This window comes from Halosimplex halobium (assembly GCF_051414055.1).
In the GTDB taxonomy this organism is placed as follows: Archaea; Halobacteriota; Halobacteria; order Halobacteriales; family Haloarculaceae; genus Halosimplex; species Halosimplex halobium.
On sequence record NZ_JBLKNX010000024.1, the window covers coordinates 1 to 56,047 of the forward strand.

The following is a 56,047-nucleotide window of genomic DNA, read 5'->3' on the forward strand; positions in this document are numbered from 1 at the left end:
GTCCGAGCGCGTTCCTGGTTTCGTGAGTTCCGCGAGGTTGCCCTGATGTGTGTTGTCTACAACATCAAGCGGGCTGTGAAACAGTGAAATCTACCGCCTTACAGCGATTCAACACAGCCCTTTGATCACACCACTACTCAGGAGCCGGATATTGAAGTCCTGATACGTGAATTCGACCAGCCGTTCGCTATGATGTAGTCCAGACGGACGATTCCCCACGATTCGGTCGAGAGCATCCGGGTCCACGATCTGATATAGTGGCCGGAGGTCGGTCACCGACTGACCAGTTATCTCTGTAATCACCGATACAACGATCGTACTCGGTAAAGCGTCGCTGCTGTCGAACCTCGCAATGTATGCTCCTTCTTCAGCGTCGAACGTCAGCGAGTTAATAGAGAGGTGGTCACTCTCCGTACTGCCTTCTTTGGAACTATTTCGGCCATACTCCGGCAGGTCGGGCATAGACATACGTAGATCGATAGTAAATATAAGTCACCCATCTTGATAACGGGACGCGTCAGGAACGTCCCTCAAATGGATCCCTCGAATAGGAGCTCTCAGGAACGTTTCGAGCAGCGAAACGGTCGAGCGATACGATCAATGGTTCTCAGCCGTGATACTCATCCTGTTATCTAGAGCCACCAACTATCGGGTTGGTCGTGAGAGGATGTCGCATGCTAGAGAAGGTGAAAATCGACCGGTTCGACTTGCGGCCGAAACTCATCCTGGCGTTCGTGCTCGTGGCGTTGCTGGTCGGTGTGACTGGATTGGTCGGGTACCAGGCTGTGGGGGCCGTCGATGCCGAGGCCCACGTCATCTCTGAGGACGCCGACAAGATCGACGCGTCCATGGAGATGTTGGTCGCCGTCGAGGAACAACAGGTGGCAGTCCAGGCGGCCATGCTCGGCGAGGACGGTGCCAGATCCGACTTCGAGGAGGCCAATTCCAACTTCGAAGAGTGGGCACAGAAAATGGATGAAAGCCACCTGAGCGAGGAGGAAGAACAGGCCTTCGCCGATTTGCAGTCCAGACATCAGGAGTACACGGCCGTCGCCCAGGAGGCGTTCGACGCAGGAGAAGCCGGTGACACTGAGCGTGCCAGACAGCAAATGGCAGAACTGGACCCGATACTGACCGATGTGCGCGAGGACGCACATACGCTCGAAGAACTCGCTGTCGAGGACAAAGACACAGCAGTCGCGTCGGCGGATAGCACCACAGCGACGGTCCAGTGGTTGCTTCTCGGACTGACTGTCGGGTCGTTCGTCCTCGCGATCGCCATCGGCCTGTTCGTCGCTGGACGGATCATCCCGCCGATCACGAGGTTGGAGGAGACTGCACAGGCTGTCAGTGCCGGCGAGCTCGACAACGATCTCGACAGCCACGTCGAAGACGACGAACTGGGTCGGATGATCGAGGCGTTCAGTGAGATGCAGTCGAACCTCCGGGGTGTTTTCTCGCAGATCGGAACCGCAAGTCGAGGCTTGCGACAGGGCGATCTTGGCTGGGAGTTCGAGGCCGACTATCCGGGCCAATACGGGGAGACCGTCGACGATCTCAAGGCGGGTGCCGACGAACTCGCCGGGAGTTTCGAGGCGATCCGGAGTGTGAGCGACGACCTCCAGCAGGGCGTCATCGATCAGAACATCGACACCGACCGCCCCGGGGAGTACGGCGAAGTGCTGGAAGACCTCGCGACCGGGACCACACAGTTGTCCGAGAGCTTCACACAGATCTCGGCCGCGAGCCAGGGTCTCAAAGACGGACGACTCGATCAAGACATCGACACCGACTACCCCGGGTCGTTCGGCACGGCATTGCGTGATCTCGAGGACGGGATCGGACAACTGAACAGAAGCGTCGAACGCGTCCAGGCGATCGCGGACGACGTCGCGACCTCGAGCGAGGAAGTGGCGAGCAGTTCGGAGGAGATCGAAGAGGCCAGCGAGCAGGTCGCGGAGTCCGTCGAAGAGATCTCACACGGGGCGGACACGCAAAGCGAGAACCTCCAGGAGGTGGCCGGCGAAATGAACGACATGTCCGCGACAGTCGAGGAGATCGCTTCCTCGGCCGAGGAGGTGGCTTCGACTGCCAGCACGGCCGTCGAGCGTGGCGAGACGGGCCGCCAGTACGCATCGGAGGCGACCAAGGAGATCCAGTCCATCGAAACCCGGGCCGACGAGGCAGCCACGCAAGTCGAGACGCTCGACGAGAAGATGGACCAGATCGGCGAAGTGGTCGAGATGATCACCGAGATAGCCGAACAGACCAACATGCTCGCACTGAACGCCTCGATCGAGGCCGCCCGAGCCGGCGAGGCGGGCGAAGGGTTCGGAGTCGTGGCAAACGAGATCAAATCCCTGGCAGAGGAGGCTGCCGAAGCGACTGCCGACATCGAACAGCGCATCGAGGAAGTCCAGGGGACGACGGAGGATACCGTCGAGGGGATGCAGCAGATGAGCGACCGCGTCGAACGCGGGTCTGACACGATCGAAGACGCCATCGAGATGTTCGACGAGATCGCCAACGCCGTCCAGGAGGCCGAAAGCGGCATCCGAGAAATCAGCGACGCCACCGACGACCAGGCGGCCTCCTCCGAGGAAGTGGTTTCCATGGTCGACGAGGTCTCCAGCGTCAGTCAGCAGACCGCAGCCGAGGCGAGCAACGTCTCTGCCGCGACGGAAGAACAGACCGCCTCCCTGTCCGAGGCCTCGGAGAACATCCAGCAACTGTCCGGTCTCGCCGAAGACCTGCACGACCAGGTGTCGGATTTCGACACTGGATCAGGCGTAGGTTCCGCAATCGAGGCGTCACCGGGATCGCCGGCTGCGGCCGACGGCGGGCACCACACGTCTGATACGGGCGGTCGGACGCCAGATCACGATGGAGAGATGTGAACGCATGGGATCTCACCAGATCCTCGAGTTCACACTCGGGGAGGAACAGTACTGTCTCGATATCGAATACGTAACCGAGGTCGTCAGCCGATCGAAACGAGATGTGACGCCGATCCCGGATTCGCCCCCGCACGTCGAAGGGGCGATCGACCTCCGTGGTGAGACCACGAGAGTTATCGATCCGAGTACCAGACTCTTGCCAGATGGCTACGAGGACGATGGAATCAGTCAGGAGCGGATGATCGTCTTCGGCGACGAAAGAGCGACGGGCGCACGTTCCGGCTGGGCGGTAACGGACGTGCTCCGGATCTCGACGATCGATCCCGACTCTGTCGAAGCAGTCGACGAGGAGATGGTTAATGGTATCGTCACCCGGGAGGACGGACACGTCGTCTGGATAGATCCGGAAACCATCTCGGCTGAAACATGAGTAAGGCAAGGACCCTGACTGAGACAGTGGAAATAGTGGAAGTCCTTCATGTCGATGACGAACCCGATTTCGTCGACCTCACGGCGACGTTTCTCGAGCGGGAGGACGACCAGTTCACTGTCGAGGCAGTGACGACCGTCGATATAGCGTTAGAGCGAATAGACGACCGCCGGCCCGATTGTATCGTTTCGGATTATAATATGCCCGGCATGAACGGACTCGAGTTCTTGCAGGCTGTTCGAAAGCGGTATCCCGACCTGCCGTTCGTCCTGTTTACCGGTAAGGGTAGCGAGGCCATCGCCAGTGATGTCATCGCTGCCGGTGTCACCGACTATCTCCAGAAGAGCTCTGGCACCGAGCAGTACGAACTCTTGGCCAACCGGATCCGCAATGCTGTCCGGGCACGACGCGAGGCACAGCGGGTCGACAGACAGCAACAACTGGCGCGGCTGACGGAGCTTGCCGGCGACACCGGTGGATGGGAACTGGACAGAGAGAGCGGGGTTGTCCTGCTGACGGCTGGCACCCGACGAATCATCGGGTGGCCTGACCAGGCGGAAATATCTCTTGAAGAGGCGATAGCACTGTTCCACCCGGACGACCGCGAAAACATTCGGCACACACTCACCAGGGCCTTCGAGACGGGCGAGGAACTGCACAACACGTGGCGACTTCAGCCAGGGGACGGCGAGGAGCGTCTGATAGAAATGACGATCACTCCGGTCGTAGAATCCGGTGGGAAGGTAACGACACTCCGTGGCGCTGGTCACGATATCACCGACCGCAGGGACCGTCGGCAGGAACTCGAAAACCACGAGACGATCATCGAGGTGTTGGCCGACGCCGTGTATATGCTCGACGAGGAGGGACGATTCACATATGTCAGCGACGAACTCGTCGAGTTGGTCGGCTACGACCGGGAAACCATTCTCGGAAGCACGCCGTCACTCATCAAGGACGAGGATGCCGTCGAACGGGCGGAACACCACTTGGGTCGGTTGCTGTCGGGTGACGGTCCGAAGACGGTAACATTCGAAGTGACGATCCAGCCATGTGACGGCGACCCGATCGTCTGTGAGGATCACATGGGTGTCCTTCCCTACGAAGGTGACGAGTTCGACGGGTCAGTCGGGACACTCCGAGATATCACAGAGCGCAAAGAGCGTGCACGGAAACTCGAACGGCAAAACGCCCGTCTCCAAGAGTTCGTAAGCGTCGTCAGCCACGATCTGCGAAACCCGCTGAACGTGGCCCTGGGGCACACGGAATTGGCACAGCGAGAGTGTGATAGCGAGCACCTCGATACCATCGGTGACGCGATCGACCGGTGTCAGGCACTCGTGGAAGATCTGTTGGCACTGGCCCGGAGTGGGAAGGCAATTGGAACTACGGAGCCGGTCACCCTGTCGGAACTGGCCGGGGAGTGTTGGCAGACGACGCCGAGTGCGGACGCAACGCTCGCTGTCGAAACAGACCAGACGATATCGACTGACCGGAGCCGACTTCAGCAGATGTTCGAGAATCTCTTCAGGAACGCCGTCAACCACGGAGGTGGTGAGGTAACGGTGACCGTCGGGGAGATAGCTGACGGGGTCTACGTCGCGGACGATGGAGCGGGAATCCCCGACGAAGAACGCGACGATATTTTCGAGGCCGGCTATTCGACCGCTGACGATGGCACTGGATTCGGTCTCGCAATCGTCAAAGAAATTGTGGAGGCACACGGCTGGGAAATCCGCGTGACTGATAGCGAGTCGGGCGGCGCACGCTTCGAGATCACTGGCGTCGAAGTGACGGACTGAACCGTACCAACGTTCAGGTGGTTCGTTCCACCGAATCCCGTTATCTAGGCCGCCGACTTATCCACCTCGAACCCGTTGTGATTATACGAGATACCGTGTCTGACCGCTCCCGTGACACCCCGACCGAGGAAATCGATCTGGTGGCGTCAGGTATCCCCGAATTGGACGAACTACTCAACGGAGGGCTCGTTCGGGGTCGGACGTACCTCGTCCAGGGCGCATCGGGAACGGGGAAGTCGCTGCTCGGTCAGCACTTCCTGCGAGCGGGACTCGATGCCGACGAGACAGTCGTCTACATCCACGGTGAAGAGTCCAGAGACGACATTCTCGTCAACGCAGCACGGCTCGATGTCGACATTCGGGATGCCGAGTTTTTGGACATCGGGCCCGGAACGGACTTTTTCGCCGAGGACAAGTCCTACAACCTGGTCGAAGCGAGCGAAGTCGAATCCGAGCAATTCACACAGGATATCAAACAGGTAATCGAAGATGTCGACCCGGCCCGAATTCTCATCGACCCGATCACCCAACTCCAGTACGTGGAACGGGACGAATACCAGTACCGGAAGCGGTTGCAGTCGCTCATCCGGTTTCTCCGGGACCGGCAGGTGACGACAGTCGCAACGCGAACACTCGACAGGGAGCGCACTCGCGAGACCAGACACGACGATTTCGAATCGCTGAGCGACGGCGTCGTCAACCTGTCTCTCGACGAGCACGAGCGCCGGATCGCCGTCCCGAAACACCGTGGTCTCGGCCAGATCGACGGGACCCACGGACTGGAAATCCGCGAACACGGGATCGAAGTCTACCCACAGACCATCCCGAAACACGACAACCGAACGTTCGACCCGGAACTGATCCCGACCGGACACGAAGCTCTCGACGGACTCCTCGGTGGCGGGATCGAACGCGGGACCGTCTCGTTTATCAGCGGGCCGACCGGCATCGGCAAATCGACCACCGGCTCACAGATACTTTCGGGCATCGTCGAAGACGGTGGGACAGCGCTCGGCTACCTCTTCGAGGAGTCGATCGACCAGTTCGTCCATCGCTCGGAAACCCTCGGACTCCCGGTCTCGGAGATGCGGGCGCAGGGATCACTGGCGCTGACAGAGACCGAACCGCTCGTGCGTTCGGCCGAGGAGTTCGATCGGCACGTCCTCGACCAGGTCGACGAACACGCGCCGGATGCGGTGTTCATCGATGGGCTCTCGGGCTACAAGATCTCGCTCCAGGGTGACGATCAGCGACTTGTTCGCCGGTTACACGGCCTCACCAGGGTTCTCAAGAACCGCGGTATTGCAGTCATTATCACGGACGAGGCGGACCGCCTCACCGGGATTCCGGAAGCTACGAGTACGAACACCAGTTACATCGCGGACAACATCTTGTTTCTCACGTATGTGGAAGTCGACGGCGAACTGGACCGAGCGATCGGTGTTGTAAAAAAGCGACTCGGGGATTTCGACAGCCGGTTCCACCGGTTCGCGATCGAGTCCGGCGAGGGGCTGGTTATCGAAGGACCGTTCGATACCGTTCGGGGGATCATGCAGGGTAGTTCAACGCATCGCGTTCCAGACGAGTCCAACCAGACAACTGACCAATCATGACCGACCGGTCGAGTCGCAAATTGAGCGAGCGACACACGATACAACTCTTGATTCACGGGGACAACGACCGGGAAGCCATCGAAGAATTTCTCGACGAGCGGTACGACGTCATCACCGACGACACGCTTCAGCCCGTCGATTGTTACCTCGTCGACGGACAGACGGTACCAAGGTATCGGGACGCATTACGGGAGCACAAAAAAGAGGCCCACCCGACCTTCACGCCTGCCCTGTTGATCCAACAGGAAGGGTCGAGGGGAACGGTCCCGTTGCCGTCCGAGCAGAACGGCGACGGGCCACCGCTCGTCGACGAGGTCGTGTCAGCACCCGTCGACCGGACGACCCTGTTTCGTCGGGTCGGGAATTTGTTGGCCCGGCGCGAGCAGTCGGTGGAGTTGTCCACGCGCTACGAGGACGTGCAGATTCGATTTCAGCGGCTGTTCGATTCGACGAACGACGCGATCTTCGTTGTTGCTCCATCTGGTGACGAGATCACCGAGTGCAATCCCGCAGCGTGTGACCTCGTGGGGTATTCGCATGACGAATTGCTCTCAGTATCCCCGGCTGAAACGATCCACACCGACGATCGCGAGTGGTTTCAGTCCTTTCTCCAGCAGGTACAGGAGGCGGGGCAGGGATCGACCGACGACCTCACGTGTCAGACGAAGGAGGGAGAAACACGACAGTTGGAGGTGTCGGCTGCGACGCTCGAGGATTCCGACCAGTCACCGATAATCCTCTCTGCACGCGACGTGACAGACCGGAAAGCGTACGCACGAGAGCTCGAACTGAAATCCCAGGCGATGGACAAAGCGCCCGTCGGGATCACCATCACCGACCCCGACCGAGAGGACAACCCGATGATCTACGTAAACGAGGGATTCGAAGCGCTGACGGGGTATACCGAGTCTGAAGCGCTGGGACGCAACTGTCGGTTCCTCCAGGGTGAAGCAACTCGAGAGGAACCAGTCGCCGAATTGCGCACGGCAGTCGAGAAAGACGAGCCGGTGTCCGTGGAACTCCGGAACTACCGAAAGGACGGCAGTCAGTTCTGGAACCGCGTCAGTATCGCGCCGGTGAGAGACGACGCCGGAACCGTCGAGAATTACGTCGGGTTCCAGGAGAACGTATCCGAGCGCAAAGAGCGCGAAATGGACTTACAGCTGTTCAAAAAAGCCGTCGAGAACGCAGGACATGCAGTCTTCATCACTGACAGGGAGGGCACTATCGAGTACGTGAATCCGAAATTCGAATCCCGAACAGGCTATACTCGTGAGGAAGCCGTCGGTCGGACCCCCCGTATCATCAAGTCAGGCAAACAGGACGAGGAGTTCTACGATCAGATGTGGCAGACGATCCTTTCGGGCGAGCAGTGGAATGCAAATCTCATCAATCAGCGCAAAAACGGGGAGCTGTACCACGTCGACCAGACGATCTCGCCCATCGCGAACGGCGATGGAGAAATCACGCACTTTGTCACGATCGAGTCCGACGTGACGAATCGTCGGTTGCGCAAACAGCAACTCGACGTTCTTAACCGCATCCTCCGCCACAATCTCAAGAACGCAACGAACGTGATTCAGGGCCGGGCCCAACTACTCCGCGAATCGCTGGGCGATGACGAACATCGGGCGAACGTGCGGACGATCGAGCAACGGGCTGATGCCCTGGAATCGCTGGGTGACAAAGCCGAAACTGTGCGCTCGCTGTTCGAAAACGAATTTTCAGCTGAGACCGCTACCAACGTGACGGAGTTAGTTACAGATGTCGTCACCACCGTTTCTGAAGAGTATTCGACCGCTTCATTCGATATCGATGGTTCTGACCCGCTCTACGTTCGAGCGGATAGCCGGTTGAAGGTGGCAGTGAAGGAACTACTGGACAACGCCGTCGTCCACAACGACCAACCCAAACCAGAGGTAACGGTCACCACCAGACCGTCCAGGGAAAAGCGGTCTGAACAGTGGATCGACATCGAAATTTTGGATAATGGACCGGGTATCCCGGACCAAGAACTGGAGACGATCAAACAGGGCGAGGAAACACCGCTCCAGCACGGCACCGGACTCGGGCTCTGGATCGTCTACTGGACTGTCTCGCTGTACGGCGGCGAAGTCACCTTCGTGGACAACTCACCCCGTGGGACAGCAGTCGTATTGAGCCTCCCCCGGGTGTCCACCGACTCGTCCGTTCGGGCAACGCACGCCGAAAACCACTGACCAATGGAAGACACTGAGACATCGGAAACGCGGAACGAGAATCGGACGGATCGGTATCGGACTATCCTTGAAGAGTCGAACGACATCGCCACGATCATCGACACTGACGGAACGATGACGTACGTGAGCCCCGCCGTCACACGGGTTCTCGGCTACGATCCCGAGGAATTAGTCGGGAACTCTGGCTACGAATACGTCCATCCCGACGACCGGGAGAAAAACGCCGAGGCGGTCGAAGCCGTTCTTGAGACTCCGGACGAACCCCAGACCGTCGAAGTCCGATTCAAACACGCCGACCGGTCGTGGTGCTGGATCGAAGCCACGATGCAGAACCGGCTGGAAGACGATGTCATCGACGGGATTCTACTCAACAGCCGGGAGATCACCGAGCGGAAAGAACAGGAACGCGAACTCCGCGAACTGGCTGGAGAGTACGAGGCACTCCTCAACAATGCAGAGGACGCGATTTTCCTCGTCGATGTCGACGTTTCAGACGACGACATTACGTTCGAATTCGCCCGTCTCAGTCCGGAATACGAGCGACAGACCGGCCTCACCACCGAAGAGGTGCGGGGAGAAACGCCTCGTGATGTATTCGGTGAGCAAGAGGGAGCTGAACTCGAAGCAAACTATCACCGGTGTGTCAAAGCACGCGAGCCGATCTCGTATCAGGAAGAGCTAGAAATCGATGAAGAGGCGCGCATCTGGCAGACGAATCTCGCACCGGTACTCACCGACGGCGACGTAACCCGTCTCGTAGGAATCACCCGGAACGTCACCGACCGCGTCGAACGGGAACGACAGCTTCGTCGGCAAAAGGAGCGGCTCGACGAGTTTGCGAGCGTCGTCTCCCACGACCTGCGCAACCCGCTCAACGTCGCACAGGGCCGCGCAACGATCCTCGATGAACAGACAGAGAGCGAACATCTCGACCCACTCCTGCGGGCACTCGACCGGATGGAAGCTATCGTCGAGGACACGCTGACACTCGCTCGTCAAGGTGAGACGATAGACGAAACGGAGTCGGTCAGTCTGACCGATCTCGTCGGGAACTGCTGGGGAACGGTAGACACAGACGCGGCGACCCTCGAGATAACTGATGAGATGACATTCCAGGGCGATCGCGACCGATTACGGCACGTGTTCGAGAATCTGTTCCGAAACGCTATCGAACACGGCGGCACGGACGTGACCGTTCGTGTCGGACGTGTCGGTGAAGACACTATCTACGTCGAAGACGATGGGTCCGGGATCCCCGCAGATCGGGGCGAGGAGATTTTCGAACCGGGCCATTCTTCGACGAATGATGGCACCGGATTCGGACTAACCATCGTGAAGCGGATCGTAGAGGCTCACGGGTGGACGGTGTCTGTGACAGACGGGTCTGAGGGTGGGGCGCGGTTCGAGCTCGTGATGTCACAATCGGAGGGATGACCCGTACTCAGACACGGCACTGTCGTCCATGCATTGAGACGACACCCGCTATGGAGGGGGCGATATGCGTATCTCACCGATATTCCGAAATCGACTGGGAAGGCACGTAGTATCCGATTTCATCGATCCACGTCGACAGCCACTCGTCGGCAGTTGGCTCATCAATCTTTCCAGCATCGATCGCAGCCAACAGAACCCCGACCGACCCGACAACGGTCACGCCTTGGTCTTTCACAAACGATCGGGCATCCCCGTCGTCGGTCAGTAGACGACCGTCCGCAGCGTCTGCCACGGCAAACGCCTGTGTTTCACCGGGATCGAGATGGTCATTGACAACCGCTTCTCTGTTTGCGACGGTGTTCGGAATCGTCGCGACCTGAATCTCGTCGTCGAGTGTATCGAGTGCCGACTGAAGATATGGGTGGTTATACACTGAACAGGCGCAATACCACGGCCTTCAGGCCGTGGATACGCGCCGTCACTTGTGCTCACAGTCCACCGTTCAAACGCCGTCACCGAGTTTCCCATAGTGACGTTTAAGTGATAGGACGCCCTACTGAGGAGGAGGAATCGGTCGGAACGGAGCGGATTCCGAACCGTCCTTCGGAGGTGGCCTGTCCACCCACGTAACGAGGTCGTTCGAAAATCGCAGATTTTCGTGATCACGAGAGACGGAGTCTCTCGGACGACAGTATCCGAAAGGGCAGTCGGTGAACACACATGCTAGAAGCGTGTGCCCGTGCCGACTGCTCAAAGCAAAACAGACGATACCCCCAAGTCCGGTGACGCGTGCCGGCGTCCCCGTGGCAAAAACAACACCGGGACGCCGTACACGGTCGAGGAGAGGGGTAACGGCGGTTTGGCACTGCCAGCAGTCCACCAGTCCGATACCGTGGGACTACCCGTGCCCGAACGGGCTGGGAGTCCGGTGATTGGGCTGCGAACCTGAAACTCCCACCGCTCGGGATTCCTCCGCGTTCACGCGGAGGAGGATGTCAACCCTTCTTGAAGCCGACGAGGAAGCCGCCGGTGAAGCCGGCGCTGACCGGGATGACCGACAGCAGGCTCACGACGATCCCCGGCGGCTGATTCGCGGTCGCGGCGTCGGTCGCGGCGCTGCTCGCGTTGACGAGCCCCGCCGAGAGGCGGTCCCAGTCCACGATCAGGATGCCCTGCGACTCGAGGAACTTGAACAGCGCCAGTTCGAGGCCGACGAGGATCGCGATGATCTTCGCGACCTTCTTCGCCGTGAAGCCGATCAGTCCCCCGATCACGGCGCCCGATCCCAGTTCCAGCCCGATCTGTTGCAGGCCGATGTCTACCATATCCGACCCGGTGACGGCGGCGGAATAAGGCTCTTGTGCCCGCCGGCCGGCGCGTAGCCCCGGCTTACCGGGGCCGGCCACGGGTCCGTGATCACGGGATATTGAGGTCTGAGCCGGTAAGTCGGCGGGCTGTCGGATCCGTCGGCGGCAAGCGACCAGAGTTTAAATACGCGGGTGACGTAGCCACGCGCGAGTGACGGAGACAGGATCCGAACGGCGGGCTGTCGTCGCCAAGCGCGTCGACAGCGGACGGGCCAACACGACGGAGATCCGCGACCTCGCGCGCGCGGCCGGCTACGACGTGGTCGGCGAGGTGACCCAGACCAGGAAGGAGGACCCCGCGACCCACATCGGGGAGGGGAAAGTCGCGACGCTGGCGCGCCGGGTCGTCGAGACGGAGGCGACGGTCGTCGTCTTCGACAACCAGCTCGGCCCCTACCAGACGTACAACATCGGCAACGAACTCCCGGAGGGGGTCAAGCTGGTCGACCGCTTCCGGCTCATCCTCGAGATCTTCGGCCAGCGCGCCCAGACGCGCAAGGCCCAGCTACAGGTCGAGCTCGCGGAACTGCGTTACGAGCTCCCGCGCGCGGAGGCGAAGGCCAGCCTCGCCCGGCGCGACGAGCGGCCGGGGTTCATGGGGCTGGGCGAGTACGACGAGAGCCGCGAGCAGGACATCAAGGCCCAGATCTCCCGCATTCGCGACGAACTGGAACAGATCGAGGAGACCGAGGAACACCGCCGGGCCCAGCGCCGCGAGTCGGGGTTTGACCTGGTGGCGCTGGCCGGCTACACGAACGCCGGGAAGTCGACGCTGCTCCGGCGGCTGGCCGAGGACGTCGAGGTCGACGAGAACGAGGACCTGCATCCCGACCTGGACGCGACCGCCGAGTCCGAGGACCGCCTGTTCACGACGCTGGGAACGACGACTCGCCGGGCCGACATGGACCAGCGGGACGTGCTCGTCACCGACACGGTCGGGTTCATCTCGGACCTGCCCCACTGGCTGGTCGAGTCGTTCAAGTCGACGCTCGACTCGGTCTACCGGGCGGACCTGGTCCTGCTGGTCGTCGACGTGAGCGAGTCGACAGAGGAGATCCGCGAGAAGCTCGTCACGTGTCACGACACCCTCGCCGAGCGCAACGAGGCGCCCATCGTGACGGTCCTGAACAAGATCGACACGGTCGACGCCGAGGAGGTCCAGCGCAAGCGGGAGGCGCTGTCGGCGCTGGCGCCCAACCCGGTCGCCGTGTCGGCGCGGACCGGCGAGAGCGTCGACGACCTCCGCGAGCGGATCCACGCGGAACTGCCGGACTACGAGCGCGAGCGGCTCGTCCTGCCGATGACCGACGACACGATGTCGCTCGTCTCGTGGATCCACGACAACGCCCACGTCGACTCGGTCGACTACGGCGACCAGGTGGTCATCGAGTTCGAGGGCCGCCCCGCGGTCGTCGAACGGTCGCGCTCGAAGGCCGGTGACCTCGTCGAGGCGTCGGCCTGAGACTGCTGGGGCCGGCCTGTCGACCGGCCCCGGGCGCCGGTCAGTCCGCGTTTTGCTCGTTCCCCGAATGTTCCTCCCGCCAGTCGAGCGCCCGTTCGCGCAGTTCCCGACAGCGCTCGCCCTCGACGGTCAGGTCCGGGACGGCCACCGGCGAGCCGTCCTCGTCGATGGCGACGAAGACGAACTGCGACTCGGTGGTCATCTCCTGTTCGCCGGTCCGGGGGTTCTCGCGGGTCGCCCGGAGGTGGACGTTGACGCTGGAGCGCCCCTCGTCGAAGACGAACGACTCGATGACGACCACCTCGCCGGTCGGGATCGGCCGGTGGAAGTCCATGCGGTCGATCGAGGCGGTGACGCAGGGCTCGCCGGCGAATCGCATCGCCGACATCGCGCCGAGCTCGTCCATCCACTTCATCACGTTGCCCCCGTGGACGGTGCCGTAGTTGTTCGCGTGGTTGGGCTGGACGCGCCACCGGTTCTCCAGGTAGGTGTCGCTGACTTTCGGCATGGTCCGACAGAGGGGCGGGAGGCTTGTCGGTCTACCGGCGCCGGTCACGTCGCCGGGCCGGTCACGGCTTCACGAGCACCTTGATCGCCTCGCGCTCGTCCATCGCGCGGTACCCCTCGGCGATGTCCTCCAGCGAGACGGTCTTGTCGAAGATGGGCGACGGGTCGAGGGTCCCCTGGAGGACGTCGGCGAGCAGTTCGTCGGCGTAGGCGCGGACCGGCGCGACGCCGCCCGCGAGGGTCACGTTGTCGCCGAAGAAGTCGAACAGGTCTAGCCCCTCGTCGAGACCGTGAGGGACGCCGACGTAGCCGACGGTCCCGCCGGGACGGGCGACGCCGGCGGCCGTCTCCATCGCGCTCGCGGCGCCGACGCACTCCAGGACGTGCTCGGCGCCGCCGTGGGTCAGGTCGGTGACGTGGCCCACCACGTCGTCGACGCCCTCGGACCCGCCCAGTACCGTCTCGGTGGCGCCGAACTCCTCGGCGATGTCCAGGCGGTCCTCGTGGTGGCCGACGGCGACGACGCGGGACGCGCCAAGCCGTTTCGCGGCGAGCACCCCACAGAGGCCGACCGCCCCGTCACCGACGACGACGCAGGTGTCGCCCTCGCCGACGCCGGCGCTGACCGCGGCGTGGTGGCCGGTCCCCATCACGTCGGTCAGCGGGAGCACCGACCGGAGGGTGTCCTCGTCGTCGGCGTGGCGGTCGGGGATGCGGACGAGCGTCCCGTCGGCGTGGGGCGAGCGGACGTACTCGCCCTGTGCGCCCCCGTTGTCGCCGCCCCAGCCGTCCCCGTTCACGCAAGAGGTGTGCAGGCCGCGGCGGCAGAACTCGCACTCGCCGCAGCTGACGACGAAGGGCGCGAACACACGGTCGCCGGGCTCGACGCTCGTCACGTCCTCGCCGACCTCTTCGACGATGCCCATCGGTTCGTGGCCGATGCGGGAGGGCGTGTCGCGGTCGTCCTCGCCCCGGTAGGGCCACAGGTCCGAGCCGCAGACGCAGGTGTGGGTGACCCGGACCAGCGCGTCACCGGGGTTCTCGATCTCGGGGCGGTCCACGTCGTCGACTCGGATGTCCCGCTCGCCGTGGTAGATGGCTGCGCGCATACATGCAGTCGTGAGTGCGCTACGGGCAAAAAAGCGAAGGAACCGGACACCGCCGGACCGGCGCTCGAATCGAGGCGGAGACCGACCGCGGTGACCGCCGAGCGGGTCGCTCATACGGATGATTGCAAGCGTTTTCCGGGTCGACCGCACCCAGTCGTGCGGTCGATCCCGGAATGTCTTGCAATCATCCGTATCAGTCCAGCACCGTCCCGAGATGTTCGGCGACCCCGTCGCCGATGGCCAGCATGCCCTCGTCGCCGGGGTGGAGCACGTCCCACGTCAGGTCCGAGGCCGAGACCACGTCGGTCCCCTCGACGAGCGAGAGGTTGTCGTGGGGCGACTCCGCGACGACCGAGCGCAGCGCCTCACGGAACTCCCTGGCGCGGTCGGAGTCGCCGCTCTCGGTCACGTCCGCGAAGTAGGGGAACAGCGTCACTGCGACGACTGGCTTGTCCGGGTGAGCGCCGGCGACGGTGTCGACGAAGTACTCGACCCGCTCGCGGAACTCCGCGGTCGAGAACTCCGCGTTGGCCATGTTGACCGACAGCGCCAGCGTCGCAACGTCCCAGTCGTCGCGCTCGGCGATGTAGTCGGCCAGCTCCGGTTCGCAGTGGGCCGACCCCGACGATCCGAGGTTCACCGCGTCCAGGCCGCAGTTGCGCGCGACCCGCGAGACGTAGCTCAGGTGGGCCGCCGACGCCTTGGCGCCCTCGGTGATCGAGGTGCCGTAGGCGAGGTAGCGCCGGTCGGGAAGTTCCCCGGCCTCGGGCGGGCGGCAGTCGCCGGCCACGCCGTGCAGCGCGACGGGGACGATCCGCTCGGGGACGATCCGGCAGACCCGCGGGTCGAAGCGGCCCGTGTCGACCGACCCGTCGAGTTCGGCCAGTCGGTCGGGGACCGAGAGCGTCAGCGTCTCCGTTCCGGGACCGACCTCGCGGACCTGCCAGGGCTGGAACGACCCCCAGAAGACGCGCATCTCCGCCCGCTCGGGCGTCGAGAGCGTCACCTCGACCCCGGCGTCGTCGCTGTCGGGTACGAAGCGGACCTCGCTGTGGGAGACGCAGGACAGCCGCTCGCGGCCCATGTCGGTGAGCGACTCCCGGACCGACGCGGGGACGCGACAGAGTCGGTCGCCGCCGTCGGTCCACTCCGCGGGCTCGGTCTCGGCAACGTTGTGCAGGGAGACGGAAGGGTGCGTGCCGGTCATTCGACCGACCCGTGGACGGCCCGGGACATACCGATTCCGCCTCCGGCGAGGGCGGCCGGCAGAACAGGGTGGTCGGCACGCGACCCGAGTGTGGTGCACGACGAAGAACTACAGCGGCCGCTTGGTCTTCTCGACGACTTCGACGGACTCGATCCCGGTCTCCGGGTACTCGCCGTCGGCGTCCTTCTCGGCCGACTTCACCATGTCCCAGACGACGTTGAGCCCGGTCGTCGTCCCTTCGAGCGCCTCCATCTCGCAGCCGGTCTTGCCGGTCGTCTCGACCGCGACGGTGAGCTCGATCGCGTCGTCGCCGAGGGAGAAGTCGGTGTCGACGTTCGTGACCGGGATCTGGTGACACATCGGGATCGTCTCCCAGGTGTGCTTGACCGCCTGGATCGCGCCGATCCGGGCGGTCGCGAGCACGTCGCCCTTGTCGACCGCGTTGTCCCGGACGGCGTCGACGGTTTCGGGACGGAGCCGGATGACCCCGCGGGCGACGGCCCGCCGGGCGGTGTCGGGCTTGTCGCCCACGTCGACCATCTGTGCCTCGCCCGACTCGTCGGTGTGGGTGAGGTCGGCCGCTTCCGTCCCCTCTCCTGCTCCGTCGTCGCCGCTCACGCCTCGCCACCCCGGTCGGTCCAGAGGACGGCGGGGATCTCGTCGTGCAGATCCGTCGCGGTGAGCCCGTTGTTGTTGCGCTCGAAAGCGCGGTCGCCCGCCTTGCCGTTGGCGTAGGCGGCCATCGCGGCGGCGTGAACCGGCTCCTGGGTCGCCGCGAGCGCGCCGGTGATCCCCGCGAGCACGTCGCCGGTGCCGCCGACGGTCATGCCGGCGTTGCCGGTCCGGTTGACGCGCGTGGTCTCGCCGTCGGAGATCACGTCGTACTTCCCTTTGACGAGGACCGTCTGGCCCAGGTCGGCGGCGAAGTGCTCGACGTAGTCGGTCCGCTCCTCCCAGTCGTCGGTGACGCGTCCGCCCATCTCCGCGAACTCGCCCTGGTGGGGGGTGCAGATCAGGTCGGCCTCGGTGTCGACCTCCGGCACGCGGGAGAGCGCATCCGCGTCGACGACCGCGGTTCCGGAGTACCCCGAGAGGATCCCCTCGACCGCCTCGAGGGTCTCCTCCTCGTCGCCCAGGCCCGGCCCGATGACCACGGTGTCGTGGTGGCGGGCCATCTGGAGGAGGAACCCGACCTGCTTGGGTTCGAGCTGTTTGCCCTGGTAGGGACGGACGATCAGGTCCTCGCCGAACCCCTGGAGCTCGCGGCCGACGACCATCGGACAGGCCACGCGGACCAGGTCCGCCCCGGCGCGGAGCGCGGCCTTCGCCGACAGGGCGGGCGCGCCGGCGTAGGGGCCGCCGCCGACGACGAGCACCTCGCCGTTCTGTCCCTTGTGGCTCGACGGGTCGCGGTCGTCGAGCCGCATCAGGTCGCCCCGCTCGACGAACCGCTCGGCGGCCGCGGGGATGCCGATGTCCGCGACGGTCACGTCGGCGTCCAGCTCGGCGAGCCCGGGCTTGGTGTCGTGGAACGTGACCACGCGGTCGGCCTCGACGGCCGTCTCGGCCAGTTCGCCGGTCTCGGCGTTGAGGCCCGAGGGCACGTCCACCGCGACCACGGTCGCGTCGCTGTCGTTGATCGCCGCGGCTGCAGTGCGTTCGGGTTCGCGCAGGTCGCCCGCGATGCCAGTCCCGAGCATCGCGTCGACGACCACGTCGGGGTCACCCAGGTCGAAGCCGGCGGAGTCGCGGACGGTCTCGGTGTCGTACTCGCCGGCCGCGAGGGCCGCCCAGTTCTCGCGGGCGATGTCGGTCGCGATCGTCTCCGGGCGGCCCAGCAGGCTCGTCGTCACGTCGTAGTCGTCGAGAAAGCGGACCGCGACGAAGGCGTCGCCGCCGTTGTTCCCCCGGCCGGCGACGACGCGGACGCTCGCGCCCGGGTCGGCGGCCTCGCGGACCGCGCGGGCGACGGCGTGGCCGCTGGACTCCATCAACTGCTTTCGCGGGACCCCCATGGCCGCGGCGTTCTCGTCGACCACGGCCATCTCGCTGCCCGTAATCATGGACGGGCGTTCGCCCGCCCCCGGGAAAAGGGTGGGGGCAACCGGCCGTCGGTGCCGCCTGTTTCACCGGACGGCGGCCGGACGCCGGTCACCGCCGGATCTCGAACCCGTCGAGCCCCTCCGGCTCGCCGTACTCCGCCTCCACGTCCTCGACGCGCGCCCGGTCGCTCCCCTCGTGGCACCACTCGACCATCGCCTCGACCGCCGGCTCGGGCCCCTCGAAGACCGCCTCGACGCGGCCGTCGTCGAGGTTCTTCACCCAGCCGTCGACGCCGCGCTCGCGGGCCTCGTCGCGAGTCGTCGCGCGGTAGAAGACGCCCTGTACCCGTCCCGTGACGTACACGTGCGCTCGCGTGCGGTCTGTCATATCCGACGGTTACACGCCCGCGCTGAAAAAACCGTCCTGGCTCGGTCCGGCCATGCCCGGTGGGGCGTTCGACGGCCGGCGCCGTCGCTCTCGAAGCCGATTTGTACACCTGTCGATACAGCCGTCGACAGATGGACGATAGCGGAGTAATTCGCCGGGTCGATGCCGGAAGTTCGAGGAAAATCGCGGAAAACTCCGGCGTGTTCCAACAGTACTTTGGTGGTCACCCCCCGAAGCGTGAGCATGAGTGACGAGGAGCTGAACCGCGGGCTGGAGGGTATCAGGGTCGCGGAGACGCGACTGAGCGACATCGACGGCGAGGCGGGCGTGCTCACGATCGGCGGGTTCCCGGTCGACGAACTCGCGCGGTCGGCCACCTACGAGGAGAGCGTCTTCCTGCTGTACGAGGACCGATTGCCGACGGCCGACGAACTCGACGCCTTCCGTGCGGACCTGGCGGGCCGTCGCGAAATCGGCGACGAAGTGAAGGCGGTCCTGCGGCGGGCAGCCGAGGAGGAGAAACCGGCGATGGACGCCCTCCGGATGGGCGCCGCGGCGGCGAACCTCGGGACCGGCGAGAGCGAGCCCGAGGCCGACGCCCGGCGGGTCGTCGCCGTCTTCCCGACCATCGTCGCGACCTACTGGCGCTACCGGGAGGGCGCCGACCCCGTCGAACCCCGCGAGGATCTGCGCCACGCGGCGAATTACCTCTACATGCTGAACGGGGAGGAGCCCGACGAGGCCGCGGTCCGCGGGCTGGAGACGTACCTCAACACGGTCGTCGACCACGGGCTGAACGCCTCGACGTTCACCGCCCGCACGGTCGTCTCGACGGAGTCCGACGTGGTCTCGGCGGCGACCGCGGCCGTCGGCACTCTCAAGGGCCCGCTCCACGGCGGGGCGCCGGGTCCCGTCCTCGACATGCTCGAAGAGATCCACGAGTCGGGCGACCCCGAGGGGTACGTCCGGGAGAAACTGGCGGCCGGCGAGCGGCTGATGGGCTTCGGCCACCGCGTCTATCGCGTCCGCGACCCGCGGGCCGCGGTGCTGGAGGCCGCCGCCGCGGAGTTCTACGAGGAGGCGGGCGACTCCGACTTTTTCGAGACGATCAAGGAGTTCGAGGACGTCGCCGTCGACCTGCTCGCCGAGCACAAGCCGGGCCGGGACCTGGAGACGAACGTCGAGTTCTACACCGCCGCCCTGCTCGACGGCGTCGGCGTCCCCAAGGAGCTGTTCACGACCTGCTTCGCGATCTCGCGGGTCGGCGGCTGGACCGCCCACGCGCTCGAACAGCTCGACGACAACCGCCTCATCCGCCCGCTGTCGGCGTACGTCGGCGACCACGACCGCTCGTGGACGCCCGTCGACGAGCGGTAGCCGGCCCGCTCCGTTCCGCGTCTCGTCGCTCTCTCCACCCTTCCACGCTACCGCAGGTAGTGGAACACGTACGTCTGGGAATATCCCGCGTACTCGCCGCCGAAGGCCGCGCGGATGGCGCGGGAGGTGTCGGCGTAGTTGCCACGGTCGCAGTCGGGGTAGTACTCCTCGATGGTCGTCCGGATCCAGGTGTCAAGCGGGACCGCCTGGAGGTAGTCGAGCGCGAACAGCAGGACACAGTCGGCCACCTTGTCGCCGACCCCGACGAAGCGGGTGAGCGACTCGCGGGCGTCCTCGTAGTCCAGCCCGGCCGCCTCTTCGGGGTGGGCCTCGCCGTCGGCGACCATCCGCGCGGTGTCGCGGACGTACGGCGCCCGGTAGCCCAGGCCCAGGTCGCGGAGTTGGGCCTCGGTCGCGGCCGCGAGTTGCTCGGGCGTGGGGAACGCGTGGTAGGTCCGGCCGTCGAACTCGACGGGCGATCCGAACGCGCGTTCGAGTTCCCGCTGCATCCCGTGGATGCGGCCGACGCGCATCTGGGCCGAGCAGATGAACGATATCAGCGACGGGAAGGCGGGGTCGTCGACGAGGCGCATCCCCCAGTAGGCGTCGAAGGCCGACTCGACCACGTCGTCGTCGGGCGTCGCCGCCCGGATCGCCGGGAGGTCGTCGTCGAGGCGCAGCCGCCCGCGGAGTATCGGGACGGCGTCGACCGACGACTCCCACTCCAGGCGGTCGTCGACCTGGCGGACGCGGACGACGGCCGGGTCGCCGTCGACGCGGACGACGGTCTCGTACCAGGCGTCGCCGCCGTAGGCGCCCGTCTCGTCGTACATCCGGCCGTCGGCGCGGTCCCAGAGGTACGACTGGCCGCTCTCGACGGTCGACTGCAGGTCGAACGGACCGGGGAACTCATCGAGGGCGAGCGCGCCGCGTTCGACGGTCATACCCGGGCCAGGCGTCGGGGTGCCTTCGACCTTTCGAGAGCGCCCCGACGGGGGCGGCTCGACTCGCTGGTAACCGCCCCGACGGGCCGGGTGTGTGTCGTGCTATCGAGGCGAACCTTCATGTCACTGCGAGGCGAAGGCGGGCATATGAACTGCAGAGTCGTCGTCGAGGCCGCCGTCCCGGTCTACGACGTGGAGACGGCCGACGAGGCGGTCCGGATCGCCATCTCGAAGACGGGCGAGATGCTCAACCCGGACCTCAACTACGTCGAGATCAACATGGGCGAGCGGTCCTGTCCCCACTGCGGCGAGGAGCTCGAACCGGCCTTCATCGCCGCCGACGAGAGCCTCGTCGCGCTCGAGCTGGAGATCACCGTCTTCAACGTCGAGCGCGAGGAGCACGCCGCCCGGATCGCCCGCAAGGAGATCGGCCAGCGCCTCGAGAACATCCCGCTCGAGGTCCTCGAGATCGAGCAGGTCGACGAGGACGGCGACGGGGACGAGGAGGAGTCGGGAGACGACGAGAGCGAGCCCGCGGCCGACGAGGGGGAGGAGCCGGTCCGAGAGGACCCGGGCGACGAACGCGGCGACGGGGGGTCGGCCGACGAGCGGGGCGACGACGTGTTACCCGAGTTCGAGGAACTCATCGACGAGTCGTAGCGGCGCTCTACACCGGCCGGTAGCGGGATTCTCGCGGTCGTACTGGGAGGTTCGGAGCGGCGCGACGCCCCCGGGAGTGACAGCGACGCCACTGGGCGGTCGGGTGTCGGGAGGACGGGACGAGTCGATTCGTTCAGTCCGCGGAGGCCGGGACGCGCTCGCGCGTCTCGGTCTCCATCTCCGAAGTGATGCCCTTCGCCAGGGCGAAAACGGCGTTCTTGTGGTCGGTCTTCGACTTGTGGATCGAGGTCGGCCGTACGCCGAGAGAAGTGTACTCGTCGTGTTCCACCTCTTCCCCTGTCTCCATTTCGTAGTGGTTCTCCACCTGAGCAAGCAGGCCGTGAAGGTGAATGAGCTCCTGCTTTTTCATAGTCGTCCCGTCCTAACCACTGGAGGTTAATAGTAGTATCCTGAGTCGCGTTAACACACACCTGCTTAAAAACCGTGTACAAAAGCCTCTCGATATCGGTTTCGGCGGCCGGGAGCGAACGGGGTGGGGTCGTCGACAGGGTGGCAGTGGTCGGGCGGTCCCGACGTGAGCGACCGTCGGCGGTCCGGACCCGAACGCCGGGTGCGCGGCCGCGGGGTTGAAAGACTTTTAGGCGGGGACGGGCTTCTCACGGGTATGGACTACGACGACATGCTCGACCGGGCGATGGAGGAGACGCCGGAGATCGAGGGGAGCTCCGACCGGTTCGAGGTGCCGGACCCGGACATCCGCCAGGAGGGTAACGTGACAGTATACGAGAACTTCCAGGACACCTGCGACCGCCTGGGCCGCGAGGACGACCACGTCATGCAGTTCCTCCAGAACGAGCTGGGGACCAGCGGCCACATCGACGAGAGCGGCCGCGCGCGGCTGACCGGCGAGTTCAGCGAGCGCCGCGTCAGCAACGCCGTCGACGAGTACGCCGACGAGTTCGTCCTCTGCCCGGAGTGTGGCCTGCCGGACACGCACTTCGAGCGCGAGGGCGGCGTCCTCCTCCTCCGCTGTGAGGCCTGCGGCGCGCGGTCCGCGACGAGCGGCTAGCTCAGTCGCTTCAGCGTCTGCAGGTCCCGGTCGGTCCGCGTGAACTCCGCGAGCCGCCGGCTCGCGTGGCAGTTGGGGCAGTGAAAGAGGTCGGTGTGTTCCGGCAGGTCCGTCGGCGTCGACTCCCAGTCTTTGGTACACTCGGGGCAGAGCAGTCGGACGTACGCTTCCTCCATGCGTGATATCCACACGCACGACGAATACAAAAAGGCTTGTGCGGCGAGCGACGGGACCGGCGACCGGGTGCGGCCGGCACACCGACGGATCCGCGGTGGGCCAGCTACCGGACAGTCAGGCCGGGGCGTCGACGGATTCGAGCAGTTCCTTGTAGCGATTGCGGATGGTGACCTCGGAGATGCTGGCGACCTCGCTGACCTCCGACTGGGTGACCTTCTCGTTGGTCAACAGGGCGGCGGCGTACACCGCGGCGGCGGCGAGGCCGACCGGGCTCTTCCCGCTGAGGATGCCCTGGTCGCGCGCGCTCTCGATGAGCTCGCGCGCCCGGCGCTCGGTGTCGTCGCTCAGCGCCAGGTCCGAGACGAACCGCGGGAGGTAGCTCTCGGGGTCCGCCGGCTTGATCTCCAGGTTCAGCTCGCGGACGACGTAGCGGTAGGTCCGCGTGAGCTCCATCTTCTCGACCCGGGAGACGGCGGTCATCTCGTCTAAGCTGCGCGGCGTGTTGGCCTGCCGGGCGGCGGCGTACAGCGCCGACGTGGCGACGCCCTCGATGGAGCGGCCGGGCAGGAGGTTCTCCTCCAGCGCGCGGCGGTAGATGACCGAGGCCGTCTCGCGGACCGTCTTCGGGAGGCCCAGTGCGGAGGCCATGCGGTCGATCTCGCCGAGCGCCTGCTTGAGGTTACGCTCCTTGGAGTCGCGGGTGCGGAACCGCTCGTTCCAGGTGCGCAGCCGCTGCATCTTCTGGCGCTGGTTCGACGACAGCGAGTTGCCGTAAGCGTCCTTGTTCTGCCAGCCGATGTTGGTCGACAGGCCCTTGTCGTGCATCATGTTCGTCGTCGGCGCGCCGACGCGGGACTTCTCGTCCTTCTCCGAGGGGTTGAACGCCCGCCACTCGGGGCCGTGGTCGATCTCGTCCTCCTCGACGACCAGGCCGCACTCCGAACACACGGTCTCGCCGTGCTCGGTGTCGGCGTCGACCCGACCGCCGCACTCGGGGCACTCGTGCTCGCTGGTCGACTCCTCCTGCTCCGCCCGCAGCCGTTCGCTCGTCTGTTCCTCGGCGCCGGTTCGAATTGTCGTGTCGCTCATGATTGGTCTCCGGAGCGGCTCACCGGTGGCGAAAGCCATAAGAATCCGATGCCGCGGTTCCTAACACTACGTAAGTCCGAAAAACTCTTAAATGTTTCGATGATGGTGGCGTGACAACTGGTCCCAAATGACGAGATACCGCGGCCGTCACGCTCTGTTCCGGCGGTTTCGAAGTTCGGGGCGACGCGGGGGATGTCGTGGGTTCGAGCCGTCGGCGGCTGGTGGCAGGAGGGGGCTCGAGGGGAGGTCCGTCGGTCGGGACGGCTGTCGGCCGGCCCGCCGGTCAGGTACGTTCGACCCGCAGGAGCACGACCGCGAAGACCCACATGAAGACCGCGCCGACGGGGACGGTCGGCTGGTGCTGGAAGAACATCGCCGTGGCGACCGAGAAGGCGACCGCGAGGACCGCGAAGCAGGCGCCGAACACGCGGACGGGGTCGAGCGTCAGCCTGGCCGCGACGGCCCCGGGGACGGCGCCGGCGAGCGCGTCCGGCGCCCCACGGGCGATCCGTGTCTCGGCCCGCTCGGCGGCGGCTTCGAGCTGTTCGTCGCGCGCGTAGTAGACGAGACTCAGCAGGAGCATGCACCCGAAGAAACCGGCGGTGGCGAGCCAGAGCCGCCCCTCGGGCACCTGGTTCGGGGGGACGAACCCCGGGATCTCGGGGACGAACTGGACGAGCCCGTCCAGCGACTGCCGGCCCAGCGCGACCCCGAAGAGGTAGTGGAACTGCAGGAAGACGAACCGGATGTTGACGACGGTGAAGGTGCCGTCGAGCCAGGAGGGCGACTCGCGCAGCACCGACACCGACCACGGCAGGAGGGCGGTCAGCCACGTCGCGAGAACGGCCAGTTCACCGGCGTACTCCGAGCGGACCCACATGGCCAGACTCGCCGTCCCCGCCCGTATAAAAGCTACCGGCTCCCGGGGCAGCCGTCGGCCGCGGCGCGACGGGCGCTGTGGCCGGGTCCGGGCGGGCGGCGCAGCGCGCGGTGGGGGTCGGCTGTGGCGCGGTCCTCCGGGGCCGTCCGGAGCCGGCGCGGTCGATGTCGGCGTTACGTTCATGCACGCCCGCTCCCTAGTGGGGGGTGTCGAATGAGGCGCGATTACGTCACGCTGGAACTCCGTCACGTCGACCGGGACGGCGACCGCCTGCCGACGGCCGCGTTGCGCTACGACGGCCCGTCGGACCTCCTCGAGGAGCGCCTCACGGACGCCGGGGGCGACCGGCTGGACCGCGACCGCGTCGACGTCGCCTTCCGCTTCCGGGCGGCCGGCGACGACGACGCGGCCGGCGTCTTCAGCCTCACCAACCGGGTGACCGGCGAGTTCGTCGTCGAGGTCAACGCCGACGCCGACGCGGTGCGGGAACTCGTCGACGCCGCCCGGCGCGAGGACGACCCCGACGACGCCGACGGCTGCTACCGCGTCGTCGTCGAGCGCGACGGCGAGACGGTCGCCGACTTCGAGAAACGAACCCTGCTCGTCTACGACGACGAGGGGAGCCTCCTCCGCCAGCACAGCCTCATCCCCAGCGGCGTCGAGCTGTGACCCGGCGGTCCCCGGACCCTACACGCCCGCCGGCCGCCCGTCGCTGACCGCGCCCGTCGGCCGCCCCTCGTCGCCCGTCACCCGACCGTTCTCCGCCGAGTCCCGTCTGGCGGCCGCTCCCCCTCGGCCGCCGGTCGCCGTCCTACCCGTCGAGTGCCGCGACCAGCGCCGGCAGCGCCGCCGTCGCGTCCGCCCGGAGGTCGTAGTCCGCCCGCCCGGAGTACTCCGTCTCGTCGAGGTTCACGACGGCCAGCGTCGCGCCCGAGTCGGCAGCGATCTCGGGCAGCAGCGCCGCCGGCCGCACCGCCAGCGACGACCCGACCGCGAGGAACACGTCGCAGCGCCGCGCGGCGGTCTGGGCCCGGTCGAACGCCTCGTCCGGGAGCGCCTCCCCGAACAGCACCACGTCCGGCTTGAGGACGCCCCCGCAGTCGCAGGTCGGCGGCCGCTCGCCGTCGCGAACGCGCTCGAAGACGGGGTCGGCCGGTCCGGTCGAGCCGCAACGGTCACAGACCACGCGGGCGCTCGTCCCGTGGAGTTCGACCACCGACTCCGAGCCCGCGGCCGCGTGCAGACCGTCGACGTTCTGCGTGAGGAGGGTGTCGAGGCGGCCCCGCGATTCGAGCGTCGCCAGCGCCTCGTGGGCCGCGTTCGGCTCGACGCCGTCGCCGTACAGCGTCTCCCGGAGCGCCAGCCGGTCGGTCCAGAACCCCTCGGGGTCGGCGTCGAAGCGCCGCCGGTGGAAGTCCGCGGGGTCGTGGGTCTCCCAGACCGGGTCGGGTCCGTCGTCGCTCGACTCGCCGCGGAACGGCGGGATCCCCGACGGGACGCTCACGCCCGCGCCGGTGAGCGCGACGACCCGCTCGGCCGCTTCGATCTCGCTCGCGAGCGTCGACAGCGCCGCCCCGTTCGCACCTTCCACGTCCTCGGCGTCGTTGCCGTCCATATCCGCGGGGACGGGCGAGACCGGGAAAAGTCACTCGTCGCGCTGCGCGGGCGGAAACGGACTGAAGTCGGCGGTCGCTACGCGGCGCAGTCGCTCTCCGGTGGCGAGCGAACGATGGAAAGAGAAGGTGGGTGGAACGGCGGAAAGGTGGGGTGGAATCGGTGGGGTGGGTGTGGTGGGTGGGGTGCGGCGCCGGAGGGCGCCGACACGTGTAATCGATTTCGGCGGCAATAAGTGCCTTGTGGCCCAATTTTCGTGAACGATACTCCCCGGAGTACTTAACTCCCAGCCGGGCGAGATGAGCGGGATTTAAGCGCTCGCCGGCCGCGGGTTCGAGTGACATGCGACTGCACGAATATCAGGCGAAGCAGGTCTTCTCCGACGCCGGGATCCCGACACCGGCCTCGGACCTGGCCGGGACCGTCGACGAGGCGGTCGCCGCCGCGGAGGAGATCGGCTATCCGGTCGCCGTCAAGGCACAGGTACACGTCGGCGGACGCGGGAAAGCCGGCGGGATCAAGCTCGCCGACGACGAGAGCGAGGCCCGCGAGGCCGCCGACGACATCCTCGGGATGGACCTCAAGGGCTACACCGTCGACCGCGTCCTCGTCGAGGAGGCCGTCGACTTCGAGAACGAGCTGTACGTCGGCGTCACGATGGACCGCGGCGAGGGCAAGCCCGTCGCCATGGTCTCGACCCGCGGCGGCGTCAACATCGAGGAGGTCGCCGAGGAGGACCCCGACGCCATCGCCCGCGAGCACATCGACCCCGCGTTCGGCATGCACCCCTACCAGGCCCGCAAGGCCGTCTACGACGCCGGCGTCGACCGCGAGATCGCCCGCGACGTGGCCTCGGTCCTGACGACGCTCTACGAACTCTGGGACGACCGCGACGGCTCCGACGCCGAGATCAACCCCCTCATGGTCACCGCGGACAAGGATGTCATCGCCGCCGACGCCGTCTTCAACGTCGACGAGGACGCCCTGTTCCGCCAGCCCGAACTCCAGGAGATGGAGGAGGAAGGCGAGTTTGCCGAGAGCGAACTCGACCGCAAGGCCGACGAGTACGGCTTCGACTACGTCCGCCTGTCGGGCAACGTCGGCATCATCGGCAACGGCGCCGGCCTCGTCATGACGACGCTCGACCTGGTCGACCACTACGGCGGCGAGCCCGCCAACTTCCTCGACGTGGGCGGCGGCGCCAAGGCCGACCGCATCGCCAACGCCCTGGACATGGTCTTCTCCGACGAGAACGTCGACTCGGTCGTGTTCAACATCTTCGGCGGGATCACCCGCGGCGACGAGGTCGCCCGGGGGATCAACCAGGCGCTCGAACAGTTCGACGAGATCCCCAAGCCCGTCGTCGTCCGGCTCGCCGGGACGAACTGGCAGGAGGGCATGGAGATCCTCAACGAGGACCTCGTGACCGTCGAGAAGACGCTGGAGGACGCCGTCCAGCGTGCGGTCGACTACGCCGAGGAGGTGGAAGCATGAGTGTGCTCGTCGACGAAGACAGCCGCGTCATCGTGCAGGGTATCACCGGCGGTGAGGGCAAGTTCCACACCGAGCAGATGATCGAGTACGGGACGAACGTCGTCGCCGGCGCCGTCCCCGGCAAGGGCGGCCAGGAGGTCGCGGGCGTCCCCGTCTACGACACCGTCGCCGAGGCCGCCGAAGAGGAGGACGCCGACACGTCGGTCGTGTTCGTCCCGCCGGCGTTCGCCGGCGACGCCTGCTTCGAGGCGCTGGGCGTCGACGAGCTCGACCTCGTCGTCACCATCACCGAAGGCATCCCCACGCAGGACGTGTCGCGGGTCTACCGCCGCCTGCAGGAGACCGACGCCTACCTCGTCGGCCCGAACTGCCCCGGCGTCATCACCCCCGGCGAGGCCAAGCTCGGCATCCTGCCGGGCAACATCTTCGAGGCCGGCCGCGTCGGCCTCGTCTCCCGCTCGGGCACGCTGACCTACCAGGTCGTCGACAGCCTCACCCAGCGCGGCATCGGCCAGTCGACCGCCATCGGCATCGGCGGCGACCCGATCATCGGCACCTCGTTCATCGAGGCGCTCGCGCTGTTCGAGCAGGACAGCAAGACCGACGCCGTCGTCATGTGCGGCGAGATCGGCGGCGAGGACGAGGAGGAGGCCGCCGAGTACATCGACGAGTACATGACCACGCCCGTCGCCGGCTTCATCGCCGGCCGCACCGCCCCGCCGGGCAAGCGCATGGGCCACGCCGGCGCCATCGTCTCCGGCTCGGGCACCGGCACCGCCCAGTCGAAGATCGACGCCCTCGAATCCGCGGGCGTCCCCGTCGGCGACACCCCCGAGGAAGTCGTCGACAACGTCGAAGACCTGCTGTAGCGGTTCTTTTCTCCCGGATTCTCCGTTTTCGCGGCCGTCTCCGACATCATCCGACCTCGTCCGACGGCCACGCGGCCGTCTCCAGAGACGAAGGCCATCCGCCGGCTCGCTCCCGGATGGACGGTCCTCGTGACGCTCGCGACTGCGGTGGCTGCGATCCCGCTGCGGCTGGTCGCCTACTACCGCCACCGCGGCGGTAACGGCCGGGAGCGGATGGTGTGCCGAGCCGTCCAAGAACGGTCGAGGCGCTCGGCCCCACTGTGGTCCGGGGACCGTCACAGTCGGAAGCTATTTGCATACTCGTTCGAGACGGTGAGCAACGACCGTGACGGACACGAAGAGGGACGCGAACCCTCGGTTCGAAGCGATGACGGACCCGACGGGCGTCAGGATCGTCGACCCGATCGAGTCAGTCGAGTTCGCGTTCGAGACGGACCGGCCGGTGGACCCGACCGCCGTCGACACCGGGGCGTTCGACGTCCCGGTAGACGCCGGGGCGACGGTCGAGACGGGGGCGATCCGGTTCCCCCACCACCTCGGCGTCGTCGTCAGGACGAGGGACGGCGAGCAGGTCGACGACGTATCGACGGCGGACGAGCGCCGGATCTCCGCGGGGAGGTACACGCTCGAACTGAGTACGACGCCGGTGAAGCTCTACTTCCACGTCGACGGTCCCGTGACGATCCGGACCCACGACGACCGCGCGGGGTTCGAGTTCGAGTCGCCGAGACGCGTTCGGATCGGGACTCGAAGCTATCACGAACGGCCGGCGGCGACGGTCACGACGACCCCGGACCCGTCGGCGGTGGCCGCGGTCGTCTCCCGGTTCGGGACGGCGCTGAAGACGACGTCCCCGGAGCGGTCGTGGCCGACGCTGCGCGGGTATCCGCCGCTGGTTGAGGTCGGCGACGAGTCGGCAGTTCCGGACGCGCTCTCCCCGCCGGACACCGGCGTGTCGATCACCGTTCGTCCGGAGCTGGCCGACTGCTTCGCGGTCACGCCGCTGGCGTTCTACCTCGGTGCGACGGTCGAAGTGGGGGACGAGCCCCGTCTCCGCGCCGACGGCCGGGAGTGGTCGCTGACGGCGGCGGGCGACGTCGCCGCGACGGCGACGGACGTCCTGCAGCGGCAGTTCACGCTCGACTGCGTGGTCCGGACCGCCGGGCGCTTCGACCTCGACCTGGTCGAGCGAACGGCGGTCGAGCCCCGGCTGCCGTTCGACCTCGAAGCGATGTACGACAGCGACCTGCCGGCCCGGGTCGCCGCGTACATGGACGTCCCACGGGAGCGGATCGCCGACGCGATCCCGCGCTGGAAACTCACCGTCGACGCCGTCCCGGGCGCTGACCGACTCGACGCGCTCCCACACCTCGCGGCCGAACTCGCGGCCGTCCGCCGTCCCGACGCCGCCTCGCTGGACGACCCGGAACCCCGGTACTGTGACGAACCGTCCGCGCCGTCCGAGAGACGGTGGCTCCCGGACGGGGCGAACGCGGAGGCCGCGTCGATGCGGTCGGCCGGGGCGGCGTGGGACGAGCGGCTCGTCTACCCGCCCCCCTCATCCAGCGTCGAACACGCCTATCTCGGCGACGGCGTGCCGGTCGGGACGAGCGCGATGTCCGCGGCGGCGTACGAGCGGAAACTCGACCGCGAAGTCTCCGACAAGACGGGGATCGGCGTCACCGTCGTCGGCCCCGGCGACCGAACCGGCGAGGGCGGGTCAGTCGCGGACATCTACGCGTCGCGTGGTCTCGAACCGTTCGACACGAGGGTGCTCGCCGACCCCACGGCCGCGGAACTGCGGGCGGCGCTCGCGGCGGACACCGACTTCTTCCACTACGTCGGTCACGTGGACGAGCGCGGGTTCGAGTGCGACGACGGGTTCGTCGACACCCGGACGGTCGACGACGTGGGGGTCGACCTGTTTCTCCTCAACGGCTGCACGTCGTTCGCCCAGGGGCGCGCGCTGGTGGACAACGGGGCGGCGGGCGGGATCGTGACGGTCGCGGACATCTTCGACAGCGTCGCGGCTCGCGTCGGCGAGACGCTGGCGCGACTGCTCGGGCAGGGCTACTCGCTGGCCGCGGCGCTCCGCGTGCTCGGCGCCGCGACGGCGTTCCCGGCCGACATCTACACCGTCGTCGGCGACGGCTCCGTCGCGGTGACGACCAACGAGTCGATCACTCCCGTCGGATACCGCCTCTCGTGGGACGACGGACTCGTCGTCGTCCCGTTCTGTTTCCCGACCGAGAAAGCACCGCTCGGGACCGTCACCGTCCCCTTCGCCGCCGAGAACGACCGACACGTGCTCGCGTCGGGCGACTGCGTCCCGGTCGAGACGACCGTCGACGCGTTCGTCGACAACCTCGACACGGAGCCGTACCCCGTGTTCATCGACGGCGAACTCCGCTGGTCGCCCGACCTCACCCGCGCCGACCTCGAAGCGTGGGTCGAGACGGTACGCGACCGGGCGTGACCGGCCGACGCCCCTTTCACCGCGCCGCCCCAACGCCGATGCGTGATAGTCGCGGAGACGGCGGAAGGGTACCAGTTCGTCACCCAGCCCGACCACGCCGCCCTCGCGGGCCAGTTCGCCGACGCCTGGGGGTCGGCGTCGTTCGACCGCCCCGACCCCTTCGACTCGCTCGCGGTCGCGGCCTACGCCCACGACACGGGCTGGCGGACCTACGACCGCCGCCCCCGCCTCGCGGACGGCGAGCCGGTCGACTTCCGCGAGATGCCCGCCGACACCTGGGTCGACCTCTACGACGAGGGGATCGACGCCGTCACCGGGATGGACGCCTACGCCGGCCTGCTGGTGTCGATGCACGGCGCCGGGCTGCGGAACCAGCGCTACGGCCTCTCGCCGGCGTGGCCGGAGACGCCCGCGACGTTCCGCGCGTTCGTCGACCGCGAGCAGCGACGCCAGCAGCGGCTGCTCGACGCGCTCCTCGACGGCGAGCGCGGTGGACCGGCACCCGCCACGTCCGCCGACCGGGAGCTGCTCCGGTCGCTCCACGACGCGAAGCGCGTTCCCGACGACTACGACGGGCGACTGTGGGACGACTACCGGCGCCTCCAGGCGTGGGACGCCCTCTCGCTGTCCTTCTGTATCACCGACTCCCCGCCCGGCTACGGCGAGATCGACGCCGTTCCCACGACCGGCGGGGACGACGCGACCCTCTCGGTCGCCGCGCTCGGCGACGGCACCTACCGGGTCGACCCCTACCCGTTCGCGACGGCGCCGCTGACGGTGACCGTCCGCGTCCGGACCGTCGACCGCGGGGCAGCCGCCGACGAGGCGACGCTCGCGCGGGCCTACTACGACGCCGGCCTGGAGACGCGACGGTTCACGCTCCGGCCCGCGGACGGGGCGGCCGCCGCGGACAAGTGAGGGGGTCAGAACCTGCGGTCGAGACCGGCCCGCCGCCAAAGCGATTTATCGCAGCGTGTCTTCGTGGTGTGGTATGAAAGAGGAGGCCTGGCGGTCGGTCGAGGTCGTCCGGAACACGGAGGGGAAACCGCACGTCCTCCAGCAGAAGGTCACCGTCTACACCGCGGGCGTCTCCGAGGAGTCGTCGGGCTACACGAAACCGGAAGTCCAGCACCGCCTCGTGCCCCTGGAGAGTCTGGTCGAGTTCGACGGCTGAGTCACGGGACCGGCCGCGGAAGCCGACGCTCGGTCGACGCTCGGCCGGCGAGTGGGCCCGCTGTCCGCCGGGTTCGTCCGAGAGTTTATGGGTGAACCCGCGACCACTCCGCCTCGCCGTGGGAGCGCGCACGCTGGTCGCGGTCGAACGCGACGCCGGCGGGTACGACCTGCACCGCTCGCAGTGGGGCGGCGAGCACGTCGACCGGCTGGTCGCCCTGGTCCGGGCCGACGAGGCGCCCCCCGACCTCGTCGACCCGGAGCCGTTCCGGTCGGGCGCCTCGGCCGAGGCGGTCCTCGACTCGCTCGACCCCCGCGAGTTCGAGGCGTTCGTCGTCGCGGACGGCCGGACCGAGGCGTTCCTGGTCCCCCGGCTGGGCATCGAGACCGGCCGGCAACCCGGATCCCCGGCCCGCGCGGACACCGACCGGAAGACCCGCTCCACCGACGCCGAACCGGCGGCGCTGGTCCCCTGGCCCGGCGAGGCCGCCGCCGAGCGGATCCGACGGTTCCTGCGCACCGCCAAGGACGTGCTCGGCGACGCGGTCGACGCCGGCCTCGTGCCCGCCCCCGCGGCGACGCGATACCTCGCCGTCCGTGTCGCTCGCCACCCCGACACGCCCGACGCCGACGCGGTCCTGTGGATCGACGGGGGTGATCCGCGACGCTGAACCACTGACCGGTCCCGTGTCGCGCGGTTTTTAGCCCCCGGCGCCCAACCCCGAGGCGTGACTGCCGTCGAGGAGGGACTCCGGCTGGAGACGCGCGAGCGCCCGAGCCACGAGACCGCACGGGACCTCGTGGCCGATGCCATCGACGCCGGAGCCCTGGTGACCGTCGTCGGCCGCTGCACCGTCGACTACGAGGGCCGCGCCTCGAGCACGCTCGGTCCCGGCGAGCGGCTGGTGATGCTCAAGCCCGACGGCGCAGCGCTGGTCCACACCGACGAGGGCCAGCAGCCGGTCAACTGGCAGCCGCCGGACTGTGACCACGAGACCCGCCTGGACGAGGGGCACCTCGTCGTCGAGAGCCACCGCGAGACGCCGGAGGAACACCTCCGGGTCGACTTCGAGGCGGTGCTGGAGGTGTCGGCCTACGGGCTGACTGACGAGCGCGACCTCTCGCTCGAAGGCACGGAGGAGGATCTGCGCCAGCGGATCCTCGACGAACCGTCGCTGGTCGAGGAGGGGTTCGTCCCGCTGGCGACCGAGCGGTCGACGCCCGCCGGCGCCGTCGACATCTACGGCGAGGACGCCGACGAGCGGGCAGTCGCCGTCGAACTCAAGCGCCGACGGGTGGGGCCCGACGCCGTGGGGCAACTGGGCCGGTACGTCGACGCGCTGGAGCGGGACCTGCACGCCGACCGACAGATCCGCGGCATCCTCGTCGCGCCGTCGGTCACCGACCGCGCGCGCCGGCTGCTCGCCGAGCGCGGGCTCGAGTTCGTGCCGCTGACGCCCACCGGGCCCGACGACGCGTCGGACTGAACGGTTCCCGTCCGCTTGACCGCCCGACGCCTACTCGTCCAGCGACTCTTTCAGTTCTGCGAGGGCATTCATCGCCTCCAGCGGCGTCATCGTCGCCACGTCGAGGTCGGCAAGTTCCCGTTCGAGGTCCGAGGGTGGGCCACTATCGTCGCCGCCGCCGCTGCCGCTCTCGTCGGCGGTGCTACTCACGCGGACGTTCTCCTCGAGGTCGTGGCCGTTAGACTCGACCGCACCCGGACCGTCCGACCCGGGATCGCTCTCGTCGAGCAACTCCCGGGAGCGGTCGACCACCTCCCCGGGCACGCCGGCGAGCTTCGCCACCTCGATGCCGTAGGAGGCGGCGGCGGCGCCGGGCGCGACCTCGTGTTCGAAGGCCACCTCGCCGTCGGCGTGCTCGGTCTCGAAGTGGAGGTTGAACACGCCCGACAGCTCGTCGGCGATGGCGGTCAGCTCGTGGTGGTGGGTCGCGAAGAGGGTGGTGGCGCCGATCTCGTCGTGAATGTGCTCGGTCACCGCGCGGGCGATCGCGAGGCCGTCGGCGGTGCTGGTCCCGCGGCCGACCTCGTCGAGCAGGACCAGCGACTCGTCGGTGGCGTTGTTGAGGATATCGGCGAGTTCGGTCATCTCGACCATGAACGTCGAGCGGCCGCCGGCGATGTCGTCGCTGGCGCCGACGCGGGTAAAGACTCGGTCGACCACCGGCAGGCGCGCCTCGGCGGCGGGGACGAAACTCCCCGCCTGGGCGAGCACGGAGGTGAGCGCGACCTGGCGCATGTACGTCGACTTGCCGCTCATGTTCGGGCCGGTGATGACGGCGAAGAAGTGCTCGTCGTCGAAGTGGGCGTCGTTGGGGACGAACCGCTCCTCGGCGCGCTCGACGACGGGGTGGCGCCCGGCCTCGACGGCGAACTCCTTGGCGCCGACGCAGGGGCGAGTGTAGTCGAACTTCGCCGCCACGCTCGCGAAGGAGACGAACACGTCCAGCCGGGCGAGCCGGTCGGCCAGCGCCTGCACGCGCTCCGATTCGTCGGCCACGTCGCGGCGCACCTCGCAGAACAGCTCGTATTCGAGGTCGTCCGCGCGGTCCTCGGCGCGGATGATCTCGTCCTCCCGTTCCCTGAGTTCGGGCGTGACGAACCGCTCGGAGTTCTTCAGGGTCTGCCGGCGCTGGTAGTCGTCGGGCACCCGATCGAGGTTCGGGTCGGTCACCTCGATGTAGTAGCCGTGGACGGAGGTGTGGCCGACCTTCAGCGAGTCGATGCCGGTGCGCTCGCGCTCCCCTGCTTCGAGGTCGTCGATCCACGCCTTGCCCTCCCGTTCCGTGCTCCGGAGGTCGGCGAGTTCGTCGTCGAACTCCGGTTTGACGATGCCGCCCTCGGTGAGGTCGGCGTCGGGGTCCTCCTGGATGGCCTCGTCGATCAGTTCGCGCACGTCGGCGAGGGGGTCGAGCTGTTCGCGCAACTCGACCAGCGTCGCCGACTCGGCGTCGTCCAGGGCTGCTCGCACGTCGGGGACGACCGCGAGCGTGTCGTGCAGCGAGCGCAGGTCCCGCGCCGTCGCGCGCCCGCGGGCGACCCGGGAGATGAGCCGCTCGATGTCGTACACGTCGTCGAGCAACTCGTGCAGGTCCTCGCGTAGCCCTACGTCGCCGGTCAGCTCCGCAACGGCGTCGTGGCGGGCGGCGATGCGGTCCTCGTCCAGTAGGGGTCGACGCAGCCAGTCGTCGAGCTTCCGGCGGCCGAGCGCGCAGGCCGTCTCGTCGAGCGCGTCGACGAGCGTGAGCGCCCGGTCGCCGTGGACCGCCCGGCGGTCGAACAGCTCCAGGCTCTCCAGCGCGACGCGGTCCAGTAGCATGTACTCCCGTGGGTCGTAGCGCGTCAGCGTGTTGATGTAGTCGAGCGTGGTGGCCGCGTCGGTCGGGTCGCCGGTGGTGTGGGCCTCGCCGGTGTCGTCCCCGCCGGCGTCCCCCTCGGCGGTCGCGCCAGGCCTGGCCACTTCGGCCGTCGCGTCGTCGCCGATGTCGCCGGCGTCGGGGTTGCCCCCGCGGGTGTACTCGGCGTAGGAAAGCAGGGCGCCGATGGCCCGGACCTCCGCCTCGTCGGCCAGCCCGAGGTCCCCGAAGTACGCCTCGACCCGCTCGCGGGCGCGCTCGGCGTCGAAGGCCGTCCGCTCGTAGGGCGAAACCATGCAGTCGCCGTCGAACACGTCCGTCGGCGCGTCGGGGCCGACGATGGCCTCGGCGGGCGCGAACCGCCCGAGTTCGTCCGCGACCGAGTCCAGCCGGTCGGCGCCCGTCGCGTAGCAGTCGCCCGTCGACACGTCCAGTAGCGCGAGCCCGTACGGGCCGTTCTCGTCGCCGCCGGCGCCCGCACCGCCGCCCGCTCGTTTCGTGTCGCGGGTCGTCGCGTCGCCGCCCGGGCCGTCCGCGGTGAGACAGGCGACGAAGTTGTTGTCGGCGCTCCGCAGGAGTTCGTCCTCGGTGAGCGTCCCCGGCGTGACGACGCGGGTGACCGCCCGGTCGACCACGCCGCTGACCTCGTCGGGGTCCTCGACCTGGTCGGCGACCGCCACGCGGTAGCCCGCCTCCAGCAGCCGCTCGATGTACGACTCGGCGTTGTCGATGGGGATGCCCGCCATCGCGTACTCGCCGGTCGAGTCCTCCCGTTTGGTCAGGGTGATCTCGCAGATGCGGGCCACCCGCTCGGCCGCCTCGCAGAAGGCCTCGTAGAAGTCACCCACCTGGAAGAGCACCAGCGAGTCGTCGTACTCCCGGCAGAGTTCGAAGTACTGGGCCATCATCGGCGTCAGGTCCTCCTCCCGCTCGGCCATCTTCGCCGGCGCTCCCAGTGCCGCGTCCATGGGTGTGTGAGAGCGGGTCCCCCGGGTTATATCCATCGGCTCCCCGTCCCCGAGTTCGTAGAGTCGCTGGAGTCGGTACCACCATCGACAGCAGGTGTTGAGAGCCCTCGACGCGTTCGCTAGCTGGAGTCGGTACCGCAGGGGACAGCAGGCGATGAAAGCCCTCGGCGCGCTCGCGGTCGCTGAGCGACATATCCGCGCTCTCCGCACCGCCCGCGCGGATAGGGGTCGCTCAGACGACTACACAAGCGCGAGCGCGCCTCGCCCTTTCAGTCCGCCAGGGACAGTACCGCGACCGCACAGCACCGAAGACAGCCACGAGCCTCCCCAGCCGATTCGCTCGCCTTCGGCTCGCTCATCCCTCGCACGGTGCTGTCGCGCGATGAAACGCGCGACAGCGCGCGCCACTGTAGTTCAGTCCCGACGCTGTCGGCATCGGCCGCTCACTGCGCCGTCCGTCCCCAGCACTCACACGAGCCGAGTCGCAGAGGGCTTACACGCGTCGGGGACCTACGCCCGGGTATGGCCGCGACACACGACCGTCCCGTCTCGCTGTCGACCCGGGCCGAACTCGACGACCTCGTCGCGAGCCACGACCGGGTGCTCGTCGAGTTCCACACCGAGGGCTGCGGGAAGTGCGCGGCGATGGAGCCGGTCCTGAGCGGGGTCGCCCGCTCGGCCGACGCCGTCGTCGCGACGATGAACCCGCGGGACGACCCGGGACTGATCGACGAGTACGACGTGCGGAGCGTCCCGAAACTGCTGCTGTTCGTCGACGGCGACCTCGCCGGGACTCGCGAAGATGGCGTCCTCAGCGTCGAGGAAGTGCAGGAGTTCGTCGCGGAACGCGGCTGAAGTCGTCGGTAGAACGGCGAACCGGCCGAGCCGTCGGCGGGGTTCCGGTTTCAGTCGAGCGTGACGAGTTCGGTCACGCTCACGTCCTCGAAGACGGCCTCGCTGGTCTCGTCGGCGCTGTGGCTGCAGACCGCGAGGCCGACGACAACGGGGTCGGAGAGGTCGATCCGCCGCTGGTCGATCGGCTGCCAGTCCTCACCGTCGGTCGACCACGACAGCGTCACCGTGCCGTCGACGGCGTCGAGGCGGTACCACAGGTAGGCGTCGTAGGGCTCCTCGAGCTGGTCGCTCCCCGCGGCGGCGCCAGTCTCGTGGCGCCACATCGTCTCGGTGCCGTGGTCGCCGGTCGCGCCGACGAACGCGAACGCGGCGTCGTCGGCGAGCGTGTCCCTGACCATCAGCCCGGCCTTGCTGTACTCGTGGACGGCCTCCAGCTCGTCCAGCCGCCCCTCGATCCGGACCGGCCCGTCGAGTTCGCCGTAGGCGAAGTGGAACTCGTCGATGTCGTGCCAGATGTCCCGGCCGTTGCCGACGACGCGCCAGGAGCCGTCCGACGCGCCCGGCGTCGCCGACCCGGCGACGGACACGTCGCCGACGTCGACGCTCCCGGTGAGTTCGGCCGGTTCGACCGGTTCGACGGGGTTGGGTACCACGACCGGACACTCGGTGAACTCGAAGCGCGCCCCCGGGCCGTCGCCGATCTCGCTCTCGCGGATGTCGACCTCCCAGCCCTGCTGGTCGACGGTCTCGGCGACGATCGCCAGCCCCGTCCCGGTGCCGTCCTCGGTGGTCGTGTAGCCGGCCTCGAGGACCTGCTCGCGCTCGGCCGCGGGGATGCCGGGGCCGTCGTCCTCGACGTAGAAGCCGCGGTCGGTCGTCCCGACGCGGACGGTCACATCCGGCCCGGCGTGGTCGAGGGCGTTCTTCAGGAGATTCTCGACCAGCGGCCGGACGGACTCGGTCTCGGCGATGACCTCGGTGCCCTCGGGGACAGCCACCTCCAGCGTCGCGTCGTCGGTGCCGTGGACGCTCCAGACCTGCTCGACCAGCGGCGCGAGCTCCGTCGAGGAGACGCCCACGTCGAGCACGTCGAGCACCTCCTCGGAGAGGTCGACCGACCGGTCGCCCTTCGAGAGGGCGCTGAGGTCCCCGAGGATCTCCTCGATACGCTCGTTGGCCCGCTCGATCCGGTCGAACGCCTCCTCGTGGCCCTCCCGGGCCTGTTCGAGGGCGCCGACGGAGATCTGCAGCGGCGTCCGCAGGTCGTGGGAGACGTAGCTGGCGAACTCGTCGAACCGGCGCTGCTGTTCCTCCAGCCGGCGCTTGAGCTGCATCCGCTCGGAGACGTCGAGCGCGTAGCCGACCACCCCGATCACGCGGCCGTCCTCGTCGCGCCAGGGCAGCTTCGTCACCTCCGACCAGTGGTCCCCGCCCTGCGTCTCGAAGTGCTCGACCTGGCGGCGGATCGGCTCGCCCGTCTCGGCGACCTGCAGGTCGTCCTCGTAGGCCGCCTGGTCGGACCCCGAACCGTGGTCGAACACCTCCGGGTCGGTCTTCCCGATGAACTCCTCGGGGTCCGGCGTGTACGGCACGTCGGCCATCCGGACGTACCGCCCCTCCTCGTCCTTGGCGAACATCGTCAGCTGCCCCTGCTCGAGCAGCGTCCGGAGGATGCCGCTGTCGGCGGCGGCCCGGCGCCGCTCCCGGAAGGTCGCCACCGCGTCGTCGACGACCGCGGCGAGCGTCTCGTCGGCGGCCGACCGCGGCAGGTACCGACAGTCGGCCCGCCCCGCGACGGCCGCGGCCACCGCCTCGTCGTCGGCAGAGACGACGACTGGCAGGTGGTCGCTGACCGCTCTGGCCGCCTCGACGACGTCGGCGAACCCGGCCTCGTCGACGCCGACAGCGACGATACAGCCCACGTCGTTCCGCGCGGAGAGCCGTTCGGTCAGGTCGTCGCGGTTCGCGACGGCGACGGTCTCGATCGCGTCCGGGACCGCCCCGCGAACGCGGTCCCGGCCGTCGGTCGATCCGCCGACGACGAAGGCAACAGTCGGGTCCGCAAGGAGATGACTCATCGGGATGTTACCGACACCGTATGCGATGCAGGTAAATAAGGCCCGGGGGCCGTCGAGCGGTCCGAACGCCGGTGTCGACCGCCCTACGTATCGATGGCACGACGGATCACAGAGGGGTCGGTCCCGCCGACCAGCAGCGACGTGTACCAGCCGGCCGCCCGCGCCGCGAAGTTGCAGACGTGCAGCGACACGAGCGTCGCCACCAGCCCGAGCGCGGAGACGGCGAGCGCCTCCGGCAGCGTGGTGACGTACCACGTCGTCAGCCGGAACGGGACCGTGAGTCCGACCTCCCAGGTCCGGAGCGCGAACTCGACGGACGGCTGGACGTTCATCTCGCCGGAGACCGGCCGGACGCCGACGTTGACCGACCGGTAGTACAGCGGCACGAGCAGCAGCGACAGCGAGAACACCCCGAGGAACATCAGCAGCGTGAACGCCGCGGTCCCGACGAGGACCTTGCTCAGGAGGAAGACGACCCCCCGCCACGTCGAGAGAGTCGTGAGCGCGTGTCTCAGGTGGGCGACCGGCTCCGAGAGCGGCGGCACGTCGGCGTCGCCCGCGGGGACGTCGACGACGAGCAGCCGGTCGGCGGCGTACCGTTCGAGCGCGGTCAGTTCCCGGACCAGCAGTATCGTCCCGGCCAGCACGGGGAGGCCGACGAGTATCACCGCCAGCCCGATCCCGAGCCCGAAGCCGAGCGGGAGCAGTATCGAGTACGCCATCCCCAGCGGGAACAGCGCCGAGAGGTACAGCAGGTTCGCGTACGTCTGGAGGCGGACGGGCACACCGACGAACCGCCGGAGGAGGGCGCCCGGCCCGCCGGGTACCCGGAGCGCGGGGACCAGTCGGCTCATTGTCGGGTTCTCCGCCGCCGTCGTACTAAAGGTGATCGCACTGGTGCGCGGTCGAGCCCGTGCCCGGTGAGTCGGGTCAGGTCGGGTCGGGTCGGGTCTGGTCGGGTCAGGTCGGGTCGGGTCGGGTCTGGTCGGGTCAGGTCGGGTCGGGTCGGGTCTGGTCGGGTCAGGTCGGGTCGGGTCGGGTCTGGTCGGGTCAGGTCGGGTCGGGTCACGCGCCCGTGAGCGCGTAGAGGATCGACCCGAGGCCGAGGATCTCCAGGGTCGCCCACGCGAGGACGGCGGCGGCGTCGCTGGCGAACAGGACGGAGACCAGCAGCGTCGTGACGACGAAGGGCACGGTGGTCACGAGGAAGATACCGACGCCGAGGAACAGCATCGGGTGGCTGTCGTTGCGCCGGTAGCCGCGGTAGGCCTGGTAGGCGACGAACAGCCCGACCGCGGCGGTCAGCGCGCCGGTGAGCGTCGCGGGCGTGACCCCCGAACTGGCCTGGAGGGGCGCGACCTCGGAGGGGAGGGTCGCCGCGAGCGACGCGGCGCCCGCGAGCGGGACGCTCACGGCGCCACCTCCCGGTGGGGACGGCCGTCCGGGGTGCGTTCGTGGGGGTGTGGTCTGCGTGCGGTCATGGTCGTCCGTAGATAGCGTAGAGGATGCAGCCGAGGCCGAGCAGTTCGCTGACGGTCGTCGACAGCAGGCGGACGGACCCGGGCGCGTCGGTGAGCGTCGGGAGGGCGATGCGGAGGGCGATGGGGCCGGCGGTCAGGAGGACGATCCCGACCGCCAGGAACAGCATCGCCCGGTCGCGGGTGCCCCGGTAGCCCTTCAGCGCCTCGTAGGCGATGAGCAGCGACAGCCCGGCGGCGACGGCCAGCCCCAGCAGGGCCAGCGCCGCGAGCAGGGCGGACCCGCCGGTCGCCGACACCTGCACGACGGGGCCGGGGGCGGGCACGATCGCGGGAGCGGGGGTCGCGGGTATCATGGTTCTGTGAGTCCCTCGAACAGCCGCGTGAACCGGTCGGCGGCGTCCACCTCGCGCCGGGACACGTCGATGGTGTACTCGCCGTCCTCGATCTCGACGGTGACGCGCTCGACGCGGGTCCGGTAGGTCTTGTAGTGGTGGCCGTCCGGGTCCAGCTGCTGCTGTTCGACGATGAGGTCGTACTCGCGGAGCTGTTCGATGCGCCGGTAGATCGTCGGCTCGGAGGCGTCGCAGCGCTCGGCCAGCGCCGAGGCCGACAGCGCCTCCCGGCTCGACTCGACCAGGATCGCGCGGGCGTACTCGTCGTCGAGCAACGAGATCACGTCCGCCTCCTCGGGATCCTGCCCGGCTGCCATCACCCGACCGTTTTCCCGGCGGTCATATAAAAGGGGTCACACGCTTTCCGACCCGGAAACTGTGGGCCGGGGAACTCGCCCCCGACCCCGGTCCGGGGCGCTACGCGGGAGTCGCGACCCAGGTGACGACCACCGGGAGGGCGGCGCCGGTCGAGACCAGGGGCAGGAGGTACAGATAGGCGGGGGCCGGCTCCTCACCGTCGCGGAGGGCGTCGGGGTCGCGGTACATCTGAACGGTTCCGAGGAGCGCGAACCCGCCGAGGCCGGCCATCCCGGCCTCGTAGGTCGTCGCGGTGCCAGCGAGCGCCGCCAGCGCGAACTCGCCGACGAACGTGGCGCCCATCAGACCGAAGACGTACGCGATCACGTCGACGCGTCGGATCCGCTCGCTCGGAGGGCTGGAGAGGGCGGTCGCCATACCGGATCGTCTCCGCTCAGTCACAGGAACGTTTCGGTCGACCGGCGCGCGGGCCGCCGGGCGGCTCGCGTGCCGCCGAGCGGCACGCGGTCCCGCCGGACGGCCGTCGAGTCTACCCGAACCCCTCGGCCTCGATGTACCGGCCGGGAACGCCGACGGACTCGGCGGCGTCGACGAGGCTGTTGACCATCACGTTGATCCCGCAGGCGTACACCTCGGCGTTCCCGGGGTCGATGCGCGCGTCGACGCCGGAGGCGGGCGCCTCGTCGAGCCACCCCTCCAGTTCCCGGCCGAGGGGCTCGGTCACCGCCGACCCGTCGACGTGTTTGACGAACGCGTGCTGGACGTAGTCGGTCTCGCCCGTCCACTCGCTGAGGTACGATTCGCGGCTGAGACAGGGGACGAAGTGGAAGTGTTCGTGCTCGCGGTCGTACTCCCGGAACGCCTCGCGGTAGGGCAGGTCGTCCTCCCAGGCGGCGCCGAGGAACAGCCACACGTCGCGACGGTCGCCGTCGACCACGTCGTCGCCGGTGTCGAAGACGTAGTCGATCATCCCCTTCAGCGGCGCGACGCCCGTGCCGGTCGCCATGAACACCAGGTCCCGCGTCGAGGGCCCGTCGAGGACGAGTTCCCCCCGGGGCCCGCGCATCGTCACCTCGTCGCCCACGTCGAGGTCGCGACAGAGCCGCGGGGAGAGGTCGCCGCCCGGGACGCGCCGGACGCAGATCTCGACCGTGTCGCGGGTGGGCGAGCTCGCCAGCGAGTACGCCCGCGACTCGCCGCAGTAGCGCAGCCCGACGTACTGGCCGGCGAGGTACTCGAAGGTGTCGTCGGGTTCCAAGGCGATCCGGACGAGCATCGGATGGGGGCGTTCGTAGCGCTCCAGCAGCGTCGCACACCGGCGCGCGAACCTCGCGTAGCCGTCGGCGCGCAGTTCCGCGACGAGCTGTCCCCAGTCGTCGTAGTCGCTGACGCTCTCGTAGCGGTCGGCCAGCCCCTCCCGCTCGAACCAGTGGTCGACCGTTCGGCGGACCTCCTCGGTCCGGTCGCGGTCCATCGCCTCCCGCTCGACGACCGTCGCCGACTCGGTCACCAGCGGCAGCTCGGCGATCCGGTCGTGTTTCGACGCGTGCTCCCTGACGGGCATACAGTTACGTGATGCCCGTGGTAGTAAGAAGTACGGGCCGCGACGGGTCCTGACCCGCTACCGGTTTCGAGGTGGCGTTCGGGTTACTCGTCGGCCGACCGCTCGCGCTCCATCTCGGCGGAGCGGATGCCGAACAGCGAAAAGAACCGGCGCATCCTGTCCGACCCGGTCTTGATGCGCGTCGGATAGGTGCTGTCGGAATCGGTTTCGCTCATCCATCCCGAGGTTGCCCGTCCCGCCACTTGACTCTTCCCCACACGGCGACCGTCAGCAGGACGACTCCAGCGGCGAAGGCTGCCGATTGCTCCGTGGGCGAGACGCCGAACGAACGGGCGACGACGGTGACTGCAGTCGCGTACAGCAAGCACAGGCTCCCGGCGATCAGCAGGAGTTGCGCGACTTCGAGATACTCGGCGTTCTGTTCGATCTCCGCCTGGATCGACGTGCTCGCGTCGTCCAGCCGGCCGATCGCTCCGTCCAGCCAGGCGTCGCGCGGTGCGCGTCCGGCTGACCGCAAGTCTCCCTCCCTGATCTCGACCGGGTACTCGGTGACCGTGTAGATACCGACGCCCACGAACGCCGATCCGAATACCGCGACCGTCCCGAACGACCCGATGATCGCCGGGACGAGCGAGAGGTCGGAGACGCTGGCAGGACCGGCTGCCGTGAGCGCACCGGCGATGAACCCGAGGATCAGGACGGCGGTCCGCGTCGTCCGCATCGCCTTGTCGTCGATGTTCTCGAGCGTTGCGACCTGTCGATCGTACACGCGTCGGGCACCGGCGAGCGCTTCACTCCTCGCGTCGCCGTCGTCGGCCATGAGGGCGACGTATCGCACGAATTGTCAAAATAGTATTGATTCTGCCGGACGGTTCCGGTCCCGGGAGCCAGTCGCCCGCAGTCGATCCCAGCACGGACACGGCATCGAAGCGACAGTACCAGTCGAGTCGCTCGAACTGGTTCGTGGTGAAGTGCCTTCAGCGCCCTTCGACCAGCCGCCGGAGGTGCTCCGGCGGGACGGCGCCGCGGGCGGCGTACTCGCCGTAGGTGAAGGTGGGCACGCCCGTCACGCCCTCGCGCCGGGCGGCGTCGAACCGCTCGGTGACCCGTTCGTGCCACTGTTCGTCGTCGACGGTCTCCCGGATCTCCGCGGGGTCGAGGTCCACGTCGGCTGCCAGGTCAGCGAGCACGTCCGCGTCGCCGATGTCCCGCTCGTCCTGCCAGAGCGCGTCGAGGATCGCCTCGTCGAAGGCGAGCCACTGCTCGTAGGGGTAGGACTCCTTGACGTAGAACGAGGCGACCTGCGCGGGCAGCGAGTCGATCTCCCTGGAGAGCGCGAGGCTCATCTCGACGCCGTATTCGTCCTGCAGACGCTCGACGTTCTCCTTCGCCTGCTCGAAGTAGTCCTCGTCCTTGCCGTCGTCGACGGAGTGGTCGATGGTCCCGTCGGGTCGGCGCTTGTCCGCCCGCAGGTCGAAGGGGTACCAGTCGATCCGCAACCGCTCGTCGCGCTCGTTCTGGTACTGCGCCAGCGACTCCCGGCCGAGGTAACAGAACGGACAGACGTAGTCGGAGTAGATCCCGATGGGCTGGGCGTCGGCGTCCCCGTCGGTACCCGCGTCGGGTTCGGTGTTGCTCATGGCTCTCGATTGCGGTCGCACGGGGAAAAGCGCCCGGTAACACGGGTGTCACCGGCCGTCGACTCCGGCATCACTGGTCGCCACCCTGTCCTCGTTCGGTGTCGTCCCCCGGCCGTCACTCCCGGCTGTCATAGAGTAGCAAGGCGGAAACCCACGACTTCAGTCGTGGGAGGAAGCCGACGACACCGACACACTCCACGACCGATGGCAGGCAGACTCCCACGCGATTCGGTAAATAATATAAATCTACGCCTCACTATATGAAGTATGGTGGAGGTGCGGCGAACTGTTGTTATCAAACTGACGGTCGACGACAGCGACGCAGCTCTCCTCCAGGAGACCATCGAGGAGTACTTGTGGGCTGCCAACTACGTCGTCGAGGACGCCTGGCAGGACGAGTACAAGCCCACGTCCAAGCAGCAGCTCCACGAGCGGACGTATACGGACGTACGCGAACAGACGCGACTGCAGGCCAATCTCGTCCAATCCGCGCGGAACAAGGCTGCCGAGGCGATCAAGGGCGTCGTCGCGCGCTGGCAAGCGGGCAAAAACGCCTCACGACCACAGTTCACTACGCCGTCAGTCCGCTACGACAAGCGCAGCGCGACCTTCCACGACGACCACGTCTCGCTCTCGACGGTCGATGGCCGCATCGAGGCCGACTATATCCTCCCGCCAGAAGGCGACAATCCGCAGACGGAGTATCTCCGCGACGACGACTACGAGATCACGGGCGCGACGCTCCAGTACCGCGAGGCGACGGACACGTTCTTTCTTCACATCGGCACAAGGGCCGAGGTGGAGTCGGAGATACCGGACACCGGCGATGCCGAGCACAGCACAGTCCTCGGTGTCGACCTCGGTATCGAACAGCTCGCCGTCACCTCGACCGGCCAGTTCTGGAGCGGTGGTCTCCTGAACCACCGTCGACGGGAGTACGAACGCGTCCGTGGAAATCTCCAACAGACCGGGACAGAATCAGCCCATCGAACGCTCGAGCAACTGGGCGATCGGGAGACACGATGGGTCGAGGACTACTTGCACCGGGTTTCGAAGGCTATCGTTCAGGAAGCACTCGCTCACGACTGCGAGACGATCGTCTTCGAGGAGTTGACCGATATCCGCGAGCGGCTGCCCAACGCCAAGCAATTCCACGCCTGGGCGTTCCGTCGATTGTACGACTACGTCGCCTACAAGGCCGAAGCGGAAGGCATCGAGACGACGCAAGTCGATCCAGCGTACACGTCCCAGCGCTGTTCGAAGTGCGGGACGACACTGGTAGAAAACCGCTCGTCACAGGCGCGGTTCTGTTGCCAGAAGTGTGGCTACGAGGTCAACGCCGATTACAACGCAGCGAAGAACATCGGCGTTCGGTATCTCCGTGCGGGGCAGAAGTCTCCGCACGGAGGGGTGACACGTCACCTCGCCCTGAAGTCGGGGACGCTGAACGTGAACGGCGAGTATTCGCCTGCCGCTCCGTAGCGGCCAGAACGGGAGTCCACCGACAAGCCCACGGCTTTAGCCGTGGGTTGGTGACCCTCGACATGGTGTACATGACGCAGGGGACCATCCCCTGGGTCCCGTTCCTCGGCTGAACGGGCTGGGGTCAGTAGTGGCCCATCAGGCCCTGTCGGCGGGCGCGGGCGCCCATCCACTGGAAGGCGCCGTAGCCGACGGCGAAGTAGACGACGGCCGCGCTGGCCAGCAGGCCGAGTTCGCCCGGGGGGAACTCCCAGAGGCGGATCCCCTCGGCCATCGAGCGCGTGAGCAGGTAGCTCCCCTGGGAGATCGGGAGCAGGCGGACCCAGACGGTACCGACGGTCGGCGCGGCGATGAGTCCGATGAGGGCGAACTGCATGATGTTGAAGATGTTCTCGACGCGCTTGTACAGCAGCGCGAGGCCGCCGAAGAGGAAGCCGAGGCCGACCGCGGGCGCGACCGCGAACACCGTCAGGACGAGGACGGTACCGACCGGCAGGTGCAGCGACTCGCCGGTGACCGCGATCATGAACGCCAGCGTCGCGCCGCCCCAGGCGAGGGTCTCGAGGAGGCCAACGAGGACGCCCGCGACCATCACCTTGCCGTAGCCGAACGGGGACATGTACAGCTGTTCGAGCGTCCCCCACTCGGACTCCTGGGTGACGCTGCGGGCGACGCCCGAGAACGACCCCAGGGCCATGCTCCAGAGGAAGTACCCGACGATGATGCCGCCGAGGCTGTCGGTCAGCGCCTGCCCGGCCACCGCGCGGCCGCCGAAGAAGATCATCCCGAAGAAGATGAACGTCATCGCCAGCCCCGAAAGCGTGTTCAGCGGGTAGCGGTACATCAGCAGCAGCCGCTTTTTCGCCTGCGCCCACAGGAGCGTCAGCAGGGTCCCGGTACCGCGTTCGCGCTCGCCGTCGCGTCCGGTCGCCCCGGACCCGCGAGCCGGCCCTTCGGGCGCGGCGGTGTCGGTACTCATCGACGGTCACCCCCGTCGGCGCGGGCCGCCCGCTCCGGCCCGTCCGGGTCGGTCGCGGGGCTGGCCTCCTCGCCGCCGGTCAGTTCGAGGAACACCTCCTCCAGGTCGGGGTCGACCGACTCGACCTCGTAGACGGTCAGGTCGGCCGCCCGCAGCACGTCCATGAGGTCGTAGAACCGTCCGGGGTCGCCCAGCGACACCTCGAAGGCCGTCCGGTCGCCGAGTCGCTCGAACTCCTCGACGCCGTAGGCCTCCCGGAGTCGGTCGCGGGTGTCGTCGTCGACGATGTCGGGCAGGGGTTCGGCGGTCGTCCCGTCGCGGCCGGGTTCGTCGTCGCCGGCCCCGCCGGCTTCCGCCCGGCCGACGACGACGCGGTAGGCGAACGTGCGGAACACGTCGACGAGGTCGGAGACGGCGTCGTCGGCGATGATCTCGCCGTCCGCCATGATGATCACGCGGTCACAGACCTCCTGAACCACGTCCATGTCGTGGCTGGAGAGGACGATCGTCATCTCCTCCTGGTCGGCGAGCCGGCGGATCTCCCGCCGGAGGTCGACCGACGACGCCACGTCCAATCCGAGCGTCGGCTCGTCGAGGAAGGCCACCTCGACGTCCCGCGCCAGCGCGCAGGCAAGCGAGACCTTCTGTTTCTGGCCGCGCGAGAGGTCGTTGACCGGCGTGTCGGCCTTCTCCGCGAGCGAGAGCTGGTCGAGGAGGGCGTCGTGGCGGTCGCTGACCGCGGCCGGCGACTCCCCGCCGATAGCCGCGAAGTACTCCAGGTTCTCCCGGACGGTGAGCCGCCAGTAGACGTTGCGCGCCCCCTCCAGCATCGCGCCGAGGCGGGCGTAGGCCGACCGCGGGTCGTCGTAGACGTCCGTCCCCGCGACCCGCACGTCGCCCTCGTCGGCGACGATCAGCCCCAGGACCGACTTGATGAGCGTCGTCTTCCCGGCGCCGTTCGGCCCGAGGACGCCCACGACCGTCCCGGGTTCCACGTCGAGGCTCACGTCGTCGACCGCCCGGACCGCCTCCTCGCCGTCGCCGAACGTCTTCGAGAGGTCGCTGACCGAGAGGGCCGGCGCCGCGTCCGTCGACGCGTCGTCGCGCTCGGCGGCGGCCTCCCGCTCGTCGGGGACCCGTTCAGGTGCCGTCGTCATCGTGGGAGCGGATAGCGGGTGTCAGCGTATAACCATTTCCTGTAGGGCCGTTCAGTTTCGGATCTGATAGGACGTAACCGTTTTTCGACCGGCCGGGGAAGCGGTGGTATGGTCGATGGAAGCGGGTCCGGGCACACGGACGGGGATGGGGCGGAGACGGCGGATGGAGAGGCGACGGCCGGCGGAGACACGGAGGCGGACCGAGCGGCGGACGTGGACGACGCCGACAGAGCGGGCGACGCCGACGCGGCGGACGACGCCGAGGGGGCGGACGGAGCGGGCGACGCGGGCGTCGCCCCGACGGCGGTCTTCGAGCTGCTCGCCGACGAGACGCGGCTGGCGATCGTCCGCGAGCTGGCGGGGGTGCGCCGGGCGAACTGGCAGTGGGCCGGGCTGTCGTTCGCCGACCTTCGGCGGGCGGTCGGGGCCGGCGACGCCGGCAACTTCAGCTACCACCTGGAGAAGCTCCGCGGCCCGCTCGTCGTGAAGGACGGCGGCGAGTACTACCTCCGCAACCGCGGGATGGAGCTGGTCGGCGCGCTCGAATCCGGTCGGTACACGGGACCCGGGGAGCGGCTGCGCGAGCCGACCGACTACGACTGCCCCTACCCCGACTGCGACCGGGCGCTGCGGGCCGTCTACGACGACCAGTACTTCCGGCTGCGCTGTCCCGACCACCACGTGTTCAACGGGACGGCCGTCCCGCCGGCCGCTGCCGACCACCTGGCGGTCGACGAACTGGTCGCGGTCACGATGCTGGACCTCCGCGAGCAGGTGAAGCGGGCCCGCGCCGGCGTCTGTCCGAACTGCTGGGGTCCGATGGCGGCTCGACTGCCGTCGGAGAACCCGACGCTCCCGTCGATGTCCGACGCCGGCGCGGGCGTCCCCGACGACGCGCTGCTCGCGACGTTCGCCTGCGACCGGTGCGACACGGCGTTCGACCTCCCGCCGGGCGCCTGCGTCGTCGACCACCCCGCTGTCGTCGCCTTCCACCACGACCACGGCGAGGACATCCGTCACCGGCCCTACGTCGCGCTCCCGTTCTGCGGGCTCGGCCGCGCGGACCTCGAATCGACCGACCCCGTCCGCGTCCGGGTCGACGTGCGCCTCGACGACGACACACTCTACCTGTGGCTCGACGGGGAGACGAACGTGGTGGCGTACGAACGTGAGCGGACCGTCGGCGAGGACGAAGGGGAGCGGACCGTCGGCGGGGAGGAGTCGGCAGGACGGTGACGGTAGAGCGGTGACGCCGCCGGACGCCGGTCACTCCTGCAGTCGCTTGGTCTTCTGGACGAGCGGGTGGTGGGCGTAGTCGACGACCGCGATGTCGTCGATCGAGTGCAGGTCCTCCTTCTCGGCGGTCCTGGCCATCCCCAGGTCGACCGGTTCGGAGAGGACGATGACGTAGGCGTCCATCGATTCGACGCCCAGGCGGGCGGCAGCCTTGACGCGGTGGTGGCCGTCCGCCAGCAGCAGGTCGCCGTCGTTGTCGATGACGACGAGCGGCTCGGCCAGCCCACGGTCGAGTTCGTAGCGCCGCCCCTCCAGTTCGTCGGCGTAGACCTTCGCCTGGGTCGGCGTCAGCTCGGCGAGGGACACCTCGCGGCGCTCCTGTGAGACGGCGACGCCGTGGATGTTCTCGAGCGTCTGCATCAGGTTGTCCACCTTCCCCGGCGTGGCCCGTTCGATCTGCGAACGGATCACGTCGGCGTTGGAGATGATGCCCACGAGGTTGCCCGCGTCGTCGACGACCGGGAGCTTCTGGATGCCCGACCGGAGGATCACCCGGGCCGCGTCGTCGATGTCCATCTCGGGGTGGGCGACCAGCAGGTCGTCGCTCATCACCTTGAAGATGGGCTCGTGGTCGGGCTCCCGGAGGAGGTCCCTGGCGCTGACGAACCCCTCGACGTGGCGGCCGTCGGTGACCGGGAACCCGCTGTGTTCGGTGCTCTCGGCGATCAGCGTCGCCACGTCCTCGACCGTGTCGTCCGGCGAGACGGTGTCGACCTCGCGAGTCATGTAGTCTTTCACCGTCAGCGCGCCCTCCTCGACCATCGGCTACCGATCCGGGTCGGCCACGCAAAAACACACCGGCTCCGCCCCGCCCTCAGCGCTCGTCGTCCCCGGCGCCGTCGGCCGCGTCGTCGCCGTCGCCCGTCTGGTCGCGCCCGGCCGCCCGGTCGCTGGGCCGGTCGCGGTCGCTCGCTTCGTCCCGGCCACCCGGCTCGTCGCGGCCGTCGTCCCCGCTCCCCTCCGGGCCGGCGATCCGCTCGAGCGCCGTCAGTCCGCCGGCCCCTGTGCCGTGGTAGTCGTCGGGGTAGACGCCCGTCAGGACCCGGTGGTCCCGCGAGCCCATGGCGTCGAGGAAGCGGTCGGTGACGATCGCGTCGAGGATCTCCGAGAGGGACTCGTCGTCGGCGTCGATGGCGTCCAGCAGGCCCAGCGAGATCTGCGCGCCCGCCATGTCGGCGTGGCCGCCGGCGCTGCCGATCTGCCCGAAGGCGTCCCGGAGCGTCTCCCCGAGGTCCAGGTCGGTCCCGCGGGCCCGCGCCGAGACGTAGATGGTCCCGTCCAGGATCCCGTAGACGAGCGTCGTCGTCACGTCCTCGAGGTCGAGCAGGCGGTCGGCCGCCTGCGCGAGCGCGTCGCGGTCCGTGAGCTCGCCGACGCCGGACAGCAGCGCCGACCCGTGGCGCTCGCGACCGCTGATCGCCCGCGCGATGGTGTCCAGGGTCTCCGGGCTCATGCTCGGCGACTCGATGCGGTCGAGCGTCCCCGCGTCGGCGCGGGGGACGAGATACGCCGTCGCCTCGAAGTCCGCGACGCTCACCTCCCGGGTGTACTCGTCGGTGTCGACCCGGATGCCGAACAGCAGCCCGGTCGCCACCTCGCGGCTCGGCGTGATGTCGAGTCTGCGGAGGTAGTCGACCAGCAGCGTGCTCGTCGCACCGACCTCGCTGCGCAGGTCGACGAACCGCGCCTCGACGGGGTAGCGCGGCGGGTGGTGGTCGACCACGATGTCGACCGGCGTGTCCTCCGGCAGCCCGTCGTTGACGCCCGGCCGCGAGTGGTCGACCAGCGCGACGCCGCCGTACTCCGACAGGTCCGCGCCCGGTTCGAGCTCGCGCAGGTCGTACTCCAGCAGGTTGACGAACGCGCGGTTCTCCTGGTGGGTGATGCTCCCGAAGTAACACACCTCGGCGTCGACACCCACGGATTCGGCGATCCGCGCGAGCGCCACCGCGCTAGCGATGGCGTCCGGGTCCGGGTTGTCGTGGGCGACGATCGCCAGCTCCCCGTCGATGTCCCGCAGCGTCGCCGTCAGCTTCCGCGTCCGGAGCCCCTCCTCGCCGACCCGGTCGTCCAGCCAGTCGGTCGTCGCCGCCCGCGCGTCGACCAGTTCGTCCGCGGTCGCCGCCAGCGCCGCCCGCTGGTCGTCGGTGACCCCGGTCGGCGCGTACGCCAGCAGGAACGCGTCCGGGTAGACCGCGGCGGCGGCCTCGGCGGCCGCGGCGTTCGTCGCCGGGCGCTCGGTCGCCACGACGACCGTGTCCGGCCGGGGACACGCCCGCAGCGCCGCCTCGTCGGTCGGGTCGCCGACCTCGGCGGCGACGCCCTCCTCGCGCAGCGTCCGGACCGCGTTCTCGTCGCTCGCGAGCACGGTCACCCGTCCCCGCCGCTCGCGCAACTCCCCGACGAGCGACCCCGCCAGCGATCCGGTTCCCAGCACCAGGCGGGCGGTCATGGTTGCCCGTCGGGCGAGTGCGCGTAAAAATCTATCACACTCGTTTCACCCGATGCAAACACCCCCCGACCTCCCCGTCGCGTCCGTGCCCGGGCGGTCGCGCCGTCGTCACTCGACCCCGACGACCGGTCGCCGCTTACTTGAGCCGTTCCTGGAGAAAGGAGGGGTGGGCGGCGGTGACGCCCTCGATGTCCTTGATCGTCGACTCGATCACGTCGCCGACGGCGTCGCCGTCGGGGGCGCGCACCTCGGCCATCAGCATGTGGTCGCCACTGGAGGTGTACAGCTTCTCGATCTCGGGGATCCCCTTCAGCTCGCGGACGGCCTCGACGTAGCGGCCGCTGTCCACGTCCATCCCCACGAGGGCGATCGACTGGCCCGGCAGTTTCTTCGGGTCCACGTCGGCGGAGTAGCCGACGATGACCTCCTCCTCCTCGAGGCGCTGGATGTACTTGCGGACGGTGGGCTTGGACACGTCCACCCGGTCCGCGATCTCGGCGTAGGAGGCCTGGGCGTCCTCCTCCAGCACGGAGAGGATGCGTTCCTCCGTCGATTCGGCGCTCATACACCTTGATTTGCCGCGCCGCGAAAAATATCTTCCGAAACCACAAACGCCTTCCGGACGGGCCGGGAACGGCCGCCAGCGGCCGTACGGACCGGTTACCGGGCGGGACGCACGGTAGGGACCGCGTACCGGTCCCGGCGGCGGTCGCGTGTCGCGTCGCTACGTGTGCTTGTCGATGAGCTGCTCGGCGCAGCGCTCCCACTCGGCGTCCTCGTCGTAGTAGCGCTCGGCGAGCGGCTCCTCGGGCATCTCGCCGGTCGAGCGCTTCTCCTCGCCGTAGGAGGGACGCTCCTCGTCGCGGTAGAAGCGACCGGTCAGCACCTCGCCCTCGTAGAGCTTCGACTCGACCTCGTACATCATCTCGCCGGCCTCCTGCCGGTCGGTCACGTCGAAGTCGTAGTCGTCGGAGTCCTGCACGTCCGTGTACGGGACGTACTGGCGGGCGTCCTTGTTCCAGGTGGGACACTGCGTGAGGAAGTCGATGTGCGCGAAGCCGTCGTGTTCGACGGCCTCGGCGATGATGTCCGCGGCCTGGTTGGGGTTGACCGCCGCCGTCCGGGCGACGTACGACGCGCCCGACGCCAGCGACAGCGAGAGCGGCCGGACGGGGTCCTTGGCCGACCCGCTGGGCTGGGTCTTGGACTTGTGACCCTTCGGGCTCGTCGGCGAGGTCTGGCCCTTGGTGAGGCCGAAGATCTCGTTGTTGAACACGATGTAGGTCATGTCGTGGTTCTCGCGGGCGGTGTGCATGAAGTGGTTCCCGCCGATCCCGTAGCCGTCGCCGTCGCCGCCGGCCGCGACGACCTCGACGCCGGGGTTGGCGAGCTTCGCCGCCCGCGCCACGGGCAGCGACCGCCCGTGGATGGTGTGGAAGCCGTAGCTCTCGAAGTAGCTGTTCAGCTTGCCCGAACAGCCGATGCCCGTACACAGCAGCACCTCGTCGGGGTTCTTCCCGAGCCGGGCCATCGCCTTCTTCAGGGCGTTGTTCACCGCGAAGTCGCCACAGCCCGGACACCACGTGGGCTGGGGCTCGATCCCGGGTGTGAACTCGTCTTCCTCCGCTTCCTCCGGATCGCCGATCGCGCTGAATGCACTCATTGGTTAGTCACCTGCCGCTGGGACGTACTTCATGTTGTTCACGGCCAGTTCCTCGCCGTCGATGCTGGACTCGAAGCCGTCGACGATCTCCGCCGGTTCGAACGGGTTACCGTTGTACTTCAGCAGGCTGGAGAGCTTCGGCCCGAAGCGACCGAGCTCCTTCTGGGTGAGCCCGCGGAACTGCCCGGTCGCGTTCATCTCGACGACGAGACACTCCTCGACGGACTCGAGGAATTCGCTGACCTCCGCTTTGGGGTAGGGCATCAGGTCGCTGACGCCGATGGCCTTGACCGAGTGGCCGGCGTCGTTGAGCCGGTCGACGGCCTCGAAGACCGTCCCCTGGTGGCTCCCCCAGCACATGATCCCGTACTCGGCCTCCTCGGGACCGTGGTGGGTCTGGTTACCCTTCCCGTCGAGCTCCTCGCGGATGGAGTCGAGCTTGGCGAGCCGGCGGTCCATCTGCAGGACGCGGTTGGTGGGGTCCTCGCTGATGTGGCCGGCCTCGTTGTGCTCGTTGCCGGTCGCGAGGAAGCGCCCGCCCTTCTGGCCGGGCACCGAGCGGGGGCTGACGCCCTCCTTGCCGTCCTCGGCGTCGTACTGGAAGCGCTTGAACTTGCCCGCGTGGTGCTCGGCGGCCTCGGCGATCTCCTCCTCGGTGATGACCGAGCCCGGGTCCGCGTCGGGCTCGCGGTCGAAGAAGCTCGCGTCGACGTTGCGCAGCTCGCCCTGGAGCTTCTGGTCGTAGACGAGGATCGCCGGGATCTGGTAGTCGTAGGCCAGCTCGAAGGCGGTCCGGATCTGCTCGTAACACTCCTGCTGGTCGCCCGGCGCCAGCACGACGCGGCTGGAGTCGCCCTGGCTCGTGTAGAGGACGTGTTCGAGGTCGCCCTGTTCGGGCTTGGTCGGCATCCCGGTCGAGGGCCCGGCCCGCATCGCCTCGACGAGCACGACCGGCGTCTCGGACATCTCGGCGAGGCCGAGCGGTTCGCTCATCAGTGCGAACCCGCCGCCCGAGGACCCGGACATGGCCTTGACGCCGGCGTGGCTCGCGCCCAGCGCCAGCGACGCGGCGGCGATCTCGTCCTCGACCTGCTCGGAGATCCCGCCGAACTTCGGCAGGTTCTGCGACATGATCGTGAACACGTCCGTCCACGGGGTCATCGGGTAGCCGGCGATGAACCGACAGCCGGCGTCCAGCGCCCCGTAGGCGATGGCGTCGGAGCCCGAGACCAGCGCCTGCTGCTGGTCGGGCCCCTCGTGGTCGGGCATCGTCAGGTCGTGGGTCTGGTCGAACTCCTGGGCCTGCTCGAACCCGTCCTGGATGACGGCGAGGTTGGCCTCGAGGATGTCGTCGTCCCACATCTCCTCCATGATCCCCTCGTACTCCGAGGTGTCCATGTCGAGCAGCGCCGCGGTGACGCCGATCCCGGCGTTGTTGCGCATGATCTCGCGGCCGTGCTCCTTCGCGATGCCGCGCAGGTCGACCGGGTAGACGTGCCAGCCGTTCTCCTCGGCGCGTTCCTCCAGGTTGATCTCCTCGACCTGCTCGTCGTCGATGAGCCCGGAGTCGTAGACGATGATGCCGCCCTCGCGGAGGTCGTCCAGGTTCTCCGTGAGCGGTTTCAGTTCCTCGTTACCGTAGTAGGCGTCTTCCGAGGGGTTCCGCGCGAAACTGTCACCGAGCGCGAGGAGGAAGTTGTAGCCGTCCCCGCGCGAGGCCGCCCCGTCCGGGGTCGCCCGCACCTCCACGTACGTGTGGCCGCCCCGAATCCGGGACGGATAGTGTCGGTGTGTGAATACGTCGAGCCCCGAGCGCATGAGGGCCTTGGCGAAGTACCGACTGTTGCTGTCGATACCGTCGCCGGAACCACCCGCAATCCGCCATATTAGTTCCTGATCTGTCATGGATACATCCGTCGGCCCCGGTTCGGGTGCCGTGAACGAAACGAGGACTGGACCCGACTAAAGCGTTTTCACTCCGATACCGCTGAATAATCGTGAAGGTTGGGTACGGCCCGTCTCGCGCCTGAACTCGGCCGGGGGTGTCAACGGCATGCACAGCGCGTCTCGCTCGTGTGCCTCGG

The 56,047-nt window shown here is 67.9% G+C and carries 52 protein-coding genes and 3 pseudogenes; 22 read left to right on the forward strand and 33 right to left on the reverse strand.

The window, feature by feature from the left end:
• Window positions 1–87: pseudogene (locus ACMGFG_RS21290) on the forward strand (IS5/IS1182 family transposase); the annotation flags it as partial.
• A gap of 21 nt (window positions 88–108) precedes the next feature.
• On the opposite strand, the gene ACMGFG_RS21295 reads toward ACMGFG_RS21290, so the two are convergent.
• Window positions 109–462 (reverse strand): HalOD1 output domain-containing protein, encoded by a 354-nt coding sequence (locus ACMGFG_RS21295; protein WP_436932310.1) that lies wholly within the window; start codon window positions 460–462, stop codon window positions 109–111.
• Window positions 463–674: 212 nt separating this feature from the next.
• On the opposite strand from ACMGFG_RS21295, the gene ACMGFG_RS21300 reads away from it, so the two are divergent.
• The 6 genes from ACMGFG_RS21300 (at window position 675) to ACMGFG_RS21325 (ending at window position 10,395) form a co-directional block, all read left to right on the forward strand.
• Window positions 675–2,897 (forward strand): methyl-accepting chemotaxis protein, encoded by a 2,223-nt coding sequence (locus tag ACMGFG_RS21300; RefSeq protein ID WP_436932311.1) that lies wholly within the window; start codon window positions 675–677, stop codon window positions 2,895–2,897.
• Window positions 2,884–3,327, forward strand: a complete 444-nt coding sequence (locus ACMGFG_RS21305) for a chemotaxis protein CheW (protein ID WP_436932312.1) — start codon at window positions 2,884–2,886, stop codon at window positions 3,325–3,327. The genes ACMGFG_RS21300 and ACMGFG_RS21305 overlap by 14 nt, the downstream gene beginning before the upstream one ends.
• Entirely contained in the window at window positions 3,324–5,129 is a 1,806-nt protein-coding gene (locus ACMGFG_RS21310; protein ID WP_436932313.1) for a PAS domain-containing sensor histidine kinase, read from the forward strand. The genes ACMGFG_RS21305 and ACMGFG_RS21310 overlap by 4 nt, the downstream gene beginning before the upstream one ends.
• A gap of 95 nt (window positions 5,130–5,224) precedes the next feature.
• Window positions 5,225–6,742 carry an ATPase domain-containing protein gene (locus ACMGFG_RS21315; protein WP_436932314.1) on the forward strand — a complete coding sequence of 506 codons (1,518 nt, stop codon included), beginning with the start codon at window positions 5,225–5,227 and terminating at the stop codon, window positions 6,740–6,742.
• On the forward strand, window positions 6,739–8,961 hold the full coding sequence (locus tag ACMGFG_RS21320) for a two-component system sensor histidine kinase NtrB (protein WP_436932315.1): 2,223 nt from the start codon (window positions 6,739–6,741) through the stop codon (window positions 8,959–8,961). Before ACMGFG_RS21315 ends, ACMGFG_RS21320 begins: the two co-directional genes overlap by 4 nt.
• A 3-nt stretch (window positions 8,962–8,964) precedes the next feature.
• Window positions 8,965–10,395, forward strand: a complete 1,431-nt coding sequence (locus ACMGFG_RS21325) for a PAS domain S-box protein (RefSeq protein ID WP_436932316.1) — start codon at window positions 8,965–8,967, stop codon at window positions 10,393–10,395.
• 73 nt (window positions 10,396–10,468) lie between these two features.
• Here the strand turns inward: ACMGFG_RS21325 and ACMGFG_RS21330 are convergent.
• Both ACMGFG_RS21330 and ACMGFG_RS21335 read right to left on the reverse strand, forming a co-directional pair.
• Window positions 10,469–10,828: pseudogene (locus tag ACMGFG_RS21330) on the reverse strand (PIN domain-containing protein); the annotation flags it as partial.
• Window positions 10,829–11,390: 562 nt separating this feature from the next.
• Window positions 11,391–11,720, reverse strand: a complete 330-nt coding sequence (locus tag ACMGFG_RS21335; RefSeq protein ID WP_436932317.1) for an FUN14 domain-containing protein — start codon at window positions 11,718–11,720, stop codon at window positions 11,391–11,393.
• A gap of 193 nt (window positions 11,721–11,913) precedes the next feature.
• Between ACMGFG_RS21335 and hflX the strand changes: the two genes are divergently transcribed.
• Window positions 11,914–13,224, forward strand: a complete 1,311-nt coding sequence (gene hflX, locus ACMGFG_RS21340; RefSeq protein ID WP_436932318.1) for a GTPase HflX — start codon at window positions 11,914–11,916, stop codon at window positions 13,222–13,224.
• A gap of 40 nt (window positions 13,225–13,264) precedes the next feature.
• Here the strand turns inward: hflX and ACMGFG_RS21345 are convergent, their stop codons facing one another.
• The 6 genes from ACMGFG_RS21345 to ACMGFG_RS21370 all read right to left on the reverse strand — a co-directional run bounded on the left by ACMGFG_RS21345 (window position 13,265) and on the right by ACMGFG_RS21370 (window position 18,477).
• Window positions 13,265–13,732 (reverse strand): acyl-CoA thioesterase, encoded by a 468-nt coding sequence (locus ACMGFG_RS21345; RefSeq protein ID WP_436932319.1) that lies wholly within the window; start codon window positions 13,730–13,732, stop codon window positions 13,265–13,267.
• Window positions 13,733–13,793: 61 nt separating this feature from the next.
• Complete coding sequence (locus ACMGFG_RS21350) at window positions 13,794–14,840, reverse strand: zinc-dependent alcohol dehydrogenase family protein (protein ID WP_436932320.1); 1,047 nt, start codon at window positions 14,838–14,840, stop codon at window positions 13,794–13,796.
• Window positions 14,841–15,033: 193 nt separating this feature from the next.
• A complete protein-coding gene (locus ACMGFG_RS21355; RefSeq protein ID WP_436932321.1) occupies window positions 15,034–16,047 on the reverse strand; it encodes an SGNH/GDSL hydrolase family protein in 1,014 nt (337 codons plus the stop codon).
• A 108-nt stretch (window positions 16,048–16,155) separates the two neighbouring features.
• Window positions 16,156–16,665, reverse strand: coding sequence for a cyclic pyranopterin monophosphate synthase MoaC (gene moaC, locus ACMGFG_RS21360; RefSeq protein ID WP_436932322.1), 510 nt, complete (start codon window positions 16,663–16,665; stop codon window positions 16,156–16,158).
• A complete protein-coding gene (locus ACMGFG_RS21365) occupies window positions 16,662–18,110 on the reverse strand; it encodes an NAD(P)H-hydrate dehydratase (RefSeq protein WP_436932323.1) in 1,449 nt (482 codons plus the stop codon). The genes moaC and ACMGFG_RS21365 overlap by 4 nt, the downstream gene beginning before the upstream one ends.
• Window positions 18,111–18,198: 88 nt before the next feature.
• The gene (locus ACMGFG_RS21370; RefSeq protein WP_436909750.1) at window positions 18,199–18,477 is read right to left on the reverse strand and encodes an acylphosphatase; all 279 of its coding nucleotides are present in this window, start codon (window positions 18,475–18,477) and stop codon (window positions 18,199–18,201) included.
• 243 nt (window positions 18,478–18,720) lie between these two features.
• On the opposite strand from ACMGFG_RS21370, the gene ACMGFG_RS21375 reads away from it, so the two are divergent.
• Window positions 18,721–19,854: a citrate synthase gene (locus ACMGFG_RS21375; RefSeq protein WP_436932324.1), complete on the forward strand. Its 1,134-nt coding sequence runs from the start codon at window positions 18,721–18,723 to the stop codon at window positions 19,852–19,854.
• Window positions 19,855–19,901: 47 nt separating this feature from the next.
• Here ACMGFG_RS21375 and ACMGFG_RS21380 read toward each other — a convergent pair whose 3' ends face one another.
• Window positions 19,902–20,798 (reverse strand): DNA-3-methyladenine glycosylase family protein, encoded by an 897-nt coding sequence (locus ACMGFG_RS21380; RefSeq protein WP_436932325.1) that lies wholly within the window; start codon window positions 20,796–20,798, stop codon window positions 19,902–19,904.
• 147 nt (window positions 20,799–20,945) lie between these two features.
• Here ACMGFG_RS21380 and ACMGFG_RS21385 point away from each other — a divergent pair, with 147 nt between their 5' ends.
• A complete protein-coding gene (locus tag ACMGFG_RS21385) occupies window positions 20,946–21,458 on the forward strand; it encodes a DUF555 domain-containing protein (RefSeq protein ID WP_436932326.1) in 513 nt (170 codons plus the stop codon).
• 133 nt (window positions 21,459–21,591) lie between these two features.
• On the opposite strand, the gene ACMGFG_RS21390 is transcribed toward ACMGFG_RS21385, so the two are convergent.
• Window positions 21,592–21,828, reverse strand: a complete 237-nt coding sequence (locus tag ACMGFG_RS21390) for a UPF0058 family protein (RefSeq protein ID WP_135364216.1) — start codon at window positions 21,826–21,828, stop codon at window positions 21,592–21,594.
• A gap of 255 nt (window positions 21,829–22,083) precedes the next feature.
• Here ACMGFG_RS21390 and ACMGFG_RS21395 point away from each other — a divergent pair, with 255 nt between their 5' ends.
• Complete coding sequence (locus tag ACMGFG_RS21395; protein ID WP_436932327.1) at window positions 22,084–22,488, forward strand: translation initiation factor IF-2 subunit beta; 405 nt, start codon at window positions 22,084–22,086, stop codon at window positions 22,486–22,488.
• Here the strand turns inward: ACMGFG_RS21395 and ACMGFG_RS21400 are convergent.
• The 3 genes from ACMGFG_RS21400 to ACMGFG_RS21410 form a co-directional block, all read right to left on the reverse strand.
• Complete coding sequence (locus tag ACMGFG_RS21400; protein ID WP_135364218.1) at window positions 22,485–22,664, reverse strand: DUF7836 family putative zinc-binding protein; 180 nt, start codon at window positions 22,662–22,664, stop codon at window positions 22,485–22,487. The two genes, ACMGFG_RS21395 and ACMGFG_RS21400, sit on opposite strands and share 4 nt — an antisense overlap.
• Before the next feature lie 115 nt (window positions 22,665–22,779).
• The gene (locus tag ACMGFG_RS21405; RefSeq protein WP_436932328.1) at window positions 22,780–23,754 is read right to left on the reverse strand and encodes a transcription initiation factor IIB; all 975 of its coding nucleotides are present in this window, start codon (window positions 23,752–23,754) and stop codon (window positions 22,780–22,782) included.
• A gap of 283 nt (window positions 23,755–24,037) precedes the next feature.
• Window positions 24,038–24,634, reverse strand: coding sequence for a DUF7549 family protein (locus ACMGFG_RS21410; RefSeq protein WP_436932329.1), 597 nt, complete (start codon window positions 24,632–24,634; stop codon window positions 24,038–24,040).
• A gap of 213 nt (window positions 24,635–24,847) precedes the next feature.
• On the opposite strand from ACMGFG_RS21410, the gene ACMGFG_RS21415 reads away from it, so the two are divergent.
• Window positions 24,848–25,303, forward strand: a complete 456-nt coding sequence (locus tag ACMGFG_RS21415; protein WP_436932330.1) for a DUF5793 family protein — start codon at window positions 24,848–24,850, stop codon at window positions 25,301–25,303.
• A 142-nt stretch (window positions 25,304–25,445) separates the two neighbouring features.
• Here the strand turns inward: ACMGFG_RS21415 and ACMGFG_RS21420 are convergent, their stop codons facing one another.
• Window positions 25,446–26,249 (reverse strand): SIR2 family NAD-dependent protein deacylase, encoded by an 804-nt coding sequence (locus ACMGFG_RS21420; protein ID WP_436932331.1) that lies wholly within the window; start codon window positions 26,247–26,249, stop codon window positions 25,446–25,448.
• Between the two features lie 341 nt (window positions 26,250–26,590).
• Here ACMGFG_RS21420 and sucC point away from each other — a divergent pair, with 341 nt between their 5' ends.
• From sucC to nucS, 7 genes are all read left to right on the forward strand, one after another.
• Entirely contained in the window at window positions 26,591–27,742 is a 1,152-nt protein-coding gene (sucC, locus tag ACMGFG_RS21425) for an ADP-forming succinate--CoA ligase subunit beta (RefSeq protein WP_436932332.1), read from the forward strand.
• Window positions 27,739–28,611 carry a succinate--CoA ligase subunit alpha gene (gene sucD / locus ACMGFG_RS21430; RefSeq protein ID WP_135364224.1) on the forward strand — a complete coding sequence of 291 codons (873 nt, stop codon included), beginning with the start codon at window positions 27,739–27,741 and terminating at the stop codon, window positions 28,609–28,611. The genes sucC and sucD overlap by 4 nt, the downstream gene beginning before the upstream one ends.
• Window positions 28,612–28,936: 325 nt before the next feature.
• Complete coding sequence (locus tag ACMGFG_RS21435; protein ID WP_436932333.1) at window positions 28,937–31,087, forward strand: hypothetical protein; 2,151 nt, start codon at window positions 28,937–28,939, stop codon at window positions 31,085–31,087.
• Between the two features lie 42 nt (window positions 31,088–31,129).
• Window positions 31,130–32,005, forward strand: coding sequence for a DUF3891 family protein (locus ACMGFG_RS21440; RefSeq protein WP_436932334.1), 876 nt, complete (start codon window positions 31,130–31,132; stop codon window positions 32,003–32,005).
• 73 nt (window positions 32,006–32,078) lie between these two features.
• On the forward strand, window positions 32,079–32,261 hold the full coding sequence (locus tag ACMGFG_RS21445; RefSeq protein ID WP_436932335.1) for a hypothetical protein: 183 nt from the start codon (window positions 32,079–32,081) through the stop codon (window positions 32,259–32,261).
• Window positions 32,262–32,379: 118 nt separating this feature from the next.
• The gene (locus ACMGFG_RS21450) at window positions 32,380–32,931 is read left to right on the forward strand and encodes a DUF6735 family protein (protein ID WP_436932336.1); all 552 of its coding nucleotides are present in this window, start codon (window positions 32,380–32,382) and stop codon (window positions 32,929–32,931) included.
• Between the two features lie 57 nt (window positions 32,932–32,988).
• Window positions 32,989–33,747, forward strand: coding sequence for an endonuclease NucS (gene nucS, locus ACMGFG_RS21455; protein ID WP_436932337.1), 759 nt, complete (start codon window positions 32,989–32,991; stop codon window positions 33,745–33,747).
• 30 nt (window positions 33,748–33,777) lie between these two features.
• On the opposite strand, the gene mutS is transcribed toward nucS, so the two are convergent.
• Window positions 33,778–36,606: a DNA mismatch repair protein MutS gene (gene mutS / locus ACMGFG_RS21460; RefSeq protein WP_436932338.1), complete on the reverse strand. Its 2,829-nt coding sequence runs from the start codon at window positions 36,604–36,606 to the stop codon at window positions 33,778–33,780.
• 522 nt (window positions 36,607–37,128) lie between these two features.
• On the opposite strand from mutS, the gene ACMGFG_RS21465 reads away from it, so the two are divergent.
• Complete coding sequence (locus ACMGFG_RS21465) at window positions 37,129–37,461, forward strand: thioredoxin family protein (RefSeq protein ID WP_436932339.1); 333 nt, start codon at window positions 37,129–37,131, stop codon at window positions 37,459–37,461.
• 50 nt (window positions 37,462–37,511) lie between these two features.
• Here ACMGFG_RS21465 and ACMGFG_RS21470 read toward each other — a convergent pair whose 3' ends face one another.
• From ACMGFG_RS21470 to ACMGFG_RS21515, 10 genes are all read right to left on the reverse strand, one after another.
• A complete protein-coding gene (locus ACMGFG_RS21470; RefSeq protein ID WP_436932340.1) occupies window positions 37,512–39,539 on the reverse strand; it encodes a PAS domain-containing protein in 2,028 nt (675 codons plus the stop codon).
• An 83-nt stretch (window positions 39,540–39,622) separates the two neighbouring features.
• Window positions 39,623–40,393, reverse strand: a complete 771-nt coding sequence (locus ACMGFG_RS21475; RefSeq protein WP_436932341.1) for a sensor domain-containing protein — start codon at window positions 40,391–40,393, stop codon at window positions 39,623–39,625.
• A gap of 211 nt (window positions 40,394–40,604) precedes the next feature.
• A complete protein-coding gene (locus ACMGFG_RS21480) occupies window positions 40,605–40,952 on the reverse strand; it encodes a DUF7521 family protein (RefSeq protein WP_436932342.1) in 348 nt (115 codons plus the stop codon).
• 64 nt (window positions 40,953–41,016) lie between these two features.
• Entirely contained in the window at window positions 41,017–41,343 is a 327-nt protein-coding gene (locus tag ACMGFG_RS21485) for a DUF7521 family protein (protein WP_436932343.1), read from the reverse strand.
• Between the two features lie 26 nt (window positions 41,344–41,369).
• A complete protein-coding gene (locus ACMGFG_RS21490) occupies window positions 41,370–41,729 on the reverse strand; it encodes a helix-turn-helix domain-containing protein (RefSeq protein WP_436932344.1) in 360 nt (119 codons plus the stop codon).
• 100 nt (window positions 41,730–41,829) lie between these two features.
• Window positions 41,830–42,147 carry a hypothetical protein gene (locus tag ACMGFG_RS21495; RefSeq protein ID WP_436932345.1) on the reverse strand — a complete coding sequence of 106 codons (318 nt, stop codon included), beginning with the start codon at window positions 42,145–42,147 and terminating at the stop codon, window positions 41,830–41,832.
• Window positions 42,148–42,259: 112 nt separating this feature from the next.
• On the reverse strand, window positions 42,260–43,294 hold the full coding sequence (locus tag ACMGFG_RS21500) for a ferredoxin--NADP reductase (protein WP_436932346.1): 1,035 nt from the start codon (window positions 43,292–43,294) through the stop codon (window positions 42,260–42,262).
• Window positions 43,295–43,377: 83 nt separating this feature from the next.
• Window positions 43,378–43,509 (reverse strand): hypothetical protein, encoded by a 132-nt coding sequence (locus ACMGFG_RS21505; protein WP_436932347.1) that lies wholly within the window; start codon window positions 43,507–43,509, stop codon window positions 43,378–43,380.
• Complete coding sequence (locus ACMGFG_RS21510; RefSeq protein WP_436932348.1) at window positions 43,506–44,114, reverse strand: hypothetical protein; 609 nt, start codon at window positions 44,112–44,114, stop codon at window positions 43,506–43,508. Before ACMGFG_RS21510 ends, ACMGFG_RS21505 begins: the two co-directional genes overlap by 4 nt.
• A 157-nt stretch (window positions 44,115–44,271) precedes the next feature.
• Entirely contained in the window at window positions 44,272–44,934 is a 663-nt protein-coding gene (locus tag ACMGFG_RS21515) for a DsbA family oxidoreductase (RefSeq protein WP_436932349.1), read from the reverse strand.
• 267 nt (window positions 44,935–45,201) lie between these two features.
• Between ACMGFG_RS21515 and ACMGFG_RS21520 the strand changes: the two are divergent.
• Window positions 45,202–46,456 (forward strand): annotated as a pseudogene (locus tag ACMGFG_RS21520) (RNA-guided endonuclease InsQ/TnpB family protein).
• A gap of 84 nt (window positions 46,457–46,540) precedes the next feature.
• Here the strand turns inward: ACMGFG_RS21520 and ACMGFG_RS21525 are convergent.
• Window positions 46,541–47,395: an ABC transporter permease gene (locus ACMGFG_RS21525; RefSeq protein WP_436932350.1), complete on the reverse strand. Its 855-nt coding sequence runs from the start codon at window positions 47,393–47,395 to the stop codon at window positions 46,541–46,543.
• Window positions 47,392–48,552, reverse strand: a complete 1,161-nt coding sequence (locus tag ACMGFG_RS21530) for an ABC transporter ATP-binding protein (protein ID WP_436932351.1) — start codon at window positions 48,550–48,552, stop codon at window positions 47,392–47,394. Before ACMGFG_RS21530 ends, ACMGFG_RS21525 begins: the two co-directional genes overlap by 4 nt.
• Before the next feature lie 108 nt (window positions 48,553–48,660).
• On the opposite strand from ACMGFG_RS21530, the gene ACMGFG_RS21535 reads away from it, so the two are divergent.
• The gene (locus tag ACMGFG_RS21535; RefSeq protein WP_436932352.1) at window positions 48,661–49,788 is read left to right on the forward strand and encodes a winged helix-turn-helix domain-containing protein; all 1,128 of its coding nucleotides are present in this window, start codon (window positions 48,661–48,663) and stop codon (window positions 49,786–49,788) included.
• A 30-nt stretch (window positions 49,789–49,818) separates the two neighbouring features.
• On the opposite strand, the gene ACMGFG_RS21540 is transcribed toward ACMGFG_RS21535, so the two are convergent.
• The 5 genes from ACMGFG_RS21540 to ACMGFG_RS21560 form a co-directional block, all read right to left on the reverse strand.
• Complete coding sequence (locus ACMGFG_RS21540; protein WP_436932353.1) at window positions 49,819–50,610, reverse strand: CBS pair associated ParBc domain-containing protein; 792 nt, start codon at window positions 50,608–50,610, stop codon at window positions 49,819–49,821.
• 52 nt (window positions 50,611–50,662) lie between these two features.
• Window positions 50,663–52,300, reverse strand: a complete 1,638-nt coding sequence (locus ACMGFG_RS21545) for a DHH family phosphoesterase (protein WP_436932354.1) — start codon at window positions 52,298–52,300, stop codon at window positions 50,663–50,665.
• Window positions 52,301–52,436: 136 nt separating this feature from the next.
• The gene (gene lrpA1 / locus ACMGFG_RS21550) at window positions 52,437–52,865 is read right to left on the reverse strand and encodes an HTH-type transcriptional regulator LrpA1 (RefSeq protein ID WP_436932355.1); all 429 of its coding nucleotides are present in this window, start codon (window positions 52,863–52,865) and stop codon (window positions 52,437–52,439) included.
• A 159-nt stretch (window positions 52,866–53,024) separates the two neighbouring features.
• Window positions 53,025–53,963, reverse strand: a complete 939-nt coding sequence (locus tag ACMGFG_RS21555) for a thiamine pyrophosphate-dependent enzyme (protein ID WP_436932356.1) — start codon at window positions 53,961–53,963, stop codon at window positions 53,025–53,027.
• Window positions 53,964–53,966: 3 nt separating this feature from the next.
• Window positions 53,967–55,868 (reverse strand): 2-oxoacid:acceptor oxidoreductase subunit alpha, encoded by a 1,902-nt coding sequence (locus ACMGFG_RS21560; RefSeq protein WP_436932357.1) that lies wholly within the window; start codon window positions 55,866–55,868, stop codon window positions 53,967–53,969.
• Window positions 55,869–56,047: the final 179 nt, after the last annotated feature.

What these genes read in the sequence shown, in the direction of transcription:
- ACMGFG_RS21295 (WP_436932310.1), bottom strand. Translation starts at nt 462, where the DNA reads ATGCCCGACCTGCCGGAGTATGGCCGAAATAGTTCCAAAGAAGGCAGT.
- ACMGFG_RS21300 (WP_436932311.1), top strand. Translation starts at nt 675, where the DNA reads ATGCTAGAGAAGGTGAAAATCGACCGGTTCGACTTGCGGCCGAAACTC.
- ACMGFG_RS21305 (WP_436932312.1), top strand. Translation starts at nt 2,884, where the DNA reads ATGGAGAGATGTGAACGCATGGGATCTCACCAGATCCTCGAGTTCACA.
- ACMGFG_RS21310 (WP_436932313.1), top strand. Translation starts at nt 3,324, where the DNA reads ATGAGTAAGGCAAGGACCCTGACTGAGACAGTGGAAATAGTGGAAGTC.
- ACMGFG_RS21320 (WP_436932315.1), top strand. Translation starts at nt 6,739, where the DNA reads ATGACCGACCGGTCGAGTCGCAAATTGAGCGAGCGACACACGATACAA.
- ACMGFG_RS21325 (WP_436932316.1), top strand. Translation starts at nt 8,965, where the DNA reads ATGGAAGACACTGAGACATCGGAAACGCGGAACGAGAATCGGACGGAT.
- ACMGFG_RS21335 (WP_436932317.1), bottom strand. Translation starts at nt 11,720, where the DNA reads ATGGTAGACATCGGCCTGCAACAGATCGGGCTGGAACTGGGATCGGGC.
- ACMGFG_RS21345 (WP_436932319.1), bottom strand. Translation starts at nt 13,732, where the DNA reads ATGCCGAAAGTCAGCGACACCTACCTGGAGAACCGGTGGCGCGTCCAG.
- ACMGFG_RS21350 (WP_436932320.1), bottom strand. Translation starts at nt 14,840, where the DNA reads ATGCGCGCAGCCATCTACCACGGCGAGCGGGACATCCGAGTCGACGAC.
- ACMGFG_RS21355 (WP_436932321.1), bottom strand. Translation starts at nt 16,047, where the DNA reads ATGACCGGCACGCACCCTTCCGTCTCCCTGCACAACGTTGCCGAGACC.
- ACMGFG_RS21365 (WP_436932323.1), bottom strand. Translation starts at nt 18,110, where the DNA reads ATGATTACGGGCAGCGAGATGGCCGTGGTCGACGAGAACGCCGCGGCC.
- ACMGFG_RS21370 (WP_436909750.1), bottom strand. Translation starts at nt 18,477, where the DNA reads ATGACAGACCGCACGCGAGCGCACGTGTACGTCACGGGACGGGTACAG.
- ACMGFG_RS21375 (WP_436932324.1), top strand. Translation starts at nt 18,721, where the DNA reads ATGAGTGACGAGGAGCTGAACCGCGGGCTGGAGGGTATCAGGGTCGCG.
- ACMGFG_RS21380 (WP_436932325.1), bottom strand. Translation starts at nt 20,798, where the DNA reads ATGACCGTCGAACGCGGCGCGCTCGCCCTCGATGAGTTCCCCGGTCCG.
- ACMGFG_RS21385 (WP_436932326.1), top strand. Translation starts at nt 20,946, where the DNA reads ATGAACTGCAGAGTCGTCGTCGAGGCCGCCGTCCCGGTCTACGACGTG.
- ACMGFG_RS21390 (WP_135364216.1), bottom strand. Translation starts at nt 21,828, where the DNA reads ATGAAAAAGCAGGAGCTCATTCACCTTCACGGCCTGCTTGCTCAGGTG.
- ACMGFG_RS21395 (WP_436932327.1), top strand. Translation starts at nt 22,084, where the DNA reads ATGGACTACGACGACATGCTCGACCGGGCGATGGAGGAGACGCCGGAG.
- ACMGFG_RS21400 (WP_135364218.1), bottom strand. Translation starts at nt 22,664, where the DNA reads ATGGAGGAAGCGTACGTCCGACTGCTCTGCCCCGAGTGTACCAAAGAC.
- ACMGFG_RS21405 (WP_436932328.1), bottom strand. Translation starts at nt 23,754, where the DNA reads ATGAGCGACACGACAATTCGAACCGGCGCCGAGGAACAGACGAGCGAA.
- ACMGFG_RS21410 (WP_436932329.1), bottom strand. Translation starts at nt 24,634, where the DNA reads ATGTGGGTCCGCTCGGAGTACGCCGGTGAACTGGCCGTTCTCGCGACG.
- ACMGFG_RS21415 (WP_436932330.1), top strand. Translation starts at nt 24,848, where the DNA reads ATGAGGCGCGATTACGTCACGCTGGAACTCCGTCACGTCGACCGGGAC.
- ACMGFG_RS21420 (WP_436932331.1), bottom strand. Translation starts at nt 26,249, where the DNA reads ATGGACGGCAACGACGCCGAGGACGTGGAAGGTGCGAACGGGGCGGCG.
- sucC (WP_436932332.1), top strand. Translation starts at nt 26,591, where the DNA reads ATGCGACTGCACGAATATCAGGCGAAGCAGGTCTTCTCCGACGCCGGG.
- sucD (WP_135364224.1), top strand. Translation starts at nt 27,739, where the DNA reads ATGAGTGTGCTCGTCGACGAAGACAGCCGCGTCATCGTGCAGGGTATC.
- ACMGFG_RS21445 (WP_436932335.1), top strand. Translation starts at nt 32,079, where the DNA reads ATGAAAGAGGAGGCCTGGCGGTCGGTCGAGGTCGTCCGGAACACGGAG.
- mutS (WP_436932338.1), bottom strand. Translation starts at nt 36,606, where the DNA reads ATGGACGCGGCACTGGGAGCGCCGGCGAAGATGGCCGAGCGGGAGGAG.
- ACMGFG_RS21465 (WP_436932339.1), top strand. Translation starts at nt 37,129, where the DNA reads ATGGCCGCGACACACGACCGTCCCGTCTCGCTGTCGACCCGGGCCGAA.
- ACMGFG_RS21470 (WP_436932340.1), bottom strand. Translation starts at nt 39,539, where the DNA reads ATGAGTCATCTCCTTGCGGACCCGACTGTTGCCTTCGTCGTCGGCGGA.
- ACMGFG_RS21475 (WP_436932341.1), bottom strand. Translation starts at nt 40,393, where the DNA reads ATGAGCCGACTGGTCCCCGCGCTCCGGGTACCCGGCGGGCCGGGCGCC.
- ACMGFG_RS21490 (WP_436932344.1), bottom strand. Translation starts at nt 41,729, where the DNA reads ATGGCAGCCGGGCAGGATCCCGAGGAGGCGGACGTGATCTCGTTGCTC.
- ACMGFG_RS21495 (WP_436932345.1), bottom strand. Translation starts at nt 42,147, where the DNA reads ATGGCGACCGCCCTCTCCAGCCCTCCGAGCGAGCGGATCCGACGCGTC.
- ACMGFG_RS21500 (WP_436932346.1), bottom strand. Translation starts at nt 43,294, where the DNA reads ATGCCCGTCAGGGAGCACGCGTCGAAACACGACCGGATCGCCGAGCTG.
- ACMGFG_RS21505 (WP_436932347.1), bottom strand. Translation starts at nt 43,509, where the DNA reads ATGAGCGAAACCGATTCCGACAGCACCTATCCGACGCGCATCAAGACC.
- ACMGFG_RS21510 (WP_436932348.1), bottom strand. Translation starts at nt 44,114, where the DNA reads ATGGCCGACGACGGCGACGCGAGGAGTGAAGCGCTCGCCGGTGCCCGA.
- ACMGFG_RS21515 (WP_436932349.1), bottom strand. Translation starts at nt 44,934, where the DNA reads ATGAGCAACACCGAACCCGACGCGGGTACCGACGGGGACGCCGACGCC.
- ACMGFG_RS21525 (WP_436932350.1), bottom strand. Translation starts at nt 47,395, where the DNA reads ATGAGTACCGACACCGCCGCGCCCGAAGGGCCGGCTCGCGGGTCCGGG.
- ACMGFG_RS21530 (WP_436932351.1), bottom strand. Translation starts at nt 48,552, where the DNA reads ATGACGACGGCACCTGAACGGGTCCCCGACGAGCGGGAGGCCGCCGCC.
- ACMGFG_RS21535 (WP_436932352.1), top strand. Translation starts at nt 48,661, where the DNA reads ATGGTCGATGGAAGCGGGTCCGGGCACACGGACGGGGATGGGGCGGAG.
- ACMGFG_RS21540 (WP_436932353.1), bottom strand. Translation starts at nt 50,610, where the DNA reads ATGGTCGAGGAGGGCGCGCTGACGGTGAAAGACTACATGACTCGCGAG.
- ACMGFG_RS21545 (WP_436932354.1), bottom strand. Translation starts at nt 52,300, where the DNA reads ATGACCGCCCGCCTGGTGCTGGGAACCGGATCGCTGGCGGGGTCGCTC.
- lrpA1 (WP_436932355.1), bottom strand. Translation starts at nt 52,865, where the DNA reads ATGAGCGCCGAATCGACGGAGGAACGCATCCTCTCCGTGCTGGAGGAG.
- ACMGFG_RS21555 (WP_436932356.1), bottom strand. Translation starts at nt 53,963, where the DNA reads ATGAGTGCATTCAGCGCGATCGGCGATCCGGAGGAAGCGGAGGAAGAC.
- ACMGFG_RS21560 (WP_436932357.1), bottom strand. Translation starts at nt 55,868, where the DNA reads ATGACAGATCAGGAACTAATATGGCGGATTGCGGGTGGTTCCGGCGAC.